General features: G+C 64.7%; 54 protein-coding genes (2 of these 54 running past the window's edge). 29 read left to right on the forward strand and 25 right to left on the reverse strand.

Annotated elements, in window-relative coordinates; translation table 11 throughout:
• The 6 genes from ACZ89F_RS08625 to ACZ89F_RS08650 form a co-directional block, all read right to left on the reverse strand.
• Positions 1 to 970 carry the 5' portion of a xanthine dehydrogenase family protein molybdopterin-binding subunit gene (locus tag ACZ89F_RS08625; RefSeq protein ID WP_476091300.1) on the reverse strand. It extends 1,322 nt beyond the left edge of the window, so 970 of the gene's 2,292 nt are visible here — the first part of the coding sequence; its start codon is at positions 968 to 970; its stop codon lies off the left edge, out of view.
• Positions 967 to 1,950 carry an FAD binding domain-containing protein gene (locus ACZ89F_RS08630; protein WP_476091301.1) on the reverse strand — a complete coding sequence of 328 codons (984 nt, stop codon included), beginning with the start codon at positions 1,948 to 1,950 and terminating at the stop codon, positions 967 to 969. Before ACZ89F_RS08630 ends, ACZ89F_RS08625 begins: the two co-directional genes overlap by 4 nt.
• Complete coding sequence (locus ACZ89F_RS08635; protein ID WP_476091302.1) at positions 1,947 to 2,426, reverse strand: (2Fe-2S)-binding protein; 480 nt, start codon at positions 2,424 to 2,426, stop codon at positions 1,947 to 1,949. The genes ACZ89F_RS08630 and ACZ89F_RS08635 overlap by 4 nt, the downstream gene beginning before the upstream one ends.
• 156 nt (positions 2,427 to 2,582) lie before the next feature.
• Entirely contained in the window at positions 2,583 to 4,841 is a 2,259-nt protein-coding gene (locus tag ACZ89F_RS08640; protein WP_476091303.1) for a xanthine dehydrogenase family protein molybdopterin-binding subunit, read from the reverse strand.
• The gene (locus tag ACZ89F_RS08645; protein ID WP_476091304.1) at positions 4,831 to 5,889 is read right to left on the reverse strand and encodes an FAD binding domain-containing protein; all 1,059 of its coding nucleotides are present in this window, start codon (positions 5,887 to 5,889) and stop codon (positions 4,831 to 4,833) included. Before ACZ89F_RS08645 ends, ACZ89F_RS08640 begins: the two co-directional genes overlap by 11 nt.
• Positions 5,886 to 6,383, reverse strand: coding sequence for a (2Fe-2S)-binding protein (locus tag ACZ89F_RS08650; protein ID WP_476091305.1), 498 nt, complete (start codon positions 6,381 to 6,383; stop codon positions 5,886 to 5,888). Before ACZ89F_RS08650 ends, ACZ89F_RS08645 begins: the two co-directional genes overlap by 4 nt.
• A 290-nt stretch (positions 6,384 to 6,673) precedes the next feature.
• On the opposite strand from ACZ89F_RS08650, the gene ACZ89F_RS08655 reads away from it, so the two are divergent.
• The 8 genes from ACZ89F_RS08655 (at position 6,674) to ACZ89F_RS08690 (ending at position 15,147) form a co-directional block, all read left to right on the forward strand.
• On the forward strand, positions 6,674 to 7,300 hold the full coding sequence (locus ACZ89F_RS08655; protein ID WP_476091306.1) for a TetR/AcrR family transcriptional regulator: 627 nt from the start codon (positions 6,674 to 6,676) through the stop codon (positions 7,298 to 7,300).
• Between the two features lie 143 nt (positions 7,301 to 7,443).
• On the forward strand, positions 7,444 to 8,175 hold the full coding sequence (locus ACZ89F_RS08660) for a DeoR family transcriptional regulator (RefSeq protein ID WP_476091307.1): 732 nt from the start codon (positions 7,444 to 7,446) through the stop codon (positions 8,173 to 8,175).
• Positions 8,176 to 8,563: 388 nt separating this feature from the next.
• Complete coding sequence (locus tag ACZ89F_RS08665; protein WP_476091308.1) at positions 8,564 to 10,141, forward strand: sugar ABC transporter ATP-binding protein; 1,578 nt, start codon at positions 8,564 to 8,566, stop codon at positions 10,139 to 10,141.
• Positions 10,138 to 11,139 (forward strand): ABC transporter permease, encoded by a 1,002-nt coding sequence (locus ACZ89F_RS08670; protein WP_476091309.1) that lies wholly within the window; start codon positions 10,138 to 10,140, stop codon positions 11,137 to 11,139. Before ACZ89F_RS08665 ends, ACZ89F_RS08670 begins: the two co-directional genes overlap by 4 nt.
• Positions 11,140 to 11,220: 81 nt before the next feature.
• Complete coding sequence (locus tag ACZ89F_RS08675) at positions 11,221 to 12,372, forward strand: substrate-binding domain-containing protein (RefSeq protein WP_476091310.1); 1,152 nt, start codon at positions 11,221 to 11,223, stop codon at positions 12,370 to 12,372.
• Between the two features lie 141 nt (positions 12,373 to 12,513).
• Entirely contained in the window at positions 12,514 to 13,512 is a 999-nt protein-coding gene (locus tag ACZ89F_RS08680) for a bestrophin family protein (protein ID WP_476091311.1), read from the forward strand.
• Between the two features lie 304 nt (positions 13,513 to 13,816).
• The gene (locus ACZ89F_RS08685) at positions 13,817 to 14,290 is read left to right on the forward strand and encodes a carboxymuconolactone decarboxylase family protein (RefSeq protein WP_476091312.1); all 474 of its coding nucleotides are present in this window, start codon (positions 13,817 to 13,819) and stop codon (positions 14,288 to 14,290) included.
• Positions 14,290 to 15,147, forward strand: a complete 858-nt coding sequence (locus ACZ89F_RS08690; RefSeq protein ID WP_476091313.1) for a sigma-70 family RNA polymerase sigma factor — start codon at positions 14,290 to 14,292, stop codon at positions 15,145 to 15,147. Before ACZ89F_RS08685 ends, ACZ89F_RS08690 begins: the two co-directional genes overlap by 1 nt.
• Positions 15,148 to 15,172: 25 nt before the next feature.
• On the opposite strand, the gene ACZ89F_RS08695 is transcribed toward ACZ89F_RS08690, so the two are convergent.
• The 4 genes from ACZ89F_RS08695 to ACZ89F_RS08710 form a co-directional block, all read right to left on the reverse strand.
• A complete protein-coding gene (locus ACZ89F_RS08695) occupies positions 15,173 to 15,445 on the reverse strand; it encodes a hypothetical protein (RefSeq protein ID WP_476091314.1) in 273 nt (90 codons plus the stop codon).
• 231 nt (positions 15,446 to 15,676) lie between these two features.
• The gene (locus ACZ89F_RS08700) at positions 15,677 to 15,871 is read right to left on the reverse strand and encodes a zinc-binding dehydrogenase (protein ID WP_476091315.1); all 195 of its coding nucleotides are present in this window, start codon (positions 15,869 to 15,871) and stop codon (positions 15,677 to 15,679) included.
• 36 nt (positions 15,872 to 15,907) lie between these two features.
• Positions 15,908 to 16,180, reverse strand: a complete 273-nt coding sequence (locus ACZ89F_RS08705) for a hypothetical protein (protein ID WP_476091316.1) — start codon at positions 16,178 to 16,180, stop codon at positions 15,908 to 15,910.
• 128 nt (positions 16,181 to 16,308) lie between these two features.
• Complete coding sequence (locus ACZ89F_RS08710) at positions 16,309 to 17,058, reverse strand: DUF899 domain-containing protein (RefSeq protein WP_476091317.1); 750 nt, start codon at positions 17,056 to 17,058, stop codon at positions 16,309 to 16,311.
• A 330-nt stretch (positions 17,059 to 17,388) separates the two neighbouring features.
• Between ACZ89F_RS08710 and ACZ89F_RS08715 the strand changes: the two genes are divergently transcribed.
• From ACZ89F_RS08715 to ACZ89F_RS08725, 3 genes are all read left to right on the forward strand, one after another.
• Positions 17,389 to 18,609: a helix-turn-helix domain-containing protein gene (locus tag ACZ89F_RS08715; protein ID WP_476091318.1), complete on the forward strand. Its 1,221-nt coding sequence runs from the start codon at positions 17,389 to 17,391 to the stop codon at positions 18,607 to 18,609.
• A 36-nt stretch (positions 18,610 to 18,645) separates the two neighbouring features.
• Positions 18,646 to 19,278: a Vgb family protein gene (locus ACZ89F_RS08720; protein WP_476091319.1), complete on the forward strand. Its 633-nt coding sequence runs from the start codon at positions 18,646 to 18,648 to the stop codon at positions 19,276 to 19,278.
• A 150-nt stretch (positions 19,279 to 19,428) separates the two neighbouring features.
• Complete coding sequence (locus tag ACZ89F_RS08725) at positions 19,429 to 20,259, forward strand: aldo/keto reductase (protein ID WP_476097249.1); 831 nt, start codon at positions 19,429 to 19,431, stop codon at positions 20,257 to 20,259.
• A 70-nt stretch (positions 20,260 to 20,329) separates the two neighbouring features.
• Here ACZ89F_RS08725 and ACZ89F_RS08730 read toward each other — a convergent pair whose 3' ends face one another.
• Positions 20,330 to 20,635, reverse strand: a complete 306-nt coding sequence (locus tag ACZ89F_RS08730) for a hypothetical protein (RefSeq protein ID WP_476091320.1) — start codon at positions 20,633 to 20,635, stop codon at positions 20,330 to 20,332.
• Between the two features lie 410 nt (positions 20,636 to 21,045).
• Here ACZ89F_RS08730 and ACZ89F_RS08735 point away from each other — a divergent pair, with 410 nt between their 5' ends.
• On the forward strand, positions 21,046 to 22,548 hold the full coding sequence (locus ACZ89F_RS08735; protein ID WP_476091321.1) for a helicase HerA domain-containing protein: 1,503 nt from the start codon (positions 21,046 to 21,048) through the stop codon (positions 22,546 to 22,548).
• A 152-nt stretch (positions 22,549 to 22,700) separates the two neighbouring features.
• Here ACZ89F_RS08735 and ACZ89F_RS08740 read toward each other — a convergent pair whose 3' ends face one another.
• The 3 genes from ACZ89F_RS08740 to ACZ89F_RS08750 all read right to left on the reverse strand — a co-directional run bounded on the left by ACZ89F_RS08740 (position 22,701) and on the right by ACZ89F_RS08750 (position 24,914).
• Positions 22,701 to 23,597: a hypothetical protein gene (locus ACZ89F_RS08740; RefSeq protein WP_476091322.1), complete on the reverse strand. Its 897-nt coding sequence runs from the start codon at positions 23,595 to 23,597 to the stop codon at positions 22,701 to 22,703.
• Between the two features lie 192 nt (positions 23,598 to 23,789).
• Positions 23,790 to 23,978, reverse strand: a complete 189-nt coding sequence (locus ACZ89F_RS08745; protein WP_476091323.1) for a hypothetical protein — start codon at positions 23,976 to 23,978, stop codon at positions 23,790 to 23,792.
• A 111-nt stretch (positions 23,979 to 24,089) separates the two neighbouring features.
• The gene (locus ACZ89F_RS08750; RefSeq protein ID WP_476097250.1) at positions 24,090 to 24,914 is read right to left on the reverse strand and encodes an N-formylglutamate amidohydrolase; all 825 of its coding nucleotides are present in this window, start codon (positions 24,912 to 24,914) and stop codon (positions 24,090 to 24,092) included.
• 241 nt (positions 24,915 to 25,155) lie between these two features.
• Here ACZ89F_RS08750 and ACZ89F_RS08755 point away from each other — a divergent pair, with 241 nt between their 5' ends.
• Genes ACZ89F_RS08755 through ACZ89F_RS08770 form a run of 4 tightly spaced genes read left to right on the forward strand, consistent with a single transcriptional unit; the run spans position 25,156 to position 28,997 of the window.
• The gene (locus ACZ89F_RS08755) at positions 25,156 to 26,016 is read left to right on the forward strand and encodes an FAD binding domain-containing protein (protein WP_476091324.1); all 861 of its coding nucleotides are present in this window, start codon (positions 25,156 to 25,158) and stop codon (positions 26,014 to 26,016) included.
• Positions 26,016 to 26,492 carry a (2Fe-2S)-binding protein gene (locus ACZ89F_RS08760; protein ID WP_183450387.1) on the forward strand — a complete coding sequence of 159 codons (477 nt, stop codon included), beginning with the start codon at positions 26,016 to 26,018 and terminating at the stop codon, positions 26,490 to 26,492. Before ACZ89F_RS08755 ends, ACZ89F_RS08760 begins: the two co-directional genes overlap by 1 nt.
• Position 26,493: 1 nt before the next feature.
• Positions 26,494 to 28,764 (forward strand): xanthine dehydrogenase family protein molybdopterin-binding subunit, encoded by a 2,271-nt coding sequence (locus ACZ89F_RS08765; RefSeq protein WP_476091325.1) that lies wholly within the window; start codon positions 26,494 to 26,496, stop codon positions 28,762 to 28,764.
• Positions 28,752 to 28,997 (forward strand): MoaD/ThiS family protein, encoded by a 246-nt coding sequence (locus tag ACZ89F_RS08770; RefSeq protein WP_027035223.1) that lies wholly within the window; start codon positions 28,752 to 28,754, stop codon positions 28,995 to 28,997. Before ACZ89F_RS08765 ends, ACZ89F_RS08770 begins: the two co-directional genes overlap by 13 nt.
• A 135-nt stretch (positions 28,998 to 29,132) precedes the next feature.
• Here ACZ89F_RS08770 and ACZ89F_RS08775 read toward each other — a convergent pair whose 3' ends face one another.
• Positions 29,133 to 29,768, reverse strand: a complete 636-nt coding sequence (locus ACZ89F_RS08775) for a class I SAM-dependent methyltransferase (RefSeq protein ID WP_476091326.1) — start codon at positions 29,766 to 29,768, stop codon at positions 29,133 to 29,135.
• Between the two features lie 199 nt (positions 29,769 to 29,967).
• Between ACZ89F_RS08775 and ACZ89F_RS08780 the strand changes: the two genes are divergently transcribed.
• From ACZ89F_RS08780 to ACZ89F_RS08795, 4 genes are all read left to right on the forward strand, one after another.
• Positions 29,968 to 31,500, forward strand: a complete 1,533-nt coding sequence (locus ACZ89F_RS08780) for a bifunctional AfsR/SARP family transcriptional regulator/alpha/beta hydrolase (RefSeq protein WP_476091327.1) — start codon at positions 29,968 to 29,970, stop codon at positions 31,498 to 31,500.
• A gap of 270 nt (positions 31,501 to 31,770) precedes the next feature.
• Positions 31,771 to 32,601, forward strand: a complete 831-nt coding sequence (locus ACZ89F_RS08785) for a hypothetical protein (RefSeq protein ID WP_476091328.1) — start codon at positions 31,771 to 31,773, stop codon at positions 32,599 to 32,601.
• Positions 32,602 to 32,950: 349 nt separating this feature from the next.
• On the forward strand, positions 32,951 to 34,768 hold the full coding sequence (locus ACZ89F_RS08790) for an SIR2 family protein (RefSeq protein WP_476091329.1): 1,818 nt from the start codon (positions 32,951 to 32,953) through the stop codon (positions 34,766 to 34,768).
• Positions 34,768 to 36,219 carry an argonaute/piwi family protein gene (locus tag ACZ89F_RS08795; protein ID WP_476091330.1) on the forward strand — a complete coding sequence of 484 codons (1,452 nt, stop codon included), beginning with the start codon at positions 34,768 to 34,770 and terminating at the stop codon, positions 36,217 to 36,219. The genes ACZ89F_RS08790 and ACZ89F_RS08795 overlap by 1 nt, the downstream gene beginning before the upstream one ends.
• 107 nt (positions 36,220 to 36,326) lie before the next feature.
• On the opposite strand, the gene ACZ89F_RS08800 is transcribed toward ACZ89F_RS08795, so the two are convergent.
• The 8 genes from ACZ89F_RS08800 to ACZ89F_RS08835 form a co-directional block, all read right to left on the reverse strand.
• The gene (locus tag ACZ89F_RS08800) at positions 36,327 to 37,313 is read right to left on the reverse strand and encodes an ABC transporter permease (RefSeq protein WP_476091331.1); all 987 of its coding nucleotides are present in this window, start codon (positions 37,311 to 37,313) and stop codon (positions 36,327 to 36,329) included.
• Complete coding sequence (locus tag ACZ89F_RS08805) at positions 37,310 to 38,284, reverse strand: ABC transporter permease (RefSeq protein WP_476091332.1); 975 nt, start codon at positions 38,282 to 38,284, stop codon at positions 37,310 to 37,312. Before ACZ89F_RS08805 ends, ACZ89F_RS08800 begins: the two co-directional genes overlap by 4 nt.
• Positions 38,281 to 39,828, reverse strand: coding sequence for a sugar ABC transporter ATP-binding protein (locus ACZ89F_RS08810; RefSeq protein WP_476091333.1), 1,548 nt, complete (start codon positions 39,826 to 39,828; stop codon positions 38,281 to 38,283). The genes ACZ89F_RS08805 and ACZ89F_RS08810 overlap by 4 nt, the downstream gene beginning before the upstream one ends.
• A 244-nt stretch (positions 39,829 to 40,072) precedes the next feature.
• A complete protein-coding gene (locus ACZ89F_RS08815; RefSeq protein ID WP_476091334.1) occupies positions 40,073 to 41,107 on the reverse strand; it encodes an ABC transporter substrate-binding protein in 1,035 nt (344 codons plus the stop codon).
• Positions 41,108 to 41,238: 131 nt separating this feature from the next.
• Entirely contained in the window at positions 41,239 to 42,153 is a 915-nt protein-coding gene (locus ACZ89F_RS08820; protein ID WP_476091335.1) for a sugar phosphate isomerase/epimerase family protein, read from the reverse strand.
• Between the two features lie 130 nt (positions 42,154 to 42,283).
• The gene (locus ACZ89F_RS08825; RefSeq protein WP_476091336.1) at positions 42,284 to 43,816 is read right to left on the reverse strand and encodes a mannitol dehydrogenase family protein; all 1,533 of its coding nucleotides are present in this window, start codon (positions 43,814 to 43,816) and stop codon (positions 42,284 to 42,286) included.
• Positions 43,813 to 44,595 carry an SDR family oxidoreductase gene (locus ACZ89F_RS08830; protein ID WP_476091337.1) on the reverse strand — a complete coding sequence of 261 codons (783 nt, stop codon included), beginning with the start codon at positions 44,593 to 44,595 and terminating at the stop codon, positions 43,813 to 43,815. The genes ACZ89F_RS08825 and ACZ89F_RS08830 overlap by 4 nt, the downstream gene beginning before the upstream one ends.
• A 78-nt stretch (positions 44,596 to 44,673) precedes the next feature.
• Positions 44,674 to 45,561, reverse strand: a complete 888-nt coding sequence (locus ACZ89F_RS08835) for a MurR/RpiR family transcriptional regulator (protein WP_476091338.1) — start codon at positions 45,559 to 45,561, stop codon at positions 44,674 to 44,676.
• A 105-nt stretch (positions 45,562 to 45,666) separates the two neighbouring features.
• Between ACZ89F_RS08835 and ACZ89F_RS08840 the strand changes: the two genes are divergently transcribed.
• The 9 genes from ACZ89F_RS08840 (at position 45,667) to ACZ89F_RS08880 (ending at position 55,699) form a co-directional block, all read left to right on the forward strand.
• Complete coding sequence (locus ACZ89F_RS08840; RefSeq protein ID WP_476091339.1) at positions 45,667 to 46,851, forward strand: Gfo/Idh/MocA family protein; 1,185 nt, start codon at positions 45,667 to 45,669, stop codon at positions 46,849 to 46,851.
• Positions 46,852 to 46,856: 5 nt separating this feature from the next.
• Positions 46,857 to 47,273 (forward strand): hypothetical protein, encoded by a 417-nt coding sequence (locus tag ACZ89F_RS08845; protein WP_476091340.1) that lies wholly within the window; start codon positions 46,857 to 46,859, stop codon positions 47,271 to 47,273.
• 294 nt (positions 47,274 to 47,567) lie between these two features.
• Complete coding sequence (locus tag ACZ89F_RS08850; protein ID WP_476091341.1) at positions 47,568 to 48,452, forward strand: helix-turn-helix domain-containing protein; 885 nt, start codon at positions 47,568 to 47,570, stop codon at positions 48,450 to 48,452.
• Positions 48,453 to 48,703: 251 nt separating this feature from the next.
• Positions 48,704 to 49,786 carry an ABC transporter substrate-binding protein gene (locus ACZ89F_RS08855; protein ID WP_109660777.1) on the forward strand — a complete coding sequence of 361 codons (1,083 nt, stop codon included), beginning with the start codon at positions 48,704 to 48,706 and terminating at the stop codon, positions 49,784 to 49,786.
• 189 nt (positions 49,787 to 49,975) lie between these two features.
• Positions 49,976 to 50,815 carry an ATP-binding cassette domain-containing protein gene (locus ACZ89F_RS08860; RefSeq protein ID WP_476091342.1) on the forward strand — a complete coding sequence of 280 codons (840 nt, stop codon included), beginning with the start codon at positions 49,976 to 49,978 and terminating at the stop codon, positions 50,813 to 50,815.
• A complete protein-coding gene (locus ACZ89F_RS08865; protein ID WP_476091343.1) occupies positions 50,812 to 52,071 on the forward strand; it encodes a sugar ABC transporter permease in 1,260 nt (419 codons plus the stop codon). Before ACZ89F_RS08860 ends, ACZ89F_RS08865 begins: the two co-directional genes overlap by 4 nt.
• Before the next feature lie 22 nt (positions 52,072 to 52,093).
• Positions 52,094 to 52,822 (forward strand): SDR family oxidoreductase, encoded by a 729-nt coding sequence (locus ACZ89F_RS08870; RefSeq protein WP_476091344.1) that lies wholly within the window; start codon positions 52,094 to 52,096, stop codon positions 52,820 to 52,822.
• Between the two features lie 129 nt (positions 52,823 to 52,951).
• Positions 52,952 to 54,553 (forward strand): FGGY-family carbohydrate kinase, encoded by a 1,602-nt coding sequence (locus tag ACZ89F_RS08875; RefSeq protein WP_476091345.1) that lies wholly within the window; start codon positions 52,952 to 52,954, stop codon positions 54,551 to 54,553.
• 117 nt (positions 54,554 to 54,670) lie between these two features.
• Positions 54,671 to 55,699: a cupin domain-containing protein gene (locus ACZ89F_RS08880; RefSeq protein WP_476091346.1), complete on the forward strand. Its 1,029-nt coding sequence runs from the start codon at positions 54,671 to 54,673 to the stop codon at positions 55,697 to 55,699.
• 37 nt (positions 55,700 to 55,736) lie between these two features.
• Here ACZ89F_RS08880 and ACZ89F_RS08885 read toward each other — a convergent pair whose 3' ends face one another.
• Positions 55,737 to 56,078, reverse strand: coding sequence for a hypothetical protein (locus ACZ89F_RS08885; protein ID WP_476091347.1), 342 nt, complete (start codon positions 56,076 to 56,078; stop codon positions 55,737 to 55,739).
• A gap of 129 nt (positions 56,079 to 56,207) precedes the next feature.
• Positions 56,208 to 56,279, reverse strand: partial view of a DNA polymerase IV gene (gene dinB / locus ACZ89F_RS08890; RefSeq protein WP_476091348.1) — the 3' end only. It continues 1,176 nt past the right edge of the window; 72 of the gene's 1,248 nt are visible here — the last part of the coding sequence; the start codon falls outside the window, past its right edge; it ends in the stop codon at positions 56,208 to 56,210.

Raw genomic sequence — 56,279 nt, forward strand, 5'->3', positions numbered from 1 at the left:
GCGGCTCGACCCACATGCCGTCTATCGACGTCTCGTTGACGCCGCGATGCACGATCGACTGGATCACGCCGTCATGGTTGGCGCCGATCGTCACCGTCTGGCGGGTCGCGGCGCGGCCACCATAGCCGGTAAAGGTCTGCGGCCGCGTCATCACCAGCCGTACTGGCCGTCCCAGCATTCTGGCGGCACATGCGGCCACCGCGCCATGGCTGAGCGCCAGCGCCTTGGAGCCGAAGCCGCCGCCAATATAGGGCGAGACCAGCCGGACATTCTCGAACGGCACGCCGAACCATTCGGCATAGGTGCGGGCCATACCGTCCAGCCACTGGCTCGGCTCCCACACGGTGAGCTGATCGCCCTCCCAGCGGGCGATCAGGCCGTGCGGCTCCATTGGCGCCTGGTATTCGCGCGGCGTGTTGTAGGCAGCACAAATCCGCACCGGGGCCGAGGCGAATGCACCTTGCGCGTCACCCCATTCCTTGGTCATGGCGTCGATCGGGATGCCGTCGCCGGCCTTGGCGTCGCTGAGGTCGACGATCGAAGGGGCCTCGTCATAGCTGACCTTGACCAGTGCGGCCGCCGCAACCGCCTGTTCGAAGGTCTCGGCGATCACGGCGGCGACATGCTGACCGGAGAAGCCGATGTCGCGCGCCAGCGGGCAATAGGGCTTGTCGGGCGGCGGCGTGCCGAACCAGTCCGAGGCGGTCCTGAGACTGATGATGGTGTCCGGGGTCAGCACTTGCAGCACGCCGGGCGCTGCCTCGGCCGCCTTGGTGTCGATCGCGCGCACCTTGCCCGATGCAATCGTGCTTTCGACCAGCACGGCATAGGCGAGGCCTTCGAGCTGCTGCTCGACGGCGTATTTCGCCGCACCCGTGATCTTGGCCGGGCCGTCGACACGCGACAGCCGGCCGCCGACGGCTTCCGCACCGTCGGATGCGTCACCATGTCTGATGTTGTGAACCGTCATGCCGTTTCTCCCATCTTGAGAATAGCCCGCGCCACAACGCGCGGCGCCAGTTCGATCTTGTAGTGGTTGGCGCCATGGTCGACGGCGCCTTCGACAGCGAGCAGGCTGGCGGCGCGGACAACGTCCGGCTCCAGCACCTTGCCCTTCAGCGCCTCCTCCAAGGCCCGTGCACGCCACGGCTTTGTCGCAACGCCGCCGAGCGCCACGCGCAAATCGCGGATGGTGCGGCCATCGGCCTCGAATTCGATGCCGACGGCGGCACTTGCCGCGGCAAACTCATAGGATTGGCGATCGCGGATCTTCAGGTAGGTCGAGCGCTGGGCAGAGGCCGAGCCGGGGATCTCGATCGCGGTGATCATCTCGCCCGGCTCGATCGCGTGTTCCCTGTCCGGCGTGGTGCCGGGCAGCAGGAAAAAGTCGTCGACCGAAAGCTGGCGCTCGCCCAGATGCACGACCGCATCGAAGGCGACCAGCGCCACGGCGAGATCGCCGGGATACATGGCGATGCAGGCGTCGCTGGTGCCGAGCACGGCATGGCCCCTTGTAACGCCGCCGATCGCCGAACAGCCGCTGCCAGGTTCCCGCTTGTTGCAGGCAGGGAAATTCGCTGGGTCGCGGAAATACGGGCAACGCGTACGCTGCATCAGATTGCCGCCGATGGTCGCCATGTTGCGGATCTGCGCCGAGGCCGCCTGCCACAGGGCTTCGGAGATAGCGGGGAAGTGGCTCTTGATGCCGGCATGGTCGGCGACATGGCCCATCCTGGCGAGCGCGCCGATGGTGGCGCCGCGCTCGCCCAATTCGATGCTGTTCAGCCCCTTGAGATGGGTGATGTCGACTAGGCTGTCTGGCTCGGCGACGCCGCATTTGGCGAGGTCGATCAGCGTGGTGCCGCCGGCGAGCAGCATGGCACCGGGCAGGGCAGCCGCCTGGCGTGCCGCATCAAGTGAATTGGCGCGCAGATAGGAAAAATCCCTCATGACTGGACCTCCAAGGCCGCTTGGCGAATGGCGGCGACGATGTGTGGATAGGCGCCGCAGCGGCAGAGATTGCCGGCCATGTATTCGCGGATTTCCTCGTCCGAGCCGGCATGGCCTTCGCGGATGCAGGCGACCGCCGACATGATCTGGCCGGGCGTGCAATAGCCGCACTGGAAGGCGTCCTGTTCGAGGAAGGCAGCCTGCACGGGATGCATTTCGCCCTCCCGTGCAAGCCCCTCTATGGTGGTGACGGTGCGGCCCTGAGCTTGAGCTGCAAGTGTGAGACAAGCCAGCACGCGCTCGCCGTCGACATGCACGGTGCAGGCGCCGCACTGGCCGTGGTCGCAGCCCTTCTTGGTTCCGGTCAGGCCGAGGCGGTCGCGCAAGGCATCGAGCAGCGTGACGCGCGGCTCGAGTTGCAGCTCGTGATGGTCGCCGTTGATATCGAGATGGACGGGGATTGTTGTTTTGGTCATGGCGTCTGGCTCCAGTTGCTTGACGCGAAGTCGGTTGATCTCATGTTGGGCAGGCGGCGGACCTAGTGCCCGCTGTCCGGCCCTTCGCTGTCGCTCCGTGCGTTCGTCGTTCGGGAAGCCAAGCTTGGCTTCCCGCCCGCTTCGCGGGACCACTCCTCACCCCAGCAGGTCCTCGATGCGGATCGGAAAGCGCCGGGGCCGCACGCCGGTTGCATGCCAGACCGCATTGGCGATGGCGCCGGCCGTGCCGGTGATGCCGATTTCGCCAACGCCCTTGATGCCGAGCGCGTTGACATAGGGGTCGTCCTCGTGGACCAGCAGCGCCTCGACCGACGGCACGTCGGCATTCACCGGGACATGATATTCGGCGAGGTTGGCATTCTGGATCCGGCCCGAGCGCCGGTCGGTGATGGCTTCCTCATGCAGCGCGAAGGAGACGCCCCAGATCATGCCGCCATAATACTGGCTGCGCACCAGCCGCGGATTGATGACCCGTCCGGCGGCGAACGCGCCGACCAGCCTTGTGACGCGGATCTGGCCGAAATCAGGATCAACCTTCACCTCGGCGAACACGGCGCCGTGCGCGTGCTTGGCATAGGTCTCCTGGGACGCCGGGTCTGGAGCGCCCTTGCCATGGGCTTCGATCTCGGTGAGGCCCGCGCGTGTGAGGATCTCGGCATAGCTTTCACCGCGGCTTTCATCGTCGCGCCGGTAAAGGCGGCCGCCGCGCGCCAGCACGCCTGCATTGCCGGCGCCGAACAGCGGCGAGGCCTCGTTGCCGGTGGCGAGATCGGCGAGCCTGGCGATGACGGCGGCGCCCGCATTGTGGATTGCCATGCCGGCCGTCGCCGTGTGGCCGGAGCCGCCGGCAATGCCTGCATTGGGCAGGTCGGAGCTGCCGGCCCTGAACTCGACCCGGTCGATGTCCAGTCCAAGCCCATCGGCGGCGATCTGAGCAAATGCTGTCCAGGCGCCTTGCCCCATGTCCTGCGCACCGGTCTCCATCAGGCCGCTGCCGTCGCTTCTCAGCACGGCGCGGGCCTCGGCCTGGAACATGATCGCCGGAAAGGTCGCCGTGCCCAAGCCCCAACCGGTGAGGAAACCGTCCGCGTCGCGCATCAGCCGCGGCTGAAGCGGGCGGCTCGCCCAGCCGAACGTCTCAGCCGCCTGTCTGTAGCATTCGCGCAGCGCCTTGGAGGAAAACGGCTTGCCGGTCATCGGCTCGACCTCGGCATAGTTCCGCAGCCGAAATTCCAGCGGATCCATGCCGCAGGCGTGAGCCGCCTCATCGATAGCGCTCTCCAAAGCGATCGAGCCGGTGGCTTCGCCGGGCGCCCGCATGAACAGCGGCGTACCGGTGTCGAGCCGCACGGCATCGTGCGAGGTGGCGATGGCCGGGCTGGCATAGAGCGTGTGCGAGGCATCCGCGGCCGGTTCGAAGAAATCGTCGAACGTGCTCGACGTGGTCCTGGCGTGATGGTCGATCGCCGTCAGCCGCCCTTCGCCATCCATGCCCATGCGCAGCGTCTGGCGCGTCGGCGCGCGATGGCCGACCGGACCGTACATCTGCTCGCGCCGCAGCACCAGCTTGACCGGACGGCCGACGAGACGCGCCGCCAGGATGCCCAGCACCTGCGGACCGGAAATCATGCCTTTGGAGCCGAAGCCGCCGCCAAGGAACGGGCTGCGGATGTGGATGTTTTCCGGCGCGATGCCGAACAGGCCAGCGATGCGGCCCTGCGCCATGGCAAGGCCCTGGCTCGGCGTGTCGATCGACAGTCTGTCGCCATCCCAGGCGACGACGATCGCATGCGGCTCCATGGCATTGTGGTACTGGGCCGGGGTCTCATAGGTGGCTTCGATCCGCGTCTTTGCCGATCTGAGGCCCGCCTCGACATCGCCCTTGTGCTGCACGGCCGGACCGCCGATACCGACACCACGCGGCACGAAGCTTTCGGCGCCATCGAGGCCAACGCGCGGCGGCAGTGCTTCATAGCGCGGCGACAGCAGTGCTGCCCCCTCGGTCGCAGCCTCCAGCGTCTCGGCGATCACCACGGCGATGCTCTGGTTGGGGTAGCGGACCTTGTCGTTCTGCAGCAGGTCGAGCCGGAACATGAAGGGATGGTCCTTGGCATCCGGATCGATGGCAAGCGCCGGCCGGTTTTGCGGCGTCATCACCTCGACCACGCCCTTGTGCGCCTTGGCCGCCTCGGTATCCAGCGCAGCAACGCGGCCGCGCGCGATGCTGCTGACGGCCAGCACGGCGTAGAGCATGCCGGGCGGATGGTTGTCGGCGGCATAGCGCGCGGCACCGGTGACTTTCAGAAAGCCGTCGCGGCGGGTCAGCGGCTGGCCGATGCTGGAGCCCTGCCGGGCATGGGCGGGTTGCTGGTTGAGGCTCAGTTCAAGCGTCATGGCGCACTCCGGGAATGTTTGAGAACGGGGAGGCAGGAAGGGCCGGCAGGCGCTCGGGCGTTCCCGAAAGGGCTGACATCAGAACCCTGACCACGATGCGGCGGGCAAGCTCGATCTTGAATGCATTGTCGCCGGAGGGGCTGGCATCGGCCAAGGCGGCGTCCGCCGCGCTGGCGAAGGTCGCCTCGTTGGCATCCGCGCCAAGCAGGATGGCTTCGGCCGAGCGCGCCCGCCACGGCTTGGCCGCGACGCCGCCCAGCGCCAGCCTTGCGGCGCGGATCTTGCCACCGTCGACGACGAGCGCTGCCGCGGCCGATACGACGGCGAAGGCATAGGAGGTACGTTCGCGCACTTTCAGGTAACGGGTATTGGCGGAGAAGGAGACAGCCTCCGCCGGCAGGCGCACCGCCACGATCAGATCGCCGGGCTCCAGCGCATTCTCCCGCTGCGGCGTTTCACCGGGAAGCCGGTGGAATTCCTCCAGCGTCACATGGCGCCGGCCCTTCTTGCCTTCGATCTCGACCACCGCGTCGAGCGCCACCAGCGGCACGCAGAAATCCGACGGATGGGTGGCGATGCAGGCGTCGCTCCAGCCAAGCACGGCGTGCAGGCGGTTCTCTCCCTCCAGCGCGTCGCAACCGGCGCCAGGCTCGCGCCTGTTGCAGGCGCTGGCGGTGTCGTAGAAATAGCTGCAGCGCGTGCGCTGCAAGACATTGCCACCGACGGTGGCGGCGTTGCGAAGCTGCGCCGAAGCGCCCGACAGCAGCGCTTCGGCCACCGCCGGATAGGATTTCGCGAACTCCGGATCGTAGGCGAGGTCTGCATTGCGCACCAGTGCGCCGATGCGCACGCCGCCATCGGCCAGCCGCTCGATGCGGTTGAGCTCCGGTAACCGGGAGATGTCGACGATACGTTCGGGACTGGTGATGCCGCCTTTCATCAGGTCGAGCAGATTGGTGCCGCCGGCGAGATAGGCCGAACCCGGCTCGGCCGCGGCTGCGATGGCGTCTGGGATGGTGGCGGGCCTGATGTAATCGAAGTCTCTCATGCCGCGGTCCTCCGGTCTGCTTTGGCAAGCTGTTGCTGGGCCTCCAGGACGGCCCCGACGATGCCGCCATAGGCCGCGCAGCGGCATATGTTGCCGCTCAGCCCCTCACGGATGCGTTCGGGATCGTCGCCGGCCTGTCCCTCGGCGATCAGGCCGAGCGTGCTCATGATCTGGCCGGGCGTGCAGAACCCGCACTGGAAGCCGTCATGGGCGATGAAGGCGGCCTGCACCGGATGCAGATCCTCGCCGTGGGCGACGCCTTCAATGGTCAAGACATTGGCGCCGTCATGGCTGACCGCCAGCGCCAGGCAGGAGTTGATGCGCTTGCCGTCGACCAGCACCGTGCAGGCGCCGCACTGGCCGCGATCGCAGCCCTTCTTGGTGCCGGTGAGATCGAGCCGTTCGCGCAGCAGGTCGAGCAGGGTTACGCGCGGATCGACCTCCAGTTCGTGTCGGTGTCCGTTGATGGTGAGCGTGATGGGAAGGCTGGTCATGGGCGTCTGGCTCCAGTTGCTTGACGCGGATGGGGTTGAACTGGTGCCTTGCCGGAGAAGGGCAAGGTAACCGTTTGGTCAGGTCTTGGCGGCGAAAGCGGAAATTGCAGCGAATCTCCCGCGAGACAGGCGGGCAGGGGCGATGTCGGCTTGCAGGTTCGAAAGGCGTGACATACCGGTTCCCCTTCTTATATGATAAAGGTACTCCACTAAAGCGGAGGCGCCTCCGTTTATTACGTGGGGGTTGACCCGGCCGGGTTCAAGCCCCCTGACACGACGTGGAGAAAAAATTGGCCACCGAGCCGTCCGACATTGCTGAACAGAAAGCCGAAGCCGCGGAGACAAAACCGCTGCGCGCCGATGCGCAGCGCAACCGCGACCGGCTGGTCGAGGTGGCCGCCGCCGTGTTTGCCGAGCGCGGCATCGATGCTTCGCTGGAGGAGATCGCGCGCCGCGCCGGCGTCGGCATCGGCACGCTCTACAGGCATTTCCCGACGCGCGAGCATCTGGTCGAGGTGGTCTATCGGCGTGAGGCGGAGGGACTGTGCGCGGCCGCCGGCGAACTCGCTGGAAAACATCCGTCCGATGTCGCGCTGGAACAGTGGATGCAGCGCTTCGTCGACTACATCGCCACCAAGCGCGGCCTGGCGACCAGCCTGCGCATCCTGCTCACCACCAATTCGACGCTGTTTTCCGACACTTCCGGCAGGGTGTCGCAAGCCTTGCGGCAACTGGTCGAGGCGGCGGCGGCCGACGGCACCATCCGCGGCGACGTCGAAGCTTCCGACGTGCTGCACGCGCTGTCGGGCATCTACTCGGCGCCCGATACCCCCGAATGGCGCGACCGTTCGGGCCGGCTGGTCAAGCTGCTGATGGACGGGCTGCGGTTCGGGGCGGTGAAATCCACCAAGGCCTGACGGTCCGCGCGATCGGTCCAGACGGGAGCCTTGTAACAGGCATGGCCGTTGGCCATGTCCGGCCGGATTAGCACACCGCGCTTGCAACTGAACGAGAGCGGTTGTTAAATTCCTCACATTTCAGGCGACCGACAGGCCCACGCATGACTGCTCGCAAAGCGCAACGGACAGCCCGGCTGATCCATCTTCTGTCGGAACGGCGGGTCATTCATCTCAGCGAAGCGGCAACGCTTCTTGGCGTCTCCGAGATGACGGTGCGGCGTGACATCGCCACCAACCAGGGACAGATCGCCTTCCTCGGCGGGCATATCCTGGCGGCGGCCGAGATCGACACCGACGCGCCTTACGAACTGGCGACCGCGGCCGACAGCCATGCGGCGGCGAAGCGCGAAGCCTGCCTGCACGCGGTGCGCAAGATACGGCCCGACGAGACGATCTTCATCGATTGCGGCACGACACTGATCCATCTGATCGACCTCATTCCCGATAATTACCGAATAACGGCAATATGTTACGCCATGAACGTGGCGGAACGCCTGACCCGCAAGCCCAATGTGACGATCATCATGCTGGGTGGTGTCTATCATCCGGCATCGGCGTCTTTCTCGGGCACGCATGATTTCGACATCTTGAAGAGCGTCGGCATCAACGTCGCCTTCCTGTCGGCCGCCGGTGTCGATGCCAAACGCGGCGCCACCTGCGAGCATTTTCACGAGGCGGTGGTGAAGCAGAAGGTGATGGGCCTGGCGCGCGAGAACTATCTCGTCGTCGACAGCAGCAAGATAGGCAAGCTCAAGCGCGCCTTCTTCTCAGCCATGGACGGCTTCGACGCGGTCATCACCGAACATGGTGAGGTTGGACCGGAGTCGTTTTGATTCCTTTTGGCGATTGGCGGCAGACATCCATCGCTTCGTCATCCACGGGCGGAGCAAGGAGCGTAGCGACGCGGCGCAGACCCGAGGATCCATGCCGCGACCTCCGGGCGCCGCAGCGGTGCAGAACTTCCGCCGTGTTCTTCGATCCATGTCGCGGCATGGATCCTCGGGTCTCCGCGACGGAGCTTCGCTCCTGCTTCGCCCGTGGATGACGAAGTTGGGGAGGCCTCTTCCAAATTCCCTGTGCAGCGCCGATAGCCGCCGGCCTGACTCCGTTTGACATTTCCCCAACGTGATGGAAAAGTCACAAAAAAAGTAAGAGAAGTCTCAAAAGGACTCTCGACAGCCTGGGGTAGGGGACGCGTCAAGGGAAGGAAATGCAGGCGTCATGATCGAACAGAGTTCGATTTCGCCATCGTCCGAGGCCCCCTTGCTGCGCGTCGAGGGCGTCAGGAAGCGGTTCGGCGGCGTCAATGCGCTGCGCGGTGTCAGCCTCGAAATCCAGTCCGGTGAAGTTCATGCCCTGCTTGGCGAAAACGGGGCCGGCAAATCGACATTGATCAAGATCCTGAGCGGCGTGCATGTGCATGATGGCGGCTCGATCGAGATCGACGGCAAACCTGTCTCGTTCGCGTCGCCCGCGCAATCGCGCGACGCCGGCGTGGCGGTGGTCTACCAAGATCTGAGCCTGGTCGAATCGCTTACGGTTGCCGACAATCTGATGCTCGGGCGAGAGCCGAAGACGCGGCTCGGCTTCCTGAAGAAGCGCCAGCTGGTGGCGCAGGCCGAGGCCTTCCTGAAATCGCAGAACATCCCGCTCGATGCGCGCGCCATGGTCGGCTCGCTGCCCTTCGCCTACCGCCAGATGACCGAGATCGCCAAGGCGTTGATGGGTGATGTTCGCCTGCTCATCCTCGACGAGCCGACCTCGGCACTGACCGACGATGAAGAGAAGATCCTGTTCGAGGCGATCCGCGCGGTCGCCGCACGGGGCGTCGGAGTGATCTACGTCACCCATCGCCTCAATGAGGTGTTCCGGATTTCGAACCGGGTGACCGTGTTTCGCGATGGCCAGAACGCCGGAACATTTGTCACGGCGCAAACCAATATGCGGCAGTTGGTCGGCGCGATCGTCGGGCCGGATCACGCTGTTCTGAAGGCGGATGGCGAGGCAGCCGGACAAAGCCTGCCGCGGTCGGCTCCACATGGTTCATCTGAAAAACCCGTGCTCGAATTGACTGATGTCAGCAACGACCGGCTGGACCGGACCGATCTCGCGCTGCGCAGCGGCGAGATCCACGGCCTCGCCGGCTTGATCGGCAGCGGACGCACCGAAATCCTGCAAACGATCTTCGGCCTGCGGCCGGTGCAATCGGGCGAGGCCAGCCTCGACGGCGTTTCGCTGAAGGGCATGGATCCGGCAGCGGCAATACGACAGGGCATTGCGCTGGTGCCGGAGGACCGGCATGTCCAGGGCCTGGTTCTCGAGCATTCGATCGAGCGCAACCTGACCTTGCCCCGGTTGCCCTATTTCTCGCGCCTTGGCTGGCTGCAGCGCCGTTCGGCGAGCGAACACGCCAATGCCGCGATGCGCAGGCTGGCCGTCAAGGCGCCAGGCGCTTTGACCCCTGTGAAGAACCTGTCCGGCGGCAACCAGCAGAAGGTCGTGTTCGGCAAATGGAACGAGCCGCGGCCGCGCGTGCTTTTGCTCGACGAGCCGACGGTTGGTGTCGATGTCGGGGCGCGCGAGGAGATTTACGGCGTCATTCGCGCGGCGGCGGCGGCGGGAAGCGGGGTGCTGTTGGTGTCTTCGGATCTGTCCGAACTGCTCCAGCTCTGCGACCGTATCTCGATCGTCGTCGATGGCCGGATCACCAGGACGATTTCGAGGGCGGAATTCGGCAGCGCCGAGGACCTTCATCACCTCATTCAACTTTCGCAGCCATCGGAAGAGCACGCGGCATGACCGACACAGAAAGCTCGGCAAACGCACCAATGGCAAAGGCTGCCGTCAACCAACCGGGCGGTCGCTCGGCGCTGCGGCATCTGCTTCAGGGTGAGCGTCCCTACATGCTTTACGTCGCCTTCGCCGTCATGCTTGTTGTCTTCAGCCTGGCGTCGCCCTGGTTCCTGTCGATCGACAATTTTCTCAACATCGGCCGGCAGACGACGCTGGTCTCGATCATTGCCGTCGGCATGACCTTTGTCATCATCTCCAGGCAGATCGACCTGTCCGTCGCCTCGACGCTCGCGCTTTCGGGCATGAGCGCGTCGCTGGCCATGGCGTTCGTCGCCAACAACTGGGTCGTCGGCGCGCTGGCGGGGCTGGGCACCGGGGCGCTGATCGGGCTGATCAACGGGGTGCTGACCACCCGCCTAGAGATCCCGTCCTTCCTGGTGACGCTGGGCACGCTGAGCGGTGCGCGCGGCCTGGCGCTGATGGTCACCAACACCAAGCCGGTCATCATCACCAACGAGTATTATTTCGCCATCTTCGGCGAGGGCTCCGTGCTTGGCATCCCGGCGCCGATCCTGTGGACGCTTGGCGTGACCATCGCCGGCATCTTGCTGCTGCATTACAGCGTCTACGGGCGGCGGGTTTATGCGGCGGGCGGCAATCCGACGGCGGCCCTCTATTCCGGTGTCCACATCAAGCAGGTCACCACGCTGGCCTTCGTGCTGACCGGGACGCTCGCCGGGCTGGCGTCGCTGATCCTGTCGGCGCGTTCGCATGCGGCGCGGCCCGACGTAGTGCAAGGCATGGAGCTCGACGTCATCGCCTCGGTGATCCTCGGCGGCTGCAGCCTGTTCGGCGGCCGCGGCTTCGTGCTCGGCACGCTGCTCGGCAGCCTGATCATCGGCACGCTCAACAACGGGCTGGTGCTGCTCGGCGTCAGCTCGTCGCTGCAACTCGTCATCAAGGGAGCAATCATCGTCGCCGCGGTCGCCTTCACGAGGAGGTAAGGCGCGCATCTCGCGGACATCTGCAGAAGAACGCCGGCTCCAAACGGCAAATAGAACGTCAACGATCAACGGAGGAAAGTCATGAAACAACAGGCAAGAATCCTATTCGGCACATTGAGCCTCGCCGCCAGTGCCTTCGCGCTGTCGACGTCCATGGGCCTGGCGCAAACGCCCGACAGCTGCGTTACCGGCGTCGACCTGGCGACGCTCGGCCCCAAGGGCATTGTCGGGCAGGGCCCGCATGGCGAAAAGGCAGCCTCGCCCGACGAGCTGAAATTGACCGACGACGAGGCCGCCAAGGTCAAGGCCGGCAAGTTCAAGGTCGGCATTTCCATGCAGACGGTGAACCTCGACTGGTCGCAGCTGCAAGTGGCGGGCATCAGCGAAACGCTGGCCAAATATGGCGTGACCGTCACTGGCGTGGCCTCGGCCGAATATCAGGTCGACAAGCAGATCGCCGATATCGAGAACACCATCCAGCAGCACCCGGACGGCATCATTTCCATCCCGGTCGACTTCACCGCGACGGCGCCGACCTACAAGAAGGTGGGCGAGGCTGGCATCAAGCTGGTGTTCATGGACAGCATCCCGGTCGGCCTTGAATCTCCAAAGGACTTTGCCTCGATGATCTCGGCAGACAGCCAGGGCAATGGCCAGATCGCGGCAACGATCCTGGCGTCCTGCATGCCCAAGGGCGGCACGATCGGCCTGGTGAATTTCGGCGTCGACTATTTCAGCACCAACGAGCGCACCAAGGGCGTCAGCGAGTGGATGAAGAAGAACCGGCCCGACATCGTCATGAAGCAGGTCGACTTCACCGATCCCTCGAAAGTGTCGCAGATTGCCGGCGACTTCCTCACCGGCAATCCCGATGTGAAGGGCCTGTTTGCGGTCTGGGACCAGCCGGCGCTCGACACGCTGTCATCGATGCGCGCGCAGGGCATCGACATTCCGATCACCACGGTCGATCTCGGCCTGCAGTCGGCGATCGAGATCGCCAAGGGCGGCCCGCTCAAGGCAACCGGTTCGCAGCGCCCGTATGACCAGGGCGTCGCCGAGGCGATGGCCATGATGAAGGCGCTGATCGGGCAACCGACGCCCGCCTGGGTCGGCGTGCAGTCGCTGCCGGTGGTGCAGTCCAACGTGCTGGAATCCTACAAGACCGTCTTCCACAAGGATCCGCCGGCCGAACTGGTCGACGCCTGCAACAGCGCCAAGCCGAAGTGCAACTGAGGTCATGAGACAGCCATGGGCATGGGGTTGCCCCTGTGCCCATGGCTGGTTTTGCCGGGATGAGGCCATTCATGGCGATCACGCGATATGCTAGGCGTGACGACTTGATTTGCCTGTCGTCCATGATCCCGGGGGCATCCGATGTATGTAGGCCGTTCCTACAAAGTAGTCGATTTCGCGCTCTGGTCGCGGCGCAGCGTCATCTACATGGTGGTGGTGAGCGGACTGGCTGTAGCGGCCTACCGTCTACCGGGGATTGCCGGGTTCTCGGTGCCATGGTCGGTTGTGCTCGTGCTTGGCACGACGGTGTCGCTGGTCGCCGGCTTCAAGAATTCGCAGGTGTTCACCCGCAGCAGTGACGCGCTGCAGGCCTTTACGCAGATCACGGCGAGCAGCCGGCTGTGGTCCAATTTCTGCAGGGACTTCATCGATGCGCCGACGGCCCGACAGCTCATCTACCGCCATATCGCCTGGATGACGGCGTTGCGCTTTTCGCTGCGGCGGCCGATGCCTTGGGAATCCATGGGGAAGGCGGCCAATATCGAGTATATGCGGCGCTACCGCATCCGGGAGGACAAGGGCTCGCTCGCCGAGGAATTGCCGCCGCTGCTGGCGGAACAGGCCGACAAGGTGCTGAAATCGCCGCAGCCGGCGTTGGCCCTGCTCGAAATGCAATCGGTCCAGGTCAACGCGCTGTTCAAGGACGCCAAGATTCCTCCGCAGATCTATGGCGAGCTGACCAAGCTGATCCGCGATTTCCATGACCAGCAGGCGCGCTGCGATCGCGTCAAGAACAATCCCTATCCCCGGCAATACGCCATCGTCAGCTCCATGTTCGTCATGATCTTCTGCACCCTTTTGCCATTCGGAGTGGTTCCGGTGTTTGCCGACATGGGCAAACTGGGCGGCGCGCTCGGCCCGGTGGCGATCTGGCTGACGATCCCGTTCAGCACGCTGCTGGGCTGGGCCTACATGTCCCTCGACCAGGTCGGCGAGAGCAGCGCCAACCCCTTTGAAGGCAACGCCAACGATGTTCCGATCTCGCAGATCTGCCGCGACATCGAGATCGAGCTGCGCAGCGGGCTTGGCGAGGCTGACCTGCCCAAGCCGTTGCTGCCGGTCAATGACATCGCGACCTAGGGTGTGTTGATATTCAGGTGATGCCGGCCTGCAAACGGAGGCTTCCTGCGCTTCCCCGTTCTACCGCGTCGCGGTAGAACTGAGCTCACGTACCCAAAAGTACGCTCCGCTCCGGTTCTCGGAATCCACCGTTTTCGCCTCGGCCTGACCTGAATCTCAATACACCCTGGAGCGGTTCATCGTTTCACGGAAAACGCAGAACCGCTCGCGCCCGGCCGGCGACATGCACAAAATCTCGGTGCGCATGTCACACCAGCGGATCCTGCCTCGTCATGATGTCGGCACCAACAGAAGGAAGCCAATCATGACTGCAAAACTTGATCTCTTCGCCGCTGCCCCTTCGCTGATGAAGGAATGGCAGCGCGCATCCTTTGCGATTTCCTCCAGCCTCGAGCCGAGCCTGGCCGAGCTTGTGAAGATACGGGCCTCGCAGATCAACGGCTGCGCCAACTGCCTCAACATGCATACGGTGTTTGCGCGCGAGGACGGAGAAACCGAGCAGCGCCTCTATTTGTTGTCGGCGTGGCGCGAGGCGCCTTGCTACACCGATCGCGAGCGCGCCGCGCTTGGCTGGACCGAGGCGCTGACGCGGATCAGCGAGGGACATACGCACGAAAGTGCCTATGATGCCCTGAAGGCCGAGTTCACGCCGGAGGAACAGGTGAAGCTCACCTTGATGATCAATGTCATCAATGGCTACAACCGCCTTGCGGTCGGTTTCGGCGGTTGGGCCGATCCGGCGGCGATCAGGTCCGCCGCCAAGGCGGCCGCTGCCTGATGACGAACGCGGGGCCCGAGGATAGAGCGCCGGATTTCGGCGTGCTCGGTCCAAAGCTCAGGCGCGTCGCCTATCGCATGCTTGGCTCGGTGGCGGACGCCGAGGATATTGTGCACGAGGCCTTCATCCGCTGGATGAAGGCCGACCGCAGCGATGTGCGCGAGCCCGAGGCCTTCCTGCGCCGCACGGTCACGCGGCTCTGTCTCGACCAGCTCAAATCCGCGCGCCGCCGGCGTGAGAGCTATATCGGCCCCTGGCTTCCCGATCCGCTTGTGGAAGAGGACGACGAGGAAGATGTCACCCTGCCGCTGATGCTGGTGCTGGAGCGTCTTTCCCCGCTCGAGCGGGCAGCGTTCCTGCTGCACGATGTGTTCGGGCTGGGATACGAGGAGGTCGCCGCCGCCATCCAGCGCGAACCCGCCGCCTGCCGTCAGCTCGCTGCCCGCGCGCGCACCCATGTCCGTGAAGCGCGCCCGCGTTTCAAGGTGGAAAAGCAACGCGGCCTGGCGTTGGCCGAGGCGTTTTTCGCCGCCTCGCGCAACGGCGACATGAGGGCGCTTGGGACGATGTTGACGACCGATGTCAGCGCCCATGCCGACGGCGGCGGCAAGCGTCCGGCCGCCATGGATGTGGTCCTGGGCTTCGATGCCGTCATGCAGCAATATGAGCGTGTGGTTGCCTGGCTCCAGGAGAACCGCTCGACCCTTGTTCGCATCGGTTTCGTCAACGGATTGCCCGGCTTCGTCACGCTGGAAGCCGATGGCGAACTGCAGACGACCGCGCTCGACATCGAGGACGGAAAGATCGCGGCCATCTATGTGATGCGCAATCCCGACAAGCTCAGGCACCTGCATTGAAACCTGTCGCCCGAAAAGCGGGCGGTTACCCCTTTGCTTCGACCAGGATCACCAGCGACTCCGGCACCACGCCGTCATAGGCCATCGCGTCGGCCGCCGCCTTGCTCTGCATCATTGCCGCTAGTGCATCCATGTCGGGAACGTCCATCATCAGGGCAACCTGTTTGGGGTTTTGCGGATCGACAAAGGTGCGTATGTTGGTGATCCCGAGCGAGCCGAAAAGCTCCTTGCGCTTGGGTGAATTGAGCCAGTGCTTGCTGTCTTTGGTGATGTTGTGATGGCCGATAACGGTTGGCATGGCGTCCTCCCTGGTTCTGCGCAATTCCCAAGGGAAAGCGCTATGCGCTTTTCCCGGGAAAACCGTTTCACGCCTTTCCCGGAATTGCTGAGGTGACGCCGGCGGCCGACATCGCCCGCCTGATGCTGTCCACCTGTGCCAGGCAGTGAGCGCCGTTTCTTTCGGACTGTCAATTAGCTGCTGCTGATGGACGCTGGGTGGTTTGTGGGACTGCTGGCGCCTGGGGCGCGCTCAGACTTCGAGGCAAACCTTGCCGAAATGCTTCTGGGATTCGTAGTGCGCGAATGCGGTGGCGATGTCCTGCAGCGGGAAATGGCGGTCGACCACTGGCTTCAGGCGGTTGATCTCTATCGCCCGGATCATGTTCTCCTGGTCGGCCCGGCTGCCGATGGGAATCCCGCTGATCCGGATCTGATTCGAAAACACCTGTCGGCGTGCTGCAAAGGCGGGCAGGGTGGCAACCTATTGCCGGGCCTGCCGGCCGGAGATCACCCGCAGCCAGGGCGCGAGATGGAAGGCGCTCATCAGAAGATACATCGCCGGCATTCCGGTGAATGGCGAGGCATTCTCCCCCATGCACAGCATGGCCGCATCGCCACTGAAGACACAACTGAGCAGCGCCATCAAGGCGAAGGTGGGGGCCGCGGCTAGGCACAGCCAATCGGCGATGCCGAGGGTGAACGCATTGGTGCTTTCGGGGATCGCTCCGCTGGTGGCTGTATGGATATCGAGCATGGTCTTTTCCTTGATGGTTGTGCTGTGCGGAGGTCAGGGGGACTGCGCTACGAGCCCCCACTCCGGCCGCCACGCGGCCACCTCTCCCCCGCCAAAGGCGGGGGCGAGGAACCCAAGCTGGATAGGCCTTACTGGTCCTTGTCGCGGAACGCCGCTTCTCCGGCAGCAGACACTTTTTCCCATGTCTTGTCGGCCCCGGCGTCGTAGTTGTCGTGCCAGTTCCACCAGCTGTAGAGCGGGGTCTGCGGATAGCCTTCGGGCGAGTCCTCCCAGATCTCCTGGCGGCCGAGCGGCGTCGCGTCGAGATAGCTCCAGACGGTGCCCATCGCCTCGTCGCCGCGGCTGTTGATGAAATAGGTGCGGAAGATGCGGTCGCCGTCGCGGATGAAGACGTTGTGGCCGTGCCATTCGTCGACGCCGAAGTCTTTGTCGAAACTGTCGGTGATGGTGTACCAGGGCATCTCCCAGCCCATCCGATGCTTCAGCCGCGCAATGTCGGCCTGCGGGGCGCGCGAGGCGTAGGCAAGCGTGGTGTTGCGGGCGTTGAGATGGGCGAGGTGGCCGACCTGGTCGGCGCCGAGCGAACAGCCGCGGCAGGCATGCTCGGGCCAGCCGAACACGCCGGGTTCGAAGAAGGCGCGGTAGACGATCAGCTGGCGTCGGCCCTCGAACAGGTCGAGCAGGCTCGCCTTGCCATTCGGCCCCTCGAACACATAGGCCTTGTCGACTTCCATCCACGGCATGCGCCGGCGCTCGGCGGCCAATGCGTCCTTGGCGCGCAGCGTTGCCTTCTCCTTCACCAGCATCTGTTCGCGAGCGGCTTCCCAGTCCTGCCTTGAAACGATCGGCGGGGTCTTCATTGCGGTGTGCTTGGTCATTGGTCGTCTCCTCGTCAGTTTGCCGCCGCACTGTCGCAACGTGTTGCTGCTTGCTGGTCGTGAGCTAGGGTAGGGCGGTCGGGCGCGGCGGTGGGAGTTACGGATGCGACGGGATTTGAATCGTCCGGCCCACCGCAGCAGGGATGGCGAATTCGTCCGGCGTGCCTGGCCGTGTCGATTGTGGCGTCGAGGGGTAGATCGTCTGAACTGGGCATCTACTTCTCCGTTGGCGTGCCGTCGGTTGCCGGCACGGCTTGCTGGTTGACGGTGCTGACTTAAGTTAGGGCGGTGAAGCGCGGGGGTGGGAGTTACAAGTGTGACGGGATTTGAATGGACTCGCTGATCACCGCGGCGGCACTGGCGCTGGCCGGGGGCGATCCGCTTGGCGCGCTGGATCGCGTCGCCTTGCGCGAAGACGCGCCGGCGCTGGCGCTGCGCGGCATTGCGATGGCGCAACTCGGCGATCTCGATCGCGCCAAGGCGCTGCTGCGGCGGGCCGCGCGCGGTTTCGGCCCGAAAGAGGCGGTGGCGCGCGCCAGATGCGTTGTCGCCGAGGCCGAGATCGCGCTGGTCTCGCGGGATCTTGGCTGGCCCGCCAAGGCGCTTGATGCGGCGCGCGCCACTCTGGAAAAGCACGGCGACCGGCTGAACGCCGCGCATGCCGGCCATCTCAAGGTGCGGCGCCTGTTGCTGATCGGCCGTCTCGACGAGGCCGAAGACGTGCTGGCCGCGCTCGACCCGGCACCGCTTCCGCCGGCCTCGCGCGCCGCGCACGAGCTCGCGGTCGCCGGCATCGCCATGCGCCGCCTGAAGACGAAGCCGGCGCGCCAGGCGTTGGAGTGGGCCCGCCACGCCGCCCGCCGGGCCGGCATTGCGGGCCTCATCGCGGAGGTCGACAGCGCATTCCTGGCGCTGGACACGCCAGCCGCGCGGCTGATCGCGGCTGGCGAGCAGCGCCCCGTGCTGCTCGAGGAGGTCGAGGCGCTGCAGGCGTCGCCGGCACTGGTCGTCGACAGCTTCCGTTATATCGTGCGCCGGCAGGAAATCATGGTCTCGCTGGCAACGCGCCCGGTGCTGTTTGCGCTGGCACGCGCGCTCGCCGAAGCATGGCCAGGCGATGTGTCGAGGGCAAGGCTCATCGCTGAGGCCTTCGGCGGCAGGCACGCCGATGAATCGCATCGGGCAAGGCTCAGGGTCGAGATCGGCCGGCTGCGCGCCGAATTGCGGGGGCTGGCCAACATCGGCGCGACCAGCCGAGGCTTCGCGCTGGCGCCGCACGACGCACGCGAGGTGGTGGTGCTGGCGCGGCCGATCGAGGAGCGGCACGCCGCGGTGCTGGCTTTCCTTGCCGATGGTGAATCCTGGGCGACTTCCGCGCTGGCGCTGGCGCTTGGCACCGGCCAGCGCAGCGTGCAGCGGGCGCTGGAGCAGCTTGGCGAGGCCGGCAAGGTGCAGTTTTTCGGGCACGGCCGGGCGCGCCGCTGGATGACGCCGCCGGTGGCGGGATTCACGACGACCTTGTTACTCCCGGCACCGCTGCCGAGTGGTTAGTAAGGGACATCGGACCATCTCAGTGAGGATCAAGACATGAAACAATCAGCCGCCAAAATCCTGCGCGAGTACGGACCCTTTCCCGATGTGGAGAGGGTGCATGGGGTGAGCTTTGACGGCAACAATGTCTGGTTTGCCTCGGGTGAGAAGCTGAACGCCTTCGATCCGGAAAACGGGCAGGCGCTGCGCTCGATCGATGTCGCGGCGCATGCCGGCACCGCCTGGGACGGGCAGCATTTCTTCCAGCTTGCCAACGACCTGATACAGAAGATCGACCCTGATACCGGCGAGGTGCTGGCGACCATTCCGGCGCCCGGCGGCGGCGGTGATTCCGGGCTCACCTGGGCCGAGGGGACGCTCTGGGTGGGGCAATATCGCGAGCGCAAGATCCACCAGATCGATCCGAAGACAGGGGCAATCCTGCGCACCATCGAATCCAACCGTTTCGTCACCGGGGTGACATGGGTCGACGGCGAGCTGTGGCACGCGACCTGGGAAGGCGACCAGAGCGATCTACGCCGCGTCGACCCGCAATCAGGCAAGGTTCTGGAGAAGCTCGACATGCCGGCCGGCATGGGCGTGTCGGGACTTGAATCCGATGGCGGCGACCGCCTCTACTGCGGCAGCACATCCGCCGGGGTGGTGCGGGCGGTGCGCCGGCCGCGGTGAGGCTGACGCCGAGGTCACATGCAGGCGAACTTCGACAATTTGTCGCTGTCGGCTGGCCGTCGCCCCCTGTCGAACCTAGATAGGCTGTGCACCGGGCGGACCGCCTGGACCAGCCTTGCAAAGGACCTCGCCATGCCCGAACAGCCCACCATGCCTGCACAGATTGCGTTGAACGACGGCTCCGCCATTCCCCAGCTCGGCCTTGGCGTGTGGCAGGTCGACCAGGATATCACCGCTGAAGTGGTGGGTTGGGGCATCGAGGCCGGCTATCGCCTGATCGACACCGCCGAAGGCTACCAGAACGAGGAGGGGGTCGGAGAGGCGATCCGCAGCGCCGGCGTGCCGCGCGGCGAGCTGTTCATCACGTCCAAACTGCGCAACGGCGCGCACCAGCGCGACGCGGCGCTACGCGCCTTCGACGAGACGATGGGCAAGCTCGGCATCGAGCAGCTCGACCTGTTCCTGATCCACTGGCCGGTGCCCAGCCAGGACAAATATGTCGAGGCCTGGAAGACGCTGGTCGAGCTCAGGCAAGGCGGCCGTATCAAGTCGATCGGCGTTTCGAATTTCAACCAGGACCATCTGGAGCGGATCATCGGCGAGACCGGCGTGACACCCGTCGTCAACCAGATCGAGCTGCATCCTCGCTTCCAGCAGCGCGACCTCAGGGACTTTCATGCCGCCCACGACATCCACATCGAAAGCTGGAGCCCGCTGGGCAGCGGCCGGCTGCTCAGTGATCCGACCCTCGAAGGCATTGCCAAAAAGCATGGCAAGTCGGTGGCGCAGACGATCATCCGCTGGCATCTGCAGGAGGGGCTGATCGTCATTCCAAAATCGATCCGCAGGGATCGCATCGCCGCCAATTTCGATGTCTTCGATTTCGAGCTCGATGCGCAGGACCTGCAGACGATCCGCGGCATGGACTCGCCCGACGGCCGCACCGGGCCGAATCCCGCCACGGCCGCGTTCCTGTTCTGAAGGGAACCGAGCCTAAAGCTGCCAATCTCCACCACTTGGGGGGAGATTGGCTACCTTCGATCATCTCCGCCTAAATCCCCGAGCCGTCCAGCTGCTGGGCGTCTTCGCCTTCCCAGGGCGCCGGCATGGAGGCGCGGCTGAGATTGGCCGTCGGCAGCGGCATCCAGCATTTCAGTTCCGGGTCGGCATATTCGATGACGCGCCCGGGCGAGGAGTCCGACGCGCGCCAGCCTTCCGAGGCGAACTGGTCGGCGCGCGACCAATAGGCGAGGTCGACTTCCGCCGGCCCCTGTTCGGACGGGCGCACCGTGACCAGGATGCGGCTGCCATCCCTCGGCGCCGTCGACATGTGGCGCCACCGTTCGGGCTCGTCCATCGCAATTCCTCCTCGCACCTGTTCGTCGGGTGGAGTGTCGCCTTGCGGTCCGAAGGGGTCAACCCAAAGTTTGCGCCGCTGGGCGGCTCTGAACGACGCCAGAACTTGGCGGGATCAGGCGACGTTGGCGACCGACATATACTTGGAGAGGGAACTTGAAACGTCGGTCGCCAAGGGGGCGGGGTTGGGACGCATCACGTTGGGGACGCAATGCAAGGTCAGGCTAGGCGCCTGCCGGGCGTCTGCAATCGGAACATTGGCCTATGGTGAACGACTGGTTACTATCCACAGGGGCACCCGACAGACTGCGTCAGGACAGCTGTGTGCAACACGCCACGACCGGCCATCGGCGCTCGACTGGCTATGCTTCGATTGATAAGCCCGTCTGCGAAAGGAGCGCCTGAGTCGAGATGACCGTTGCGATCGAGATGGGACACACGACCGCAGGCGCCCCGGCGAACCTGGATCTCGAGGAACTGCTGGCGACCCGGCTTTTGGTGCAGGGCAATTCGGGCTCCGGCAAGTCGCATCTGTTGCGGCGCCTCCTGGAGCAGAGCGCGCCCTGGGTGCAGCAGACCATCATCGACCCAGAAGGCGACTTCGTGTCGCTGGGCGACCGTTACGGTCATCTGGTGATCGATGCCGAGCAGCATACCGAGCGCGGCCTGCAGGCGGCCGGCGAGCGGGCGCGCATCCATCGCGTCTCCACGGTGCTCAATCTCGAAGGGCTCGACGCCGAGAACCAGATGCGGCGCGCTGCTGCCTTCCTCGGCGGCCTGTTCGAGGTCGCCCGCGACCACTGGTACCCGATGCTGGTGGTGGTGGACGAGGCGCAGCTGTTTGCGCCGGCGGTGGCCGGCGAGGTGTCGGACGAGGCACGAAAGCTCTCGCTCGGCGCCATGACCAATTTGATGTGCCGCGGCCGCAAGCGCGGGCTGGCCGGCATCATCGCCACCCAGCGGCTGGCCAAGCTCGCCAAGAACGTTGCCGCCGAGGCGTCCAATTTCCTCATGGGCCGCACCTTCCTCGATATCGACATGGCGCGCGCCGCCGACCTTCTGGGCATGGAACGACGCCAGGCGGAAGCCTTTCGCGATCTGGAGCGCGGGCAGTTCATGGCGCTTGGCCCGGCGCTGTCGCGCCGACCGCTGGGCCTGCGCATCGGCCCGACCGACACAAGCCCGCGCAACGGAACACCGCGGCTGATGGCGATGCCGGAAGCGGCGTTGGAGGATGCTCGCGCGATCATCCTGGCGGCGCCACCGCCCGAGACCGTGCGCGCGCCGCGCCGCACGACGTCACCGGACCTGCTCGACCAGCTGATGGCGGCCAAGTCTGCGGCGCTGGAAATCCGCCCCGAGCCGGTGGAGCCGCAAGTCAGCGCCGAGGATCTGGCGGAGCGTCGCGAGCGCGTCGACCGTGTGCTGCGCGCCATCCTGGCGCAGCCCGACGCCGGCTTCCGTGTCATCGGGGTGCTCTATCAGGAATTCGTGGTCCGTTGCCGCATCGAAGGCCTCGCCTCGGTCGTGCCTGATCTGCCGGAGTTCCGCCGCATGCTGACACGCGCCCGCGCCGGCCTCGGCTCCGAGACGACGCAGGATGACGCGTGGCGGGACGTTTCCGTCCGCGCGTCGCTGCTGCCCGATGACATGCAGGGCGTGTTCATGATGATCGCCCGTGCCGCGAAGGAGGGCTGGCCGTGCCCGAGCGACGCCGCTATCGCGCGTGCCTACGGCTCCCACTCGCTGCGCCGCGCCCGGCGCCTCTTGACCTATATCGAGGAGCAGGGCCTCATCGTCTGCCAGCTCGACGGAACAGGCCGGCGCACCGTGACGCTGGTCGAACTGGCCTGGGCGACGGCACCAGGCGATCCAAATGCCGCGGAGGTGGAGCAGGGGACCCTGGCGCTGTGAGGCGGGTGGATGGGGGCAGAAGTCGCCATTCGCCACGGCCTTGTCTCGCCGCCACCCTCGGATCCTGTCGCTGGTTGGATTTTGGTGAGGCGCGGTGCGGCGGCGGGGGCCGGGGAGATTTCATGCCAAGGTGACGGGCGTCACGAGGGGACTTAGCCCGTGAACGCTTCGAATGTATCCTTGGAGGTCAGCATCGCCTGGCCCTTGAACGAGATCGAGAAGTCACCAAGCTGGTACTGGCCCTGGTCATTCTTGACCAGAATGTCGCCATCAACCTTGTTGAAGCCACTCTCGATGCTTTTGACGATCCTGTCGACGTAGCGCAGGTTGCTCTTGACGGAGAGAATATCGTTCTTGGCCACCTGCTGCGCGAGACGTTGGAGCTTCGGGTGGTCGCCGATACTTTGCAGCCGCGCTTCAACGGCCTCGGGGCTGGTGCGCGCTAACGCCGCGTTCAGAACCGGCAATGCCTTCTGCAAGCTGGACACTGCATCGGAAGTCATCTTGCTTGCGTCGGTGTAGCTCAGGCTCTGGTTGCTGATCGCCTTGTTGGTCTGCGCCTGTGGGCTGCGGTCGGCGGCGGCCTCCATCTCGTCCTGGACGGCCCACATATAGTCATGCTCCTCCATTGCCATCACCGTTTCCCGCGTTTCGCCGGCAGGGATGAAATAGCGCGCAACGGTGGAGTCTTCGTGCCGACGGTCTGCCTCGACCATCGAGCTGATGAAGCGCGTATACTCGGCATAGATTTCGCCATAATTGGCTTGTCCGGCGCGCATATAGGGGTCGTCCGCCGTCGTGATGGAGGCCTGTGCCGCACTGGCGGATGAAGTCGCTGGCACGTCCGCCTTGGAGGCCTGGCCAAAGCTGCCGAACAGATCATACTCGGTGGTGTCCTCATTGCCGGCGGCGCCCGGTCGGATGACCGGAGCCTCGGCCCGCAACGCTGTACCAGCTTTGAGGAACGTCGGCTGGCCAGTTCCAGCAAAGCCGCTCCTGGCGGACACCAGCTTCTGTATCGTAACAGTGAGGTCCGAGTTAATCTGCATGGAGGAATCCCTTGAATTTCCCATGCCTTGCATGCGATTTGCAGAATGAAGCAGGGCAGTTAATCAATGGTTCAAGATGAGCGCTGGACAAAAATAGTTAGTCGAGTGCCAACGGCGTTTCCCAATATAATTCAAAAACAACTAATATAGTTGGCAGAATCCGCGAGAGCGGCGAGCTTTCAGAACCCCGATTCATTCCGATGTCCAGCATGAGGAATGCGCCGCAGTGATCGTGGATCTTAGCGCCACCAGCCGCGCGACCTCGCCGGCGAGGTCGATGTCGGCTGCGATCAGATAGGACGCGTTGGCGGAGACGGCATGGAATGCCGCATCCTGATGCGACCCGACGTGCACACACAGAAAGGGCAGGGGCCGATCCATGTGCAAACGGTTGCCGAATTCGCGGGCGGATCGGCTTGCCGTCCCGGAAAAGCGCGTCCAGATCCGCTTCGATCAGCGCCAGTGGAGACGCGGGCTCGACGAGCTTCGGCTTCATCGCAGGGCCCGCAGCGCCTCAACCAGGACGGGCACGGTCGATGCCAGTATGGCGCGCAGCCGCTCGATTGTGCCCCAATCGGGTGCGCCGCTCCATTCGTCCATGAAGATCTTCTTGAACTCGACCGCGATGGCACATCCGGTTTCTGGGAAATTGGCATGGACGAAGCGGGTCTGTTCGCCCTTGCCCTGGAAGGATACGTTCTCGCGCACGTCGATCGGCTCGCCGTTGAGACGCTGGCCGCGAAGCGCTTCAATGAAAGCGTCGACGACCGGCGCCCAGCGCTCGCGGTCCATCGAGAATGTGCCGATATTGATATCGGGCGCGCCATCTTGTGACGCGGGCGCGCCTTGCGGCCCTTCGCGCCGGTGGTTGTAGCTGTGGACGTCGACAAGGACGAACCTGCCGTAGCGTTTTTCGACATCGACGAGGACACGCTTGAGCTCGGCATAGAACGCGTCGTGAAACGCGAGGGACTCGTTCACGATCTCCTGGGCCGGTGGCTCTCGCCACACATTCAGGCCCCAGGATTGCTCCGGCGACAGGTAGATCGCAGCCTCGCGCGCCCGGTTCAGATCGACTTGAAAGCGCGATCGATGAACGATGAGCTGGGTCGGGAAATCGGCGATAAACTGTTCGGTAAAGGGGTCCTCCTCCCGCAGCCGGTCGGCGTTGGAGATGGCCAGGAGCGATTGGCAAACGGGCCCGACATCGCAGCCGCTGTGGATCGCCGTGCCAATGACGGGCGATTGACCGCGCTTGATTGTCCAGCCTGCCGCTGACCCGTTGGAAGTGGTGTTGAAAATGGGCTTGTTCACGATCGACTGAAATGCGCGGAGAGGGCGGACGGTTCCGGTTCGGCACGCAAGCCTAACGTTTTACACCCTTGAGGAAACCGGGAATTTGCTCCAAGCTGGGCTTTCTCAATGACTTCCGGTTTGCACGGCGTACGCCAATTCAGGTTGGGCGCCTGGCTCAATGCCGCGATGCGGAACCGGATGGTCATTATGAGGAGACTGTTTATAACGGTCGCTGAAATCGCGATGATCAAGGGGAGAGACGATGCGCTACATACGTCCGCTTTCAATGGAAGATGCCGTTGGCCAGTTGGCCGGCTCGTCCGGTACATCAGCAATCCTCGCGGGAGGCAGCGACCTCCTGGTGAGGATGAAAGGCGGCTTCATCGAGCCCGACCTGATCGTCGACATCAAGGCGATCGACGGCTTGAGCGAGATCAGGGAAACGGCTGAAGGCTTCAGCATCGGCGCCGCTGTTCCCTGCGCCGTCCTGGGAGAGAGCGCTGCCTTGAAGAAGGCATGGCCTGGCGTCGTCGAGGCGGCCAAGCTGATCGGCTCGAAGCAGGTGCAGGGACGCTGCACCATAACAGGCAATCTCTGCAACGCTTCGCCGGCCGCCGACAGCGTGCCGGCGCTGGTTGCCGCCGGCGCCAGGGCAGTGGTCGTCGGACCGGGGGGCAGGCGCACGATTCCCGTGCAGAGCGTGCCGACCGGGCCGGGCAAGACGTCGCTGGCCAAAGGCGAGATCATCGAGGCGATCCTGCTCGACAAGCGCGCGCCGCGGTCGGGTGATGCGTATCTGCGGTTCATTCCCCGCACGGAGATGGATATCGCGGTGGTCAGCGCCGGCGTGAACCTGACGCTCGATGAGCACGGTGTCGTCAAATCGGCCCGCGTTGCGCTGGGCGCGGTGGCGGCGACGGTGCTTCTGGTCGAAGAGGCCGCGCAGGTGCTCATCGGCTCCAGGCTGGACGAAGCGACGCTGGAGCGGCTCGCCAAGGTCTGCGCGGGGGCCTGTCGTCCCATCGACGACAAGCGCGGCACCGTCGAGTTCAGAAGAAAAGTTGCGGGCGTGCTGGCCAAACGGGCCGCCACGACCGCCTATGCACGTGCAGGAGGCAAATGATGGCTGGTGTAGCAGTTTCAACCACGATCAACGGCGACACTGTCGAGTTCCTGTGCCAGCCTGACGAGACGCTGCTCGATGTCCTGCGCGATCGGCTGGGACTTACGGGCGCCAAGGAAGGCTGCGGCACCGGCGACTGCGGCGCCTGCAGCGTCATCCTCGACGACCGGCTGGTGTGCTCGTGCCTGGTGCTCGGCGCGGAGACCGAAGGGCGGCGCGTCGAGACCATCGAAGGCATGGCGCATGGCGACAGGCTGCATCCGCTGCAGCAGAAGTTCCTCGAGCATGCCGCGCTGCAATGCGGCATCTGCACGCCTGGCTTCCTGATCGCGGCCAAGGACCTTTTGGCCAAGAACCCCGACCCGACCGAGGAAGAAATCCGCTTCGGCCTTGCCGGGAACCTCTGCCGCTGCACCGGCTACGACAAGATCGTGCGCGCCGTCCAGGACGCGGCCATCGTGATGAAGGGAGCCTGAGATGAATTTCGATCCACGTTTTTCCGGACGTAAATTCACATCCGTCGGCACTCGCCCGATCCGTCCCGACGGCATCGACAAGGTGACGGGCCGCGCCCGCTACGGCGCGGACTTCAACATGGCCGGCCAGCTGGTCGGGCGCATTTTGCGCAGCCCGCATGCCCATGCCAGGATCGTCAAGATCGACACGTCGAAGGCGGAAAAGCTCGCCGGCGTCAAGGCGGTGATCACCGCGGCCGACCTGCCGGACCTCACCAATGGCGATGCCGCCATGTACGACGTCCTCGACAACTGCATGGCGCGCACGAAGGCGCTCTATGACGGCCACGCGGTGGCCGCGGTGGCGGCGGTCGACGCCCGCACGGCCAGGCAGGCGCTGAAGCTCATCGAGGTCGAGTACGAACTGCTGCCGCATGTCACCGATGTCGACGAGGCGGCGAAGCATTCGGCGCCCTTGATCAATGATGCCATCTTCACCGAGGGTCTTGAGGAAAAGCCGGTAAAACCCTCCAACGTCACCAAGCGCAGCCAGTTTGGCCATGGTGATGTCCATCAGGGTTTCGGGCACGCCGACTTCATCGTCGAGCGCTCCTTCAAGACCGAGCAGACGCACCAGGGCTATATCGAGCCGCATGCCTGCGTGGCGAATTTCAGCTCCGACGGCACCGCCGACCTCTGGGTATGCACGCAAGGGCATTTCGTCTACCGCCAGCACTGCGCCCAACTGCTTGGCATGGAAGCCTCGAAACTGCGCGTCACCTCGTCGGAGATCGGCGGCGGTTTTGGCGGCAAGACCCATGTCTGGGCCGAGCCGGTGGCGCTGGCGCTGTCGCGCAAGGCTGGACGGCCGGTGAAGCTGGTGATGACCCGCGATGAGGTGTTCCGCGCCTCGGGCCCGACCAGCGCCACCTCGATCGACGTCAAGATCGGCGCCCGCAAGGACGGCACGATCACCGCCGCCGAAGCGACGCTGCGCTACAGCTGCGGCCCGTATGCCGGCTCCTGGGCCGAGATCGGCGCCATGACGGCTTTCGCCTGCTACAAGCTCGATAACGTCAAGACGGTCGGCTACGAAGTGCTGGTCAACCGGCCGAAGACGGCGGCCTACCGCGCGCCCTCCGCGCCGATGGCGGCGTTCGCGGTGGAAAGTGCTGTCGACGAGCTGGCCAAGAAGATCGGCATGGATCCGGTCGACTTCCGCATCAAGAACGCCGCGCAGGAAGGCACAAGGTCCTCCTACGGCCCGGTCTACGGCCCGATCGGAATCGGCCCGACGCTCGAGGCGGTGAAGAGCCATCCGCATATGAAGGCGCCGCTCGGCCCGAACCAGGGCCGCGGCATGGCTTGCGGCTTCTGGTTCAACTTCGGCGGCCAGACCTGCACCGACCTCAACATCGGCATGGACGGCTCGGTCTCGCTTGCCGTCGGCACGGTCGACGTCGGTGGTTCGCGCGCCTCGCTGTCGCTGGTGGCGGCGGAAGAACTCGGTATCGACTACGCCCAGGTCAAGGCGATCGTCGCCGATACGTCCAGCCTCGGCTACAACGACATGACGGACGGCAGCCGCGGCACCTTCTCCTCCTCGATGGCGACGATCTCGGCCGCCCGCAACGCGATCAAGATCCTGCGCGAGCGCGCCGCGCAGATGTGGGACATTGCCGTCGACGACGTGGTCTGGGAAAAGGGCCACGCGATCGCCAAGGGCGAGAAGCACGGCAATCTCGGCAAGCTGTCGCTGAAGGAGATCGCGGTCGAGTCGGGCAAGACCGGCGGGCCGATCGCCGGCCACAGCGAGCTCGTCGCCGATGGCGCCGGCGTCTCCTTCGCCACCCATATCTGCGATATCGAGGTCGATCCCGAGACCGGCGCCACCAGGGTCATCCGCTACACGGTCGTGCAGGATGCCGGCAAGGCGGTGCACCCGACCTATGTCGAGGGACAGTACCAGGGGGGGGCCGCGCAAGGCATCGGCTGGGCGCTCAACGAGGAGTATATCTACGGCAAGGACGGGCGGCTGCAGAACGCGGGCTTTCTCGACTACCGCATCCCGGTCTGCTCGGACCTGCCGATGATCGACACGCAGATCCTCGAGATCCCCAACCCCAACCATCCTTACGGCGTGCGCGGTGTCGGCGAGACGTCGATCGTGCCGCCGCTGGCGGCGATCGCCAATGCGGTGTCGAACGCCGCGGGCGTGCGGATGACGCATATCCCGATGTCGCCGCCGCGCATCCTGGCGGCGATCGAGGCGGAACGGGAATGGTCGAAGTAACGCTCTGGGGCTCGCTCGCCGCGACCGCCGGAGGCAACAGCAAGGTCGAGATCGAGGCCAAGGACATAAGGGAGCTGTTCAGGAAGCTGGCTGAACAGTATCCCGGCCTCGAGCCCTGGATCGACAAAGGCATCGCGGTTGCCATCGACGGGACGATCTATCGGGACACCTGGTCGAAGAAGCTGCCGGAGGGGGCGGAGATTTTTCTACTGCCGAGGCTGGCGGGGGGATAGGCGAGCCATTGACGACGATGTGCTCGATGCGACGGGACAGGCCGGGTCTCGGCAGGCGTGCCGCGAGGCGGTTGGCCCCGCGGCGATGCTGAGGTCGCTCGTCGGTTTCCGGTGAGAGTGGCCGGCAAAGACCGGTCAGCCAGCCGCCGCGATGCCGGCATGGTGGCTGCCCAATTGCCAGAAGGGCAGGGGAAACCGGCCGTGCTGGACTTCGAGCAGGCGAAAGCCCGCCCCGCCGATCAGGCTCAGCGGATCGCGGTTGAGCTGGCAGCCGCCGGCGATCGATCCCCACAGCCGGTTCAGGCGCTCCTGCCACCTCCGGCAACGCGGCCCTTCGGCCTGGCCATGCTCGATGAAGATCAGCCGGCCCGTCGGCTTCAGGATGCGCCGGATTTCGCTCAGCGCGGCTTGAGGGTCGGGAATGGTGCAGAAGGCATAGGTGACGACCACCGTGTTGGCGAAGCTATCGGCCAAGGGCAGGCTTTCACCGCTGGCCCGGATGCATTCGACAGGGAAGGGCGAGGCGCGGCTCTTCGGTGCGGCGAGGCCGAGCATGGTGCCGTCGGGATCGACGCCGACCAGCCGCTCCACCCTGGCGGCGTCATAATAGGGAAGGTTGAGGCCCGAGCCGAAGCCGACCTCTACGACGACACCTTCGGCCCTCGGGATGACGCGCCCGCGCATCCGCGAAAAGGCACCGGCCGAACAGCCGGCATGGACGAAATAGGGGGCGACGCAGCGCGCATACCAGGAGAGGCAGGTCTGGCACATGGCTCAGCCTCCATGCCCGGCGTCAGGGGCGCCGAGGGCAAGCGGTTCTGCTGTGCGATGGCTTGATGTATTGACCGGTGACATTTCTCGCTCCAAGGGAGTTGATCGGGCCGGATCGGCTCGAAACCGGGGGGATGGATAGACGGCCGGCGTCCCCTCAACGTCCTCTCGAAACCCTTGCCTAGCCGCGTGCGGATCGATGGATCTGATACAACTCAGACTTCTGGGTTTTCCGGAGTTCCGGCTGAACGGGCGGCCGATAGCGCTCGCCCTGCGCAAGGCGGCGGCGCTCGTCATCTACCTCGCCGAGGCCGGCGGACCGGTGGCGCGCGAGGTCGCCGCCACGCTGCTGTGGCCCGAAGCCGACGCGGAAGCCGCCCGTGCCCGCCTGCGCCGCACGCTGTACAAGATCCGCATCGCGTTCGGCGAGGAGGTCATATCGGCCAGTGCGGCATCCCTGGTGGTGCGCGCGCCGCTGTCCGTCGAGGCCGATGCAAGCGCCTTCGAGCAGGCCTGCGACGCCGGTCTTCTCGACGATGCCGCCGGCCTCTACACCAGCGACTATCTCGCCGGCTTCTCTGTGCCGGATTGTCCCGAATTCGAGGAATGGGTGTTCTTCCGCCGCGAGGCCTTGCGCAGCCGGCTCGTGCAGGCGCTGGAGCGGCTGGTCGAAGCCAAGATCGCCGGAGGCGAACCGCGCGACGCTGTAGTCCACGCGACGCGCCTCGCCGCCCTCGACCCGCTGAGCGAAAGCGCGCACCGCCATCTGATCCGCGCCCATCTGGCGGCCGGCGACAGGGCGGCGGCCGAGCGCCAGGGCGAAACCTCCGCGCGGCTCCTGCGCGACGAACTCGGCGTGGCGCCGGACCCCGCCACGCTCGCTCTGTTGCGCGCGAGCGATGCCGAGGTGCCGAGGACCCGCTATGTCGAGGTGGACGGCATCCATATCGCCTACCAGACCGTCGGCAGCGGCCCGGCCGATATCGTGCTGGTGCCCGGCTTCATCTCGCATGTCGAGCGCATCTGGGAAGACAGGAGCTGCCGCGCCTGGCTCAATGCCGTGTCGCGGCTCGGCCGCCTGATCTTGTTCGACCGGCGCGGCATGGGCCTGTCCGACCGCGTCGGCGCCCGCCCGACCGTCGAGGCCACCGCGCGCGACATAGTGGCGGTGATGGATGCGGCCGGCAGCCGCAAAGCCTTGCTCGTCGGCGCCTCGGAGGGCGGCCCGGGCTGCATCCGCTTTGCCGTCGACCACCCCGACCGCCTGACCGGCCTGGTTCTCTGGGGCTCGCTCGCCAAGGGCAGCCACGCGCCCGACTACCCCTTCGCGCTCACATCGGCACAATACGATCTGTGGCAGCAACGCCTGCTCGCCGGCTGGGGCGGCCCGGCCGAAATCGAAACCTTCGCGCCGAGCGTCGCCGCCGACCGCCAGGCACGCGCCTGGTGGGCCGGCCTGCTCAGGGCCGCCTCCAGCCCCGGCGCCGTCGCCGGCCTGCTGCAGGCACTGCGCGACGCCGACGTGCGGCCGCTGCTGTCAAAGGTCTCGGCCAAGACGCTGGTCCTGCACCGCACCGGCGACCGCGCCGTGCGCGTCGAGGCCGGGCGCTATCTGGCGGGAAGGATTGCGGGCGCGCGGTTTGTGGAGGTCGAGGGGGAGGATCATTGGTTCTGGGTGGGGGAGCAGGGGGTGCTGCTCGAGGCGATTGGGGGGATGGTGAGGGGTGGGTGAGGCGTGGGCGTGCTGGTGGTCACCTTCGTGGCGGTTGGCATCATTGGCATGCAACACAAGGAAAAAGCCACAGGGCAAAAAATGCACTGTCATCGTAATACTGGTTGAGGCTAGCTTCATCCGGCGAAGGCAGAGCCTGACTCGTCGAGCTTCAACTTCCGCACGCCCCGAGGCTTCGAGAGACGGAAAACGTAAGCAATTGTCGTCAGGTTGGATTTAACAGAGGAATGCGGCATTCTCTTATAGGTTGGGACCTGGGGGATTCGCAGATTGTTGCTAGGAAAAATTGCACGGCAGCGACGGAAGAACGATAAATCGCATTTAGGCTGGCTAAATCCCTATACGGGAATAATTAGTGCTTTTTCTGCCGTGGTTGTCTCTTTTGTAAGCATTTATAATATCTATCTCACGACTCGCCAATCCGAAATCGCGGAACGTACACTCAAATTGTCAAATCGCAATACGGAAATGGCAAATCTTCTGATGTCACTTCGTAAGACTTGCCAATCGATCACGAAGCTACGTTCCGATTTTTTTGGTAGCACTAGCTTTTACTACAAGGCCGACTTTAACATGCGGGAACCGCAAAAGCCGGTTAACGGAGAGAAATTTAAGATTACGTTTGTGGAGGTTTCCAAATATCCAAACCCGAGCGCGCAACAAGTTTTGAAAGACGGAAAGGAATTTCTGGACCTTTCGCAGGATACGCTGAGCCGTTTTCAAGTAGTTGAACTTTACCTTACGGATAAGGAGGCAGCCGAAGAGAGGGATGCAAACCTCCGATATGCATTCGAAGAGCTGGTTGATGTTGCTGATATGGTGACCAATCAGGAAGTCAGCACTCACGACTTGATCGGTAATATGATAGTCGCATCATCAATGTGCCGGCTTTTGCCGGAAAAGCTTTCACCTTGGTTTCGAAACTCAGAAGCCAATAGGCTCGGATACATTTTTACCGAAAGCGACGTCAGATTCGAATGGATCAAAGAACCGGAAGATTTTGGATTGACTCGTCAATCCTGGGGCCTAAGCCTTGAAGACCGAACAGAGAATGAAGGCACGTTGCGTCAACGATTCCTAAATCCTGCGTATGAGTTCTGAATGAAAACGGCGATAGCCCTGTCGTCAGCGTGATGGATTTCGCTCACACTTTTTGCAATGAAGCAATTGCCGTAACACCATAGGTCTTCTCTTCGGTTAGCGCTGAGTTGGTCCGAATTATGTGTGACTTGCCGAGCATTCGACGCAGGTGCTGACGAGACAGCTAATTCGCACGGAGTCTGAGCCTGGAACGTCACTGTGTAAATTGGATGGAATGACTTTACAGAAATCCACCGTCCTCAAAATATTATCGTCTTTCGATTTCGATTGAAGGAACAACATCATCAATCCTATCCCGACAATATCCGCCGCTCAGTTCGCGACCGCCTTCGATCTCAGGCCAAATCTGGTGGCATGGTTCCTCGGTGCCGGCGCATCGGCAGCCTCCGGCATTCCGACCGGCTATGCTATGATCCGAGATTTCAAGACGCAGATATTCTGCCGCGAGACCAATCTATCTAAGCGGGAGATTGACACGGCGGATCCAATCTGGATCGAGAGGATCGATGCCTTCTTCCGGCAAACATCGCTGCTGCCGCCTGACGGCGATCCGACGGAATATGCCAAGGCATTCGAAGCAATGTATCCGCAGCCCCGGCATCGCCGACAATATATCGACGACGCGATCTCCAAGGGCACGCCCTGCTTCGGGCACAAAGTGCTTGGGAGCTTGATAGCGGCCGGCAAGGTGGACTGCGTCTTCACGACGAATTTCGATCCGCTGATCGAAGAGTCGACGCATTCGGCAAATGCTATCCTCCCGGTAGACGACCAGAACCGGCCGACCGTGGCGGCGATCGATTCCGCCGACCGTGCAATGCGGTGCCTCAATGAGTCGGACTGGCCATTGGTCGCGAAGCTCCACGGCGATTATCAGTCGATCGCGATCAAGAATACGGGATCGGAACTGGAAGAGCAGGACGCCCGGATGCGGCATGTGCTGGTCGAAGCCGGCAAGCGGTTCGGAATGGTCTTCGTCGGCTATAGCGGACGCGACGCCTCGATAATCGAGGCCCTGACCACGGTTCTCGACGCGCCGTCGCCATTTCCCAATGGGCTGTATTGGCTCACGTCGTCAGCCTCTCGCCTATTACCCGCGGTCACGGAATTCCTGAGTCGGGCCAAGACGGCAGGCGTGGACGTAGCTGTTGTCGAGTGCGCGACCTTCGATGAACTTGTTGCCAACATCATCAAGACAACCGATCTGCCCCGACCGCTCTTCGATCGGTTGATGGAGGGGCGCCCGACACCACGCCTGGTGTCGGTGCAACTGCCGACCGCCGAAGCTAGAGCGTTTCCCGTCCTGCGCTATTCCGCGCTTCTGGTCGAACGGATGCCGCGTACGGCGCGGCGCATGAGATTGGCGAAATCCACGACTTCTCCCGCTGTCCGGGAGTTGCTGAAGGAGAAGGGTGTTCGGGCGACGGTCGCAGCGCAGGGCCGGGAACTGGCTGTCTTCGGCAGGGATCGGGATATCCTCGATGCGCTTGCACCACTGGGCGCGACGCTCGATGGCGAGGTCGAACTGGATCCGTTCGCCGACAGCTGGGCGATGGGCCTCCTTTACGACGCGCTGGTCAGGGGGCTTGCAGGAGGCCTGCCACTCATTCCGCGCTACAAGCGTGCTGGACATTCACTCGTTATTGCCCCACCCCGTGAAGGCGACGATCCGGAACGAGCCCGATGGCGCACACAAGTGCTGTCCAACCTTCGGAGTGCCTACAAGAGTGATCTGACCGGCACTGTTCCAGGTCTCGGATTTCCATTCCAGGAAGGCGTGTTCCTGAAGTTGGACATGGTCGACGGGCGCTGGTGGTGCGGCTTCGAAGCCTACACCTTCGTTCATATCCCACGGCCCGAGGGGCCCCAGGGCGGGGATTCGGAGCTTGAGGGATCCCCCAATGTGGATCCGATGGATGCGCGTCCTGACCGCGGCGGCGATCTGGCAGGCGACTGGCGCCGGGAACGCTGGGCGCAGCGCTACAACAGGAACTGGGCGAACATCATCGCCGCCTGGGCCCAGCTTCTCACTAACGCCAGGGGCGGGACGAAGCGGGCGTTCGGGCTGGAGGACGGCGCCGGGATCGATGCCGTGTTCCAGATGTCCCCGGTCACCGGCTGGAGCCGGCCAGGCCATCACCACGTCTATTTCGACAGGACCACGTAATGAACGCTCCTGCCTCGTTGACAAAACTTCCGCCGTTTACGCTGCTGGACGAGCCCGGCCTGTCCTTCTCGTCTTCGGATGCTACCCAGGTTGACGTTCATCCGCTCCGGGGGCTTGCGAATTTTGGGCCTTATTCGAAGGGGTCGTTCGGTAGCTTCACCTCCCGAATAAGGGTCGCGACCGTGGGTCCGGAGAGCGCCTTTAAGCGGCGCGGCGAGTTGATGCTGTTGCTGCGCAACGTGCATCGCCCGACTGACAGGTCCGAATATGTCCCGCAATATCCGGGCTTCGAACGGCTCTTCCATGTCGCACTAGAGTCAGCTCCACGCGACGCCCATATCAAATGGCCAGAGCATCTGCACGAGCTGCCCGGCGAGGGCAATCCACAAACCCGGCTCTACCTCGCGATGGAGGCGGCACTCCGGCGGCTCGACATGGTCCGCAACGCGTTCGATGTCGTTTTGGTCCACTTCCCCGATAGTTGGAACTCGGCCACCCGCAGCAAACTCTTCGACGCGCATGATGCACTCAAGGCGCTGGGCGCCAGATTCAATATCCCGACCCAGGTGCTGAACGATCGGGCCTTCACCTTCACCCACAAAGCGTCGCTCGCATGGCGGCTGGCGACCGCCCTCTACGTAAAGGCCGCTGGCACGCCGTGGAAGCTGGCACCTCTGAATGGCGTGCCGGCCGATACTGCCTATATCGGGCTGGCCTATGCGCTGCGCGGCGACCAGCGGGATGCGCATTATGTGACTTGCTGTTCGCAGGTGTTCGACATGGACGGAGGCGGCATGCAGTTCGTGGCATTCGAAGCCCAGGACCCCGTCGCTGACGTTGCCGAGGCGCGCAGAAATCCGTTCCTGAGCCGCGACGACATGCGCGCCGTTCTTGCACGCAGCCTAGAGCTCTACCAGGGACGCAATGGCGGTAACTTGCCTAAGCGAATGGTCATCCACAAGACCACTGCCTTTAAGGACGGGGAGATTGAAGGGGCCTTCGATGCGCTAGCTGGCGTCCCAGAAATCGAGTGCGTCGAGGTCAGTTCGGCGTCGTGCTGGCGCGGCGTCTGGTTGATCGAGTCGGGCGTGCCAAGGCCCCCTACCAAGCCGTCAGGCTATCCGGTGCCGCGGGGAACGATGGTGGTACGGTCCGGTAATTCTGCGCTGGTCTGGGTCGCGGGCAATGCGCCCGAGGTCTCGACCAAGGGTGACTATTATCAAGGCAAGAAGAGCATTCCACGACCATTGCAGTTGATCCGACATGCCGGCAGGGGCCCGCTCGAACTGATTGCCCACGAAGCGCTGGCGTTGACCAAGATGGATTGGAACAACGACGCGCTCTACGATCCGGTGCCGGTTAGCATCCGTTACTCACAGAAACTAGCGCGCACGATCGCGAATGTTCCGGACCTGCCGCGAAACGCCTATCCCTATCGCCTATTCATGTGAGTTTCTTTCGCCCCCACTGCCGCCAAATTCGCCTGATAAGATCGGCCCGTTGCCGTCGTGCGAGGACATTCCGCTGGCGGCCCCGCTGTGGCCAGTCAGCTCACCCCCTACCGCTCCTCCACAATCCTCAAATAAGCCGCCGTCACAAACAGCACGATCAACCCAAACAGGATCCGCCTTGCCCCCTCCGGCATCTGCAGGATCGTCAGCAGCGTCGTCAGCACCGTCAGGATCAGGGCGCCGATGATGGTGCCGGTGTAGCCGCCGCGGCCGCCGAAGATGGAGGTGCCGCCGATGACGGCGGCGGCCACCGAGGGCAGCACCAGCGGTTCGGCGAGCGACAGCGAAGGGGCCTTGATCAGGCCGATATAGAGCAGGCCGGTGATGCCGGCGAGCACGCTTGAGATGACGTAGAGCGCGGTGATGACCTGCCAGTATTGCACGCCGGACAGGCGCGTCGCGCGTTCATTGTCGCCGACGGCGTAGAGCAGGCGGCCGAAGCCGGTGCGGGCGAGCGTGAAGACGATCAGCGCCGCCAGCGGCACGAACAGCAGCAGCGCGTTGGGGATGCCCCAGGTCAGGCCGGTGCCGAGCCAGGCGAGGAAGTCGGGGATTTTCGCACCCGAGGCAATCACCGTGCGCTGGTAGACCTGCAGGCAGCCGGTGCCGATCAGGCTGGTGCCCAGCGTCATGATCAGCGGGTGGACGCGAAAGACGCCGACGCCGATGCCGTTGACGAGGCCGATCAGCACCGCCGGCATCATCGCCAGCAGGAAGGCCACCGCCGGGTCCTGGTTGACGACCTGCGTCGCCATGATGAAGGCGCTCATCGTCGCCACCGTGCCGACCGAGAGGTCGATGCCGCCGGTCAGCATGGTCATGGTCTGGCAGCCGGCGAGGATCGCCAAGGGAATGGCGAATTTGATGGTGTTGGCGATCCAGCGCTCGTTGACGATGCCGGGTCGCAGGATCTGCAGGATCACCACCAGGATGACGAGCAGGATGATCAGCGGGATCAGCGGCCGGTCGGCCATGAAGCGTTTGACGCGGCGGCCGAAGGGGACGGGTTGGGGGATGGTTGCGGCATTGCTCATTGTTGCCGGCTCCGCATGGTGATGAAGGCGCCGAACATCACCACGGCGACCATGATGGCGCCTTCGATGATGGCGGTGACGTTGGGGTCGATGGCGAGCAGCGTCAGGTCGGTGCGCACCAGCCGCAGCACGAAGACGGCGACGATGGGACCGAGCAGGCCGCCCTTGCCGCCGCCGAGCGCCACGCCGCCGAGCACCACCGCCGCGACGCTGGCCAGCAGATAGGGGCCGGGAATGGGCGCGCCGATGCCGGTGCTCATGGTCAGCGCCAGCCCGCCCATGGCGGCGAACAGGCCCGACAGCGCATAGGCGATGATGCGGGTGCGCTTGACCGGCACGCCTGAGCGGAACGCCGCCAGCTCGCTCGAGCCGATGGCGTAGATGGAGAGGCCGAGGCGCGAGCGCCTGAGCGGTATCCAGATGATGCAGAGGCAGACGATCAGCACCAGCAGCGCCTTGGGCAGCCAGGCGTCAATGCTGTCGGGCAGGCCCGGTATCGGCACGGTGCCCGAGATCAGACCCTTCAGCCATTCGGCGGCCGCACCGCCCGGTGCGTCGAGCACCAGCAGGGCCGCACCCTGCAGCACGAACAAAGTGGCCAGCGTGACGACGATGTCGGGCACGCGGGTGACGACGATCAGCATGCCGTTGACGGCGCCGAGCACGAAACCCATGGCGAGCACGAAGGGCACCACGAACAGCGCGTATTCTTCCGAGGCGCCGGCCATCATCGAAGCGGCGGTGACGCTGGTCAGCGCCATCATGGCGGCGACCGACAGGTCGATGCCGCCGGCGATGACCACCACTGTCTGCGCGGCGACGGCGAAAGCGTACGGCAAAACGGCGCGTGCGAGCGAGCCGAAATCGCCGCTGCCATAGGCCGGCTGGATCAGTTTCGTGATGATGAACAGGGCAACGAAGAGGGCGAACAGGCCTGATACCCAGCCCTGGCGGCGCAGGAAGTGGCTCATGGCGTCGCCCCCGGCTCCGAAGCATGCGCCGTGGGATCGGCCAGAATGCCGATATCGGCCTTGACGCCGCGCGGCAGGCCGTAGGCGGCGCGCATCAGCGCCGGTTCGTCGGCCTCCTCCACGGGGAAGATATCGACGACGCGGCCGCCGAAGATGACGATGACGCGGTCGCAGACACGCTGCACCTCTTCGAGTTCCGAGGTGTAGAACAGCACCGACTTGCCGTTGCCGGCGAGCTCGCGCACCAATTTATAGATCTCCTGCTTGGTGCCGACATCGATGCCGCGCGTCGGGTCGAAGCACAGGATGGTGCGGGCGTCCGCCGCGATCCAGCGGGCGATCGTCACCTTCTGCTGGTTGCCGCCGGACAGGCGCTGCACCTCGCCTTGGGCGCGGGTGTCGATCTGCAGCCGCTCGATGGCGCTGACCACCTTGGCGCGCTCCCGGCGCATGTTGATCGGCCCCCAGTTGCGCAGCGCTGCACTGAAGGGCAGGGCGATGTTCTCGCGCACCGAGCGCTGCATGGCGAGCGCCTCGGCGCGGTCGCCCGGCACATAGGCGATGCCGGCGCGGATGGCGTCGATCGGGTGCGAGAATTTCACGGGGCTGCCGTCGACCTCGATGGTGCCACTGGTCGGCCGGATCGAGCCGGCAAGGGCTGAAAACAGTTCGTCCTGGCCCTGGCCTTCGAGCGCCACGACGCCGGCGACCTCGCCATCGGCGAGATCGAAGGAGACGTCGTTGAGCTTGGTGCCGACGCGCAGGTTTCGTATGGCAAGCCTGGGCCGGGCAGCGATGGGCTCTGCCTTCTGGGCGGCGCTGCGCGCGGCGACATGGGTCTTGACGATGCGGGTGCCGAGCATCAGCTCGACGATCTTTTCCTCGACGCCGGGCACGATGTCGACGACGCCAACGGTCTCGCCATCGCGCAGCACGGTGGCGCGGTCGCACAGCGCCGAGATCTCGACGAAGCGGTGCGAGATGAAGATCACGGCGCGGCCGCTGTCACCCTGGCGGCGCACCACCTCCAGCACCTTTTCGGCGAGATTGGCGGGCAGCGCGGCGGTCATCTCGTCGAGCAGCAGCACGTCGGGCTCGACGGCCAGGGCGCGCGCCAGGTCGAGCACGCGCAGCACCGCCAGCGGAATGTCGCGCGCGGTGTCGCGGATATCGAGGTCGGGAATGCCGAGTTCGCGTACCCAGGCGCGGAACGGCTCGACCGGCGTGCCGGTCAGCCGCAGATTGGACAGCACGTCGAGGTCGGGGATCAGCGACGGCTCCTGGTAGACGGGCAACAGGCCGGCGCGGCGCGCGGCGGCGGGCGAGCGTATGTCGCGCGCCTCGCCACGGATCAGGATGCGCCCGGCATTGGCAGAAATAGCCCCGGTCAGGATCTTCACCAGCGTCGACTTGCCGGCGCCATTGGCGCCCATCAAGGCGTGAACCTCGCCCGGCAGGACGGACAGCGACGCGTTGCGCAGGGCCGCAACCGCGCCGTAATTCTTGGCGACGCCAGTGGCGTCGAGGAGGGGGTTGGTTGTCAAATTGGGTGGTTCTCGGTTCAGATGGCAGCTATCGCGTGTGGAGAGGCCCCCTCATCCGGCCGCTTCGCGTCCACCTTCTCCCCGTGGGGGAGAAGAGGCTGGCGCTCGTGCCGGCTCCCTCCTCTCCCCTCGGGGAGAGGTCGGATTGCCCCGAATTGCCCTCCGCAATTCGGTTGGCAATCCGGTGAGGGGGCCTTCGCCCATATGTGACTTCCCGCCGTTGTAAGGCAGGGATATCGGAGATTTACTCGCCCGGGCCCTTGCAGGCCACGATCTGTTCCTTGGTATATGTCGTCCAGTCCGGGATCGAGATCGAGACCGGCCATTCGGGGCTCAGCGACGGGTCGGCGGCGGCCTTCAGCTTGGCCTTGCCTTCCTCGGTGGCGTTTTCCCACAGCTGCGGCTCGACCAGCACGGTCTGCTGGGCCGGCTTCTTGCCGTCGAGGATCTGCAGGGCGAGCGTCACGCCCGCGCCGCCGATCGAGCCGGGGTTGGTGACTGCGGCGCCGACGAGGCCCTTGACCGAGCTGAGCTGGCCGACGAAGCCGGCATTGTCGGCGCCGACAACCGGCACCAGCGGGGCCTGCGATTCGACCAGCGCGTCGACGATGACGTTGTCGATGCCCGAGGTCCACACGCCGTTGATCGGCGTGCCGGTGGCGAGGAAGGACAGCATCTGCTGCTTGGCCTGGTCCTGCTGCCAGCCGGTGAAGACTTCCTGCGCGACCTTCACGTCGGGGAATTCGGCGAGCGCCTTCTTGAAGCCCTTGTCACGATCGCTGTCGGCGGACGCGCCGGCGGCACCACGCATGTAGAAGACGTCGCCCTTGCCGCCCATCTGCTGGAACAGCCACTTGGCGCCGAGATAGGCATACTGTTCCTGGTTGTTGGAGATGATGTAGGCCGACGGCTCGGTGACCGCCTGGTCGACGGCAACGACGACGATGCCGGCCTTGGTGGCTTCCTCGAGGCCAGCCTTGATGCCGGCCGGATCGGCCGGGTTGACGACGATGGCGTCGACCTTGGCGCTGATCAGGTTGCGGATGTCTTCCAGCTGGCCGGCGGCATCCGTGTTGCGGTGGGCGATGTTGAGCTTGGCGACTTCGCCGGAAGCCAGCGCCTGTGCCTTCATGGCGCAGACCATCTCTTCGCGCCAGCCATTGCCCTGCACGGTGTTGGAGATGCCGATCGTGTATTTGCCCGCGGCGGACGAGACGCCCACCGAGGCCAGCAAGGCTACGCCGCCAAGCAGCGGGACCATGGTCAGGATTTTCTTCATTTCAGACTTCCTCCACATTGTTTTTCAGTTTCAGTTCCAAGTCGTTGAGGCATGCCGTTCAGAAAGAGATTCATGCGGCCCGCTTCAACTCGTTGTTCTCCTTCGCATGTCGTTGCCGACATGCTTTTCCTTCACTTGACGAAGGGACGCAGCACGTCGCGGGCGAGCAGGAAACCCCGCTTGACCTGATCGTCGCTGCCTTCAAATCGCCTGTCCTCGTGTTCGATGATGACCGATCCGTCATAGCCGGCACGGTAGAGGCCGGAGAAGAAGCCGCTCCAGTCGACATCGCCCAGCCCCGGCATGCGCGGCACCTGCCAGCCTATGCCGGAAGACAGGATTCCGCGCTCGTACAAACCATCATGATCAATCATCAGGTCCTTGGCGTGGACATGCAGCATGTAGGGGCCGAATTCCCGGATGAAGCGGGCCTGGTCGATCATCTGCCAGACCAGGTGCGACGGGTCGAAATTCATGCCGACATCGCCGCCCCAGGCTTCGAGGATGCGGCGCCAGACCTGCGGCGAATAGGCGATGTTGTGCCCGCCCGGCCACTCATCATAGCTGAAGATCATCGGGCAGTTCTCGAAGGCCAGCTTGACGCCGTGGCTGCGCGCATAAGCGACGATTTCGGGCCAGACCTTGAGCGCCTCCTGCCAGTTGACGTCGACGGTCTTCGAGGCGTCGCCGCCGCAGAAGGTGTTGACGACAGGCACGCCCATATTGGCGGCCAGCACGATCACCTTCTTCAGATGGGCGATCACGTCGTCGCGGTGAGCGGCGTCGGGGTGCAGCGGGTTGGGGTAGTAGCCGAGGCCGGAGACGGACAGGTTCTTCTCCGCCAGCGAGGCGACGATCTCCTTCGCCTGCGCGGAGGAAGTCAAAGCGGCGTCGATATGGCTGGTGCCGGCATAGCGGCGGCTGGCGCCCGATGATTTCGGCCAGCAGGCGATTTCCAGCGCCTCGAAGCCGGCCGTGCTTGCCCAGCCGGCGACCTCGCCAAGCGGCGTCTCCGCGAACGGTGCGGTGAGCACTCCAAGTTTCATACTGCCTCCCTAGAGCGCTTCATCGTTTCACGCTGAACCGCTCTATCCCTTTGTTTTTGCGCAATTCCGGACGGAAAACCGTTTCACACTTTTCCTGGAATTGCTTTTGTCGTGTCTTCACGGCCAATGCCTATAATGCCGATTGTTTGGATCGCTTCAACCTCGCGACCTCATCTTGTTCAAGACTGTGCCTGACGGCCGCCATCGGATCGTCCGACAGCAGGTCGCGCAGCGCCGATGTGACGGCCGCGCGAAACGCAGGGTTCGCGGCAAGGCCGGGGTCGAAAATCGTGTCGATTGCGAGGATGCCGGCCACCAGTGCCTTCGCATCGCGGCCGATTGCGTCGGCAATCGCGGCGACCTTGCCGGCATAGGGGTCCGACACCGGCCAGCGTTTGCCGAATTTTTCCGAGGCCTGGATCAGATAGGCCATCCAGCCAGCGACAGGGATCGACAGCAGCGCGATGCTTTCGCCCTGCCTCAAGCGGTCACGGATCGGATTGAGCAGGCGCTGGACGATCTTCTGCGAGCCGTCGGTGGCGATCTGGTGGTTGCGGTGGCGGATGGCGGTGTTGCGCAAGCGGCCGAGGCTTTGCTCGACATAGGCCAGCGGCTCGATGCCTGGCACCGGCGTCAATGTCGGCAGCGTTTCCCCGACAAGCATGCGGTGCACGAAGGCCGCCAGCAGCGGGTCGGCGATGGCATCCGATGTGTGTTCGAGGCCGGCCAGCACGCCGAGCGTGGCGAGCGTCGTCTGGGCGCCGTTCAGCACCCGCATCTTGAGATGCTCGAAGGGCGTGACGTCGTCGACGAAACTCGCGCCGACGAGATCCCAGCGCGGCACGCGGCCGGCAAATTTCCGTTCGATCACCCATTGCCGGAACGGCTCGCCGACGGCAACGGCTGCATCGCGGTAGCCGAACCACTGTTCGACGCTGTCGAGATCATCCTGCGTCACCGCCGGCGCGATGCGATCGACCATGGCCGAGGGGAAGGCGGCGTTGGCTTCGATCCACTCGGCCAGCCCATTCTCGCGCTGCTCGGCAAAAGCCCGCACGACATTGGCCAGGATGACGCCGTTGGCCGGGATGTTGTCGCAGGACAGCAGCGTCAGCGGCCGGCCATGCTTGGCCCGGCGCAGTTCCAGCGCCTTCGCGAGGATGCCAGGCACGCTGCACGGCATCTGCGGGTTGGCGAGGTCATGGACGATGTCGGGATGGCCAAGGTCGAGTTCGCCGCTCGACGGGATGTGGCAATAGCCTTTCTCGGTCACCGTCATCGTCACCAGCTCGATATCAGGTGACGACAGCACGTCGAGCGCCGGTGCGGCGCTTGCCTGGCTGTCGACCACCTCTAGGATGCTGCCGATGACGCGCGCCTCGACATGGCTGTTCTCGCGGATGAGCCTTGTGTAGAGCCCGCTCTGCCGGCCGAGCGTCTCAGTGAGGCTGGGCGGGCGGATGTTGATGCCGACCACGCCCCAGCGATCGAACTGAAGCGTGAGCAGATCGTCCGTGTATTCGGCCTGGTGGCAGCGATGGAAGGCACCAACGCCGAGATGCGCCATCCCCGCGGCGAGCGCCGCGCGGTCATAGGCCGGTGTCTGGACGGCTGCGGGAAGCCTTTCCAGCAGTGCGGGACCGAGCGTTTCGATGGCGCTCACCGGTTCGCCCCGATCACCCATTGTTCCTGGTCGATAAGCGTGCCGGTCATCGGGCCGGCGGCATCGGAAAGCAGGAAGACGGCGAGGTTCGCGATGTCGCTCGTCGAGAACAGGCGGCCGAAGGGCTGCGATGCGTTGGCGGCGTCGAACCAGCCGGGGCCGTTGCCCAGCGTGTCGGCCTGCATGACGCGTTCGGCCGGCGTGTCGGTCCAGCCGACATTGATGCCGTTGACGCGGATGCGGTCGAAGCGGTGGGCGTTGGCGGCATTCTTGGTCAGCGTCGCCAGCGCGCCCTTGCTGGCGGAATAGACGGCGAGTTCCGGCGCGCCGCAATGCGCGTTGATCGACAGGATGTTGACGATGGCGCCACCCTGGCCGCGCTTCTTCATGTCGGCGATGGCCGCCTGCATCAGGAAGAACGGGGCGCGCGCGTTGACGGCAAACAGCGACGCCCAGTCATCGAGATCGGCCTCGAGGAAGGAGGCGCGGTCGGTCAGGCCGGCGGCGTTGACCAGCGCATCGATGCGGCCGAAGCGCTCGATGCAGGCCTGCGCCAAAAGGGCAGGGGTTGCCGGGTCGGCGAGGTCGGCGGCGACGAACATTGTCGGCGTTCCCAGCCGCGAAAGCTCCGCCGCCACCGCGTCGCCGCGCGTCTGCTCGCGCCCGGTGACCAGCAGGCCGCCAGCGCCGGAACGTGCAAGCGTCTCGGCGATCGCGCGGCCGATGCCTTGCGTCGCGCCGGTGACCAGCGCCACCTTGCCGTTGAGTTGAAGCTCCATTCCTCCTCCCGGAACAAAGTTTCTATTTTTTGAAATATGGAACGGGAATTCCCGATAGTCAATTGTGCCAGCGCCACCTCATTTGCCGCGGCGCGCGGCGACACCATGGACCAGCGCCATGCCGACGGCGAGCGAGGCAGCCAGCGAGCGGAAGCCGGCGAAATCCGACTCCACCACTTCCAGCCAGCTGTCCGACAAAGGGATGAGCGGGCTGAAGGTGCTGTCGGTGATCGTGACGATGCGGGCCTTGCGCTCATGCGCTACGGCGACGAGGTCGGGCGTGATCGAATTGTAGGGGCTGAAGGAGACCGCCAGCACCGCATCTCGGCCGCCGATGCAGCCGACCTGGTCGATTGCGGTGGAGCCGACATTGTCGACCAGCACGTTGCGCACGCCTTGCTGCGAGAGCGTCAGCGAGAGATAGGTGGTGACGGGAAAGGCGCGCTTGGAGCCGATGACATAGATCAGGTCGGCTGCCGCCAGCAGCGCCACCATTTTCTCGAAACTTCCGACGTCGAAGCCGCTCTCGATGCGGCCGAGCGAGGCCTGCGAGGCGCCGACCATGCCGTGCAGGAAATGCAGATTGGGTTCGGTCTCGGTCCGCGGCTCGCCGCGTCCTTCCGGCCACGATCCCTTGACGTGCTCCTTGAACAGGCCCTGGAAATCGGAAAAGCCGGAGTAACCGAAGATCTGGGCAAAGCGCACCAGCGTCGAGGGCTGCACGCCGGCCTGTGCCGCCACCTGGGCGATGGTGCCGAGCGCCACGTCGCTCGGATGCTGCCACAGGAAGATCGCGACCTGGCGCAGCCGCTTGGGAAAATGCACGGTGCCCGACGACAGCACCGCGCGCAGCTCCTCATAGGTCTGCGGCTGGATATAACCCAACGCCGCGAGCGAGCGCCCGCGCTTGCGCGTCGCAGCCTCGTCGGCAATCGATCGTCCGGATGTTTTGCCCGCCCCACTCATGATTTCAGGCTAGCGCGGCACGATCGTTTTACAATATGGAAATTGGAAATTGTGTTCGAAAGTGCTAGCGGCCTCATGGGGTTGCACCTGCCGGGAGGAGTTTGAATGGTCTATGCAACATCGGGCGGATCGACGCGCCAACGTCTGCGGGTCGGTATGGTCGGCGGCGGCCGCAATGCCTTCATCGGTGCCGTGCATCGCCTCGCCATGCGCCTTGACGACCAGATCGCGCTGGTCGCCGGCGCGCTGTCCTCCGATCCGGAGAACGCCGCTGCCTCGGCCGCCGAGATCGGCATCGCGCCGGAGCGCAGCTATGCCGACTATCGCGTCATGGCGCAGGCGGAAGCAGCGCGGCCGGATGGCATCGAGGCCGTGGTTATCGTCACGCCTAATCATCTGCACGCCCCGATCGCCACGGCCTTCCTCGAGGCCGGCATCGACGTGATCTGCGACAAGCCGCTGTCGACAACACTGGCCGACGCCGAAGCGCTGGTGGCGCTGGCACGAGCGAAAAAGCGCCGCTTCGTCGTCACGCTCAACAACACCGGCTATGCCATGGTGCGCCAGGCGCGCGAGATGGTGGCGGCGGGCGAGCTCGGGCGGATCGTGTCCGTGCATGGTTCGTATATCCAGGACTGGCTGACCAAGCCGATCGATGCCGAAGGCCAGAAGCAGGCGGAGTGGCGCACCGATCCGGCGCGGGCAGGGCAGTCGGCGGTGCTGGCCGACATCGGCGTGCATGCCTTCAACCTGGCGAGTTTTATCTCCGGCTGCGAGGCCGAGGCGGTGTCGGCCGATCTGTTCACCGCCGTGCCGGGACGCCGGCTCGACGACAATGCGCATGTGCTGATGCGCTGGACCGGCGGGGCGCGCGGCACGATCCTGGCCAGCCAGACCTCGCCCGGCCACTACAATGATCTGTCCGTGCGTATCTATGGCGACAGAGCCGGGCTCGAATGGTCGGGCGCGCGGCCGGAAGAACTGCGCTTCTCCCGCTACGGCGAGGAGACCCGCACGCTGGTGCGCGGCGGCTATGGCTCGACCGAAGAAAGCCGGCGTGTGTCACGCATGCCCGCCGCGCACCCCGAAGGCTATATCGAGGCCTTCGCCAATTTCTACCGCGACGCCGCCGACATCATCCGCGCCCACCGTTCCGGCGGCACCGTCGACCCGGCCCGTGCGGCGCAGGTGCCCGATGTCGTCGACGGCGCGCGCGGCGTGAAGTTCGTTGCGGCGGCGGTGGATTCGAACGTGGCCGGTGGCGCGTGGACGGCTGCAAGGTTCGGGTAAGGGCGATGCAAGGTCGGTTCGCCAACGCGTTCACGCGGAGCGCCATCGCATCCAATCTTGTGTGGGTGCCGGATATGTCGGCTGTTGGAAAAGCACCGATCACCGCTGAAGCCTATGTCCAGGCTTACCTGGTGGATCCCGACGTATGGTCCTGGACGACGACTTTGCTTCACGATCCAAGGGACATCGTCTTGAAACGGGTTCTCGCCATTGTTGCGAAAGCCCAATTGCCCGACCACGAGAAGGCGCTTGGTCAATTGGGCGCTGGTCCGCTCGAAGACATGATGTCGGATGAATTGCTCGATGATCTGCAATCCTGGCTGCCGTTCAAGCCTGCCATGCGTTACGCGCTCAGCCAAGTGCGGATGGCTGTCGAACCTGCTTCGTTGCAACCGCGTCTGAAGACGATGTTTTTGCGATAGGGCGCCTCAGGCTCACTGCCGAAGGCATTGCAACTCCTTGCCAGGAAGGCGTCGTTGTCGTTGCCCAATCGGGCCAGCGCGTCAGCAAGACTGTCCTGTCCTGCCCGAATATCGCATCTCCGCATCCCTCTTCCGGTTAAAAAAGTATCATCCTTTGTCTTGAATCGTGGTGGCGCCTGTTGTCATGAGCCGATACCGTGGCTCCTGAAATGCAGAGCCGAAACCAATTCGGCCGGTTTAGGGAATGTGGGCCGAATGCGGCAACGATCCGTGCCGGCCCGGGAGGAAACGGACATGGAACCGGACCTGGAAGTTGTCCAGATACGACGCGGTGAGTCCTTCAAGGCGTGGTCGCATGGCTACCCCTTCCACACGGTGCGCTGGCATTTCCATCCCGAATATGAACTGCATCAGGTGATCTTCACCAACGGCCGCTATTTTGTCGGCGACTTCATCGGCGAGTTCGAGCCGGGCAATCTGGTGCTGACCGGGCCGAACCTGCCGCACAATTGGGTCAGCGACATCCCCAGGGAAAGCTCGATCCCGCTGCGCGGCCGCATCATCCAGTTTTCCGAAAGCTTCATCGGAGATGCCATGCATGTGCTGCCGGAGCTGGCGGGGCTGGGGCATCTGCTCGAGGCGTCGCGTCGCGGCGTGCTGTTTTCCAACCGCACCAGCAAGGCGCTGGCGCCGCTGATGGAAGAGATGATGCAGGCGCAGGGCGTGCGCCGCATCGAGTTGTTCATGATGATCGCCGGGTTGCTCAGCCGCGCCCAGGAATTCCAGCTCTTGGCCAGCGCCAGCTACCGGCCCGATCCCTCGGGCTACATGACCGCCGGCATGAACAAGGCGCTCGCCTATATCAGGGAGAACCTGACGCAGCTGTTCGACGAGGCGGATCTTGCGGCCATTGCCGGCCAGTCGACCGGCGCCTTCTCGCGCTCGTTTCGCCGCCACACCGGCATGTCTCTGGTGCAGTATGTCAAGCGGTTGCGCATCAACCTCGCCTGCCAGATCCTGATGAGCGACGAGCAGGCCTCGATCACCGACATCTGCTACGAGGTCGGCTTCAACAATCTGTCCAATTTCAACAGGCAGTTCTTGGCGGAGAAGGGCATGCCGCCCTCGCGATTCAGGCGCCTGCTGGCCGACAACATCAATGCGGGCAAAGCCGCTTAACGGAGGAGCCAGGGAGGAACCAAGGGAGGAACAATACTTTTTCGCCTGAAGACGTGGCCCGCATGGTGCGGTCCGCGATGGAGAGCGCTTGTCTTGAAAATCCTCCGTCAGCGGAGGATGGCGGCGCGGCTCGAAAGGCCGGCGCCGGGTCCTGGTTCCCAATTGCAGTTGGGGCGAGGGCGGACGCGTGTCTCCACACCAAAGCAGTCAACGACCTTCTTACAACCATATCCAGAAACGGAGAAGACCGAATGACCAAACTTTCATTGAAATCCGCTGGGAAGTCCGCTGGCATGGCAGCAATTGCGCTGTCGCTGCTGGCCGGCACCGCCGCGATCGCCCGGGCCGCCGAAGTCACCGACGCCACCGTCGCCTTCCTGATGCCCGACCAGGCCTCGACCCGCTACGAGCAGCACGACTATCCCGGCTTCGCCGCCGAGATGAAGAAGCTGTGCCCGGGCTGCAAGGTGCTCTACCAGAACGCCGATGCCGATGCTTCACGCCAGCAGCAGCAGTTCAACTCGGTGATCTCGCAGGGCGCCAAGGCGATCGTGCTCGACCCCGTCGACTCGACCGCCGCCGCCTCGCTGGTCAAGCTGGCGCAGAGCCAGGGCATCAAGGTCATCGCCTATGACCGGCCGATCCCGACAGCACCGGCCGACTTCTATGTCTCGTTCAACAATGAAGGCATCGGCAAGGCCATCGCCGACTCGCTGGTCGAGCACCTGAAGGCGCTGAAGGTCGATCCGGCCACCGGCGGCGTGCTGCAGATCAACGGCTCGCCGACCGACGCGGCGGCCGGCCTGATCAAGAAGGGCATCCATGCAGGCCTCGACAACAGCGGCTACCAGATCCTGGCCGAATACGACACACCGGAATGGGCGCCGCCGAAGGCGCAGCAATGGGCCGGCGGCCAGATCACCCGCTTCGGGCCGAAAATCCTCGGTGTCGTTGCCGCCAATGACGGCACCGGTGGCGGCGCCATCGCCGCCTTCAAGGCGGCCGGCGTCGATCCCGTGCCGCCGGTGACCGGCAATGACGCGACGATCGCGGCACTTCAGCTGATCATCGCCGGCGACCAGTACAACACCATCTCCAAGCCGAGCGAGATCGTGGCGGCCGCCGCCGCCAACATTGCGATCAAGCTGCTTTCGGGCGAGACGCCGAAGGCCGAGATGACGCTGTACGACACGCCCTCGCAGCTGTTCACGCCAGCGGTGGTGACGCAGGAAAACCTGAAGGCCGAGATCATCGACAAGAAGATCAACACCGCGGCCGAACTCTGCGTCGATCGTTACGCGGAAGGCTGCAAGAAGCTGGGCATCGGGAACTGACCGCGCCCCTTGCCCGCTCCGCTGTCTGGCCGCCAGACCATGATCCCGAAAAGTGGGACCCGGTTTTCGGGTAAGATCATGGTCCAACAAGAAGCCGGAACCACCCCGAATGTACCGGGGTGGTTCTGGCGGCGGCCAGGCAGCGCTCATCCGATATTTTTGAACCGGTTCTTTTGAAAGGTCTCTGGCATGATCGATACCCCGGACGGACCGGTTCCGACAGGCGAGCTGGTGCTCAGCCTGCGCGGCGTTTCCAAGAATTTCGGCGCCGTCTCGGCGCTCACCGACATCGATCTCGATGTCCATGCCGGCGAGGTGGTGGCGCTGGTCGGCGACAATGGCGCCGGCAAGTCGACGCTGGTCAAGATCCTGGCCGGCGTGCATCAGCCGAGCTCGGGCAGCATCAGCTTTCGCGGCACGCCTGTGACGCTTGCCGACCCGAGTGCGGCGCTGACGCTCGGCATCGCCACCGTGTTCCAGGATCTGGCGCTGTGCGAGAACCTCGACATCGTCGCCAACATCTTCCTCGGCCGCGAGCTCAACCCGCTGCGGCTGGACGAGGTGGCGATGGAAGTGCGTGCCTGGACGCTGCTCAACGAGCTTTCGGCGCGCATCCCCAGTGTCCGCGAAGTGGTCGCGTCGCTGTCGGGTGGCCAGCGCCAGACGGTGGCGATCGCCCGCTCGCTGCTGCTCGAACCCAAGCTCATCCTGCTCGACGAGCCGACGGCCGCACTTGGCGTGGCGCAGACAGCGGAGGTGCTCAACCTGATCGAGCGGGTGCGCGACCGCGGCCTCGGCGTCGTCATCATCAGCCACAATATGGAAGACGTGCGCGCAGTTGCCGACCGCATCGTCGTGCTGCGGCTTGGCCGCAACAACGGCATCTTCTCGCCCGACGCCTCGAACCAGGAACTGGTCAGCGCCATCACCGGCGCCTCGAACAATTCGGTGTCGCGGCGTGCCGAGCGCAGACAGGCCAGGCAAGACCAAACCGCCCTGCATGATCAAAAAGGGGAGCCACACCCATGAGCCGCGAAGCCGAACAGGCCGCCCCCGTGCCGCCGCAGCTCGACCGCGCCGATGTGCGCGTCAAGCACGAGGCCGGGATCGGCGGCGCCATCCGCAGGTTCTTCGACCGGGTTCGCTCCGGCGATCTCGGCTCGCTGCCGGTGATTGTCGGGCTGGTCATCATCTGGACGGTGTTCGCCAGCATCAACCCGATCTTCCTGTCGAGCAGCAATCTGGTCAACCTGCTGTTCGATTGCTCCACCGTCGGCGTCATCGCGCTCGGCATCGTCTGCGTCTTGATGGTCGGCGAGATCGACCTGTCGGTCGGTTCGATCAGCGGCTTTGCCTCGGCAATGGTCGGCACGCTGTGGGTCAACCAGGGCTGGCCGGTGGCGCTCGCCATCCTCGCCGCCGTCGCCGTCGGCGGCTTCATCGGCGCGCTCTATGCGCTGCTGTTCAACCGGCTCGGCATGCCGAGCTTCGTCTCGACGCTGGCCGGCCTGCTGGCGGTGCTCGGCCTGCAACTCTACATCCTCGGCTCGACCGGCTCGATCAACCTGCCTTACGGCTCGAACCTGGTGAATTTCGGCCAGTTGCTGATGATGCCGAAATTTGTCTCCTTCGCTCTGGCGGCCGTGCCCGGCATCGTCATGCTGGTCACCGGCCTGCGCACCGTCGCGCGCCGCCGCGCCGCCAATCTGTCCGCGCCCTCGACCGGCGGGCTCATTACGCGGGCGATCATCATCACGGTCATCCTCGAACTCATCGTCTTCTATCTCAACCAGGCGCGCGGCATTCCGTGGATGTTCGGCCTGTTCGTCGGCCTGGTCATATCAATGCATTACGCGCTGACACGGACCAAATGGGGCCGCTCGATGTCGGCGGTCGGCGGCAACCGCGAGGCGGCGCGACGCGCCGGCATCAATGTGCGGCTGATCTATTCCAGCGCCTTCGTGCTGTGCTCGATGCTGGCCGCTTTCGGCGGCGTGCTGTCGGCCGCCCGCCTTGCCTCGGCCAGCCAGCAGGCCGGCACCGGCGACGTCAACCTCAACGCCATCGCGGCAGCCGTCATCGGCGGCACCAGCCTGTTCGGCGGTCGCGGCAGCGCCTATTCGGCACTGCTCGGCATCATCGTCATCCAGTCGATCGCCAGCGGCCTGACGCTGCTCGATCTGTCCTCGTCGCTTCGGTACATGATCACCGGCGCCGTGCTTGCCATCGCAGTCATCGTCGACTCGCTGGCACGCCGCTCGCGTGTCTCGCATGGCCGGGCCTGAACCTATCAACAGGAAGCAAGACATGAGCGAAGAACTGTCCGGAAAAGTTGCCGCCGTCACCGGTGCGGCATCAGGCATCGGCCTCGAATGCGCCAGGCATATGCTGGCGGCCGGCGCCACCGTGGTGTTGGTCGACCGCGCCGAGGCGACGCTGAATACACTGTGCGCGGAACTCGGCCCCAAGGCGATCCCGCTGGTGATCGACCTGATGCAGCCGGCAAGCGTCGCCAGCATGATGCCGCAGATTCTGGAGAAGACCGGCCAGCTCGATATCCTCCATGCCAATGCCGGCGCCTATGTCGGCGGCGAGGTGGCGACCGGCGATCCCGATGCCTGGGACCGGATGCTCAACCTCAACATCAATGCCTGCTTCCGCTCGATCCAGGCGGTGCTGCCGCACATGATCGAACGCAAGACCGGCGACATCATCGTCACCAGTTCGATCGCCGGACTGGTGCCGGTGGTGTGGGAGCCGATCTACACGGCTTCCAAGCACGCCGTGCAGGCTTTCGTCCACACGGTGCGGCGGCAGGTCGCCAAGCACGGCCTGCGCGTCGGCGCCGTGGCGCCCGGCCCGGTGGTGACGGCGCTGGTCAGCGACTGGCCGAAGGCTAAACTCGAGGAAGAACTCGCCGCCGGCGGCCTGATGCAGCCGCGCGAAGTCGCCGAAGCCGTCATGTTCATGCTGACCCGGCCGCGCAACGTGACGATCCGGGATCTGGTGATTTTGCCGCAGAGCAATGATCTTTAGGGGGGTAAGGCAGTAAGGCAGTATGATTGCTCTGCCGTTCAATGCCCGGGCCTAAGCTAAGCCACGATTGCTTGTTCCCCTACTGCCTTACTGCCCTACTCCCTTACTGCCCTAAACCAAAGGTTCCCCATGCCCCACTATCTCGGCATCGACGTCGGCACCGGCAGCGCGCGGGCCGGGGTGTTCGACCATACGGGAAACTTGCTCGCCTCCGCCAAGCAGGACATCGAGGTCTGGCGCGAGGCCGGCGACATTGTCGAGCAGTCGAGCAATGACATCTGGCGGGCGGTGTGTGCCGCCACGCGCGCTGCCGTTGCCCAGGCTGGCATAGCGCCCGAGGCAATCGCCGGCATCGGCTTCGACGCCACCTGTTCACTGGTGGTGCTGGGCGGGGGCGGCGTGCCCCTGGCGGTCAGCAAATCGGGCAATCCCGAACGCAACATCATCGTCTGGATGGATCACCGCGCGGTCGAGCAGACGCGCCGCATCAACCGCAGCGGCGAGGCGGTGCTGAATTATGTCGGCGGCGTCATTTCGCCGGAGATGGAAACGCCGAAACTTCTGTGGCTGGCGGAAAACCTGCCCGCCACTTTCAATGCCGCCTGGCAGTTCCTGGACCTCGCCGACTTCCTCACCTGGCGGGCGACCGGCAGCCTTGCACGCTCGGTCTGCACGGTGACCTGCAAATGGACCTATCTGGCGCATGAGAGCCGCTGGGACGAGGGCTATTTCCGCAAGGTCGGCCTCGGTGCGATGGCCGACGAGGGGTTCGCGCGCATCGGCACCGAGATCGTGCCGGCGGGAGCAGCACTCGGCGGCGGACTGACCGCGCAGGCGGCAGCGGACCTTGGTCTCAGCCCCGGCACCGCCGTGGCGGCGGGTCTGATCGACGCGCATGCCGGCGGCGTCGGCACGGTCGGCGCACGCGGCGAGTTCGGCAGCGTTCTGTCGCGCATGGCCTATGTCTTCGGCACCTCGGCCTGCACCATGTCGTCGACCGCGCAGCCGGCCTTCGTCGACGGCGTCTGGGGTCCGTATTTCTCGGCCATGGTGCCGGGCCTGTGGCTGAACGAAGGCGGCCAATCGGCGGCGGGCGCGGCCATCGACCATCTGGTGCGCATGCACCCGGCGGCCGGCGAAGCGACCGCCAAGGCGCAGGCCGAGGGGCTCAGCCTCAGCGCCTGGCTAGCGCTGCAGGCGCAGAGCCGCAAGGGAGCCGCGGCGACGCCGGCGCTGGTCGGCGATATCCATGTCGTGCCGGAATTCCTCGGCAACCGCGCGCCTTTCGCCGACCCGGACGCGCGCGCGCTGATTGCCGGGCTCGATCTCGACACCAGCCTCGACAGCCTGGTCGGGCTTTATGTCGCCGGGGTCTGCGGGCTGGGCTACGGCGCGCGTCAGATCGTGCGAGCCGAGCACGACAAGGGCATTCCTGTCGACACCATCGTCGTCAGCGGCGGCGCCGGGCAAAGCCCGCTGGTGCGCCAGCTGCTTGCCGACACGACAGGCATGGTGGTGGTGGCGTCGACCTCGCCCGAGCCGGTGCTGCTCGGCTCGGCGATGCTGGGCGCCGTCGCCGCCGGTGCTTACGCGGATCTGGTGACGGCGATGGCGGGCATGTCGGAACTCGGCGAGGTCTATCATCCCGACGCGGCGCTGGCCGGCTGGCACGCCAAGCGCTTCGCGGCGTTCGAGCTGCTGCAGCAGGCCGGCAAGACGATCCGGGGCTGAGACAGCGGTTTCTGTCCGGCTCTGTCAGGAGCGTGGCGAACACCGCTTGGCGATGATGCCGGAAGCTGGCAGCTTTGTTCCGTCGCCACGAGGTAGGCGGCAGGATCAGGAGGCCTGATGGCAGACGACAAACCGCCCGTGCCATTCGCATCGGATGCGGTGCCGTGGACCGAATGGTCCGATGTACCTCGCTTCGGCGTGCGCTATCGGCATCTGTCGCTGGCCGCCCTCGGCGAAAACCACCATGTCGGCGTGGCGATCGAGGAGCTGCCGCCGGGCAAGCAGACCTCGCCGGCGCATTACCATATTCTCGAGGAGGAGCATGTCTTCATCCTCGAAGGGACGCTCACCGCGCAGGTTGGCGACGCCACCTATGTCATGACGGCCGGAGACTACATCTGCTTTCCGGCGGGTGCCGCGGCGGGACATTGCCTCATCAACGCCGGCGACGCGCCGTGCCGTTATGTCATCGTTGGCGAGCGAAATCCCAACGACGTTGTCGTCTACACCGCCTCCAACAAGGTGCTGGTGCGCGCGCTGGGCAGCCGCGCGATCTTCGACCTCGCGGCAACCCGAAGCTACTGGGACGGCGAGAACACCGGCCTTGCCGCCGGCGACCCGCCGCCGTCGGATGTGATGGCCGGTGTTACCAAGGCAGCAGCCACTCCGATCCCGCCGGTTGCCAGCGATGCCGTCGAGTGGAAACAGGAGGGCGAGGGGGCGCGGTTCGGTGGTCAGTCCAAACACCTAACCTATGCCGCCTTGGGACGGTCCGACTATCATGTCGGCATGCTGATCGAGGCTCCGGCCCCCGGCATGCGCCTGGCGCCCAGGCATTATCACATGCTCGAAGAGGAACATGCGCTGATCCTGGAGGGGCAGGTGACGCTGCTGCTTGGCGAGGAGCGCCATGAGCTGAAAGCCGGCGACTATGTCTGCTTTCCCGCCGGCCTGGCGGTCGGGCATTCCTTCCTCAACAGCGGCACCGGGCCGTGCCGCTATCTGATGATCGGCGAGAAAAACCCCAACGAGGTCTGCGTCTATCCCGATTCCAACAAGATGGCGGTCGACGCCTTGCGCCGGCGCGACGGCATTTTCGACATGGCAGGGGTGAGGCGGTATTGGGATGGCGAGCAGATGGAATAGGCTGCTCCAGCCGCATCAATATCGTGCGCTGAAGCTGTCATTGAACGGACTGGATCAGCCATAGGAGAGCGAGAAGGTTGGCGAGCGATGTGCCGGCCGGGCCGAAGGTCTTCATCCGATCGTCGATCGTGGTGCCTATGACAGCATCCCCAGCCTGCACAAGGATCATTATCCAGGCGATGGCTTCAAGCCACTCAGTCGAACCTGTAAAGAATGGTACGGCGCTAGCGACAACCAAAGCCAAACTGCGTGCGCAACCGTACAATGCCACTGTCCGGGCGCTGCCGGTTTCGTTCGTGACGGCGGCCAGGGAGAAACCGAGACTGACAACCGCGCTAAGAGCTGTGACCAACGCGCAAACGATGAAGGGTGCGAACATGAGAGTCCATGGCTTGTGTCAGCTGCATCCTACTCGAATAGCCAGTGTGCGGAGATCAAGATTTTTCACTGCCTGCCGCCCCTCGGTTACCGTGCCGCGCGTCCACATTCAGGATAATGTCAACAGTGCTCACAGCTCCTTCTCCGCCAGCTCCCTGAATTCGTCGGGCACGGAGCGTGCCGCCTCCAGCGCCACCGTGCC

The organism is Mesorhizobium sp. USDA 3734 (assembly GCF_056279665.1).

Coding starts and splice junctions, on each gene's coding strand:
- ACZ89F_RS08630 (WP_476091301.1), bottom strand. CDS start 1,950: ATGAGGGATTTTTCCTATCTGCGCGCCAATTCACTTGATGCGGCACGC.
- ACZ89F_RS08635 (WP_476091302.1), bottom strand. CDS start 2,426: ATGACCAAAACAACAATCCCCGTCCATCTCGATATCAACGGCGACCAT.
- ACZ89F_RS08640 (WP_476091303.1), bottom strand. CDS start 4,841: ATGACGCTTGAACTGAGCCTCAACCAGCAACCCGCCCATGCCCGGCAG.
- ACZ89F_RS08645 (WP_476091304.1), bottom strand. CDS start 5,889: ATGAGAGACTTCGATTACATCAGGCCCGCCACCATCCCAGACGCCATC.
- ACZ89F_RS08650 (WP_476091305.1), bottom strand. CDS start 6,383: ATGACCAGCCTTCCCATCACGCTCACCATCAACGGACACCGACACGAA.
- ACZ89F_RS08660 (WP_476091307.1), top strand. CDS start 7,444: ATGACTGCTCGCAAAGCGCAACGGACAGCCCGGCTGATCCATCTTCTG.
- ACZ89F_RS08665 (WP_476091308.1), top strand. CDS start 8,564: ATGATCGAACAGAGTTCGATTTCGCCATCGTCCGAGGCCCCCTTGCTG.
- ACZ89F_RS08670 (WP_476091309.1), top strand. CDS start 10,138: ATGACCGACACAGAAAGCTCGGCAAACGCACCAATGGCAAAGGCTGCC.
- ACZ89F_RS08675 (WP_476091310.1), top strand. CDS start 11,221: ATGAAACAACAGGCAAGAATCCTATTCGGCACATTGAGCCTCGCCGCC.
- ACZ89F_RS08680 (WP_476091311.1), top strand. CDS start 12,514: ATGTATGTAGGCCGTTCCTACAAAGTAGTCGATTTCGCGCTCTGGTCG.
- ACZ89F_RS08685 (WP_476091312.1), top strand. CDS start 13,817: ATGACTGCAAAACTTGATCTCTTCGCCGCTGCCCCTTCGCTGATGAAG.
- ACZ89F_RS08690 (WP_476091313.1), top strand. CDS start 14,290: ATGACGAACGCGGGGCCCGAGGATAGAGCGCCGGATTTCGGCGTGCTC.
- ACZ89F_RS08695 (WP_476091314.1), bottom strand. CDS start 15,445: ATGCCAACCGTTATCGGCCATCACAACATCACCAAAGACAGCAAGCAC.
- ACZ89F_RS08705 (WP_476091316.1), bottom strand. CDS start 16,180: ATGCTCGATATCCATACAGCCACCAGCGGAGCGATCCCCGAAAGCACC.
- ACZ89F_RS08710 (WP_476091317.1), bottom strand. CDS start 17,058: ATGACCAAGCACACCGCAATGAAGACCCCGCCGATCGTTTCAAGGCAG.
- ACZ89F_RS08715 (WP_476091318.1), top strand. CDS start 17,389: ATGGACTCGCTGATCACCGCGGCGGCACTGGCGCTGGCCGGGGGCGAT.
- ACZ89F_RS08720 (WP_476091319.1), top strand. CDS start 18,646: ATGAAACAATCAGCCGCCAAAATCCTGCGCGAGTACGGACCCTTTCCC.
- ACZ89F_RS08725 (WP_476097249.1), top strand. CDS start 19,429: ATGCCTGCACAGATTGCGTTGAACGACGGCTCCGCCATTCCCCAGCTC.
- ACZ89F_RS08730 (WP_476091320.1), bottom strand. CDS start 20,635: ATGGACGAGCCCGAACGGTGGCGCCACATGTCGACGGCGCCGAGGGAT.
- ACZ89F_RS08735 (WP_476091321.1), top strand. CDS start 21,046: ATGACCGTTGCGATCGAGATGGGACACACGACCGCAGGCGCCCCGGCG.
- ACZ89F_RS08740 (WP_476091322.1), bottom strand. CDS start 23,597: ATGCAGATTAACTCGGACCTCACTGTTACGATACAGAAGCTGGTGTCC.
- ACZ89F_RS08745 (WP_476091323.1), bottom strand. CDS start 23,978: ATGGATCGGCCCCTGCCCTTTCTGTGTGTGCACGTCGGGTCGCATCAG.
- ACZ89F_RS08755 (WP_476091324.1), top strand. CDS start 25,156: ATGCGCTACATACGTCCGCTTTCAATGGAAGATGCCGTTGGCCAGTTG.
- ACZ89F_RS08760 (WP_183450387.1), top strand. CDS start 26,016: ATGGCTGGTGTAGCAGTTTCAACCACGATCAACGGCGACACTGTCGAG.
- ACZ89F_RS08765 (WP_476091325.1), top strand. CDS start 26,494: ATGAATTTCGATCCACGTTTTTCCGGACGTAAATTCACATCCGTCGGC.
- ACZ89F_RS08770 (WP_027035223.1), top strand. CDS start 28,752: ATGGTCGAAGTAACGCTCTGGGGCTCGCTCGCCGCGACCGCCGGAGGC.
- ACZ89F_RS08775 (WP_476091326.1), bottom strand. CDS start 29,768: ATGTGCCAGACCTGCCTCTCCTGGTATGCGCGCTGCGTCGCCCCCTAT.
- ACZ89F_RS08780 (WP_476091327.1), top strand. CDS start 29,968: ATGGATCTGATACAACTCAGACTTCTGGGTTTTCCGGAGTTCCGGCTG.
- ACZ89F_RS08795 (WP_476091330.1), top strand. CDS start 34,768: ATGAACGCTCCTGCCTCGTTGACAAAACTTCCGCCGTTTACGCTGCTG.
- ACZ89F_RS08800 (WP_476091331.1), bottom strand. CDS start 37,313: ATGAGCAATGCCGCAACCATCCCCCAACCCGTCCCCTTCGGCCGCCGC.
- ACZ89F_RS08805 (WP_476091332.1), bottom strand. CDS start 38,284: ATGAGCCACTTCCTGCGCCGCCAGGGCTGGGTATCAGGCCTGTTCGCC.
- ACZ89F_RS08815 (WP_476091334.1), bottom strand. CDS start 41,107: ATGAAGAAAATCCTGACCATGGTCCCGCTGCTTGGCGGCGTAGCCTTG.
- ACZ89F_RS08820 (WP_476091335.1), bottom strand. CDS start 42,153: ATGAAACTTGGAGTGCTCACCGCACCGTTCGCGGAGACGCCGCTTGGC.
- ACZ89F_RS08830 (WP_476091337.1), bottom strand. CDS start 44,595: ATGGAGCTTCAACTCAACGGCAAGGTGGCGCTGGTCACCGGCGCGACG.
- ACZ89F_RS08835 (WP_476091338.1), bottom strand. CDS start 45,561: ATGAGTGGGGCGGGCAAAACATCCGGACGATCGATTGCCGACGAGGCT.
- ACZ89F_RS08840 (WP_476091339.1), top strand. CDS start 45,667: ATGGTCTATGCAACATCGGGCGGATCGACGCGCCAACGTCTGCGGGTC.
- ACZ89F_RS08845 (WP_476091340.1), top strand. CDS start 46,857: ATGCAAGGTCGGTTCGCCAACGCGTTCACGCGGAGCGCCATCGCATCC.
- ACZ89F_RS08850 (WP_476091341.1), top strand. CDS start 47,568: ATGGAACCGGACCTGGAAGTTGTCCAGATACGACGCGGTGAGTCCTTC.
- ACZ89F_RS08855 (WP_109660777.1), top strand. CDS start 48,704: ATGACCAAACTTTCATTGAAATCCGCTGGGAAGTCCGCTGGCATGGCA.
- ACZ89F_RS08860 (WP_476091342.1), top strand. CDS start 49,976: ATGATCGATACCCCGGACGGACCGGTTCCGACAGGCGAGCTGGTGCTC.
- ACZ89F_RS08865 (WP_476091343.1), top strand. CDS start 50,812: ATGAGCCGCGAAGCCGAACAGGCCGCCCCCGTGCCGCCGCAGCTCGAC.
- ACZ89F_RS08870 (WP_476091344.1), top strand. CDS start 52,094: ATGAGCGAAGAACTGTCCGGAAAAGTTGCCGCCGTCACCGGTGCGGCA.
- ACZ89F_RS08875 (WP_476091345.1), top strand. CDS start 52,952: ATGCCCCACTATCTCGGCATCGACGTCGGCACCGGCAGCGCGCGGGCC.
- ACZ89F_RS08880 (WP_476091346.1), top strand. CDS start 54,671: ATGGCAGACGACAAACCGCCCGTGCCATTCGCATCGGATGCGGTGCCG.
- ACZ89F_RS08885 (WP_476091347.1), bottom strand. CDS start 56,078: ATGTTCGCACCCTTCATCGTTTGCGCGTTGGTCACAGCTCTTAGCGCG.